This window comes from Chryseobacterium limigenitum (assembly GCF_900114875.1).
In the GTDB taxonomy this organism is placed as follows: domain Bacteria; phylum Bacteroidota; class Bacteroidia; order Flavobacteriales; family Weeksellaceae; genus Chryseobacterium; species Chryseobacterium limigenitum.
The window spans coordinates 519,043-576,713 of record NZ_FPKW01000001.1 but is presented as its reverse complement, the minus strand read 5'-3'; the positions used below and the strand labels follow the sequence as shown (position 1 = coordinate 576,713).

Below are 57,671 nucleotides of genomic sequence, written 5' to 3'. Positions count from 1 at the left end.
TACAAATTTACAATAAACACCGATTTAGCATTTCATTTTGGGAAACAGTATTAAACTTAAATTTAATCAAAATATTCATAACTCCTAATAAATCATTGATTTACAAATTATATGTAAAAAACAGGAAAAATCCTTATTTTTTCAAACTATTGAGCATGACACTACAAGATGCGCAATCGATTTCATAGTATTAATTTTCAAATTCAATCCATAAGACAAAATTATGAATGCATTATTAGGAATTTTTTTCCATTTCTTAGGAGGGTTTTCTTCGGGAAGTTTTTATTTGCCGTACAAAAAAGTAAAAGGATGGAATTGGGAAACATATTGGTTGATAGGTGGGATTGTCTCCTGGATTATTGTTCCTCCGTTGGCAGCATTTCTTACCATTCCTAATTTTTGGGAGATTATACAGAATGAGAGTTCTTCCATATTGGGATTGACGTTTTTATTCGGTGCCTTGTGGGGAATTGGTGGTTTTACTTATGGCCTGGGAGTTCGATATTTGGGAGTAGCGCTGGGAAGCAGCATTATTTTGGGGCTTTGTATGGTGTTTGGGTCATTGGTTCCTTCAATATATTATGAATTTTCTCCGCAAACAGGAAAAGACAGTATTGGCTTGTTGATTTCCAATAGATGGGGACAGATGGTTTTACTGGGACTTTTTGTCTGCGTTATCGGGATTGTCATCAGCGGAAAAGCAGGGACGATGAAGGAAAAAGAACTGAAAACAGATTCATTAGATCCTCATGGTACACAAGTAAAAACGGAATATAAATTCGGATTAGGATTAATTGTTTCCATCATATCAGGAGTTTTAAGCGCTTGTTTTAACTTTGGGTTAGAAGCCGGAAAACCAATGGCAACCGTAGCCAATGAATTATGGCAAAATGCAAATCCGGGAGAGGGTGAATTCCTATTTCAAAACAATGTCACCTATGTTGTTGTCCTTTGGGGCGGAATGGCAGTGAATCTGATTGGCTGTTTATATTTAGCCATTAAAAATAAATCGTATACAGATTACGTAAAAAAAGATGTACCGGTTTTACGAAATTTGATTTTTTGTGCTTTAGCCGGAACAATGTGGTTTTTACAGTTTTTCTTCTATGGAATGGGTGAAAGCAAAATGGGAAATGGCGCAAGTTCGTGGATCTTACACATGGCATTTATCATTTTAATAGCCAATTTATGGGGAGTTATCATCAAAGAATGGAAAGGTGTTTCCAGGAAAACGATTTCTACCATTGCAATCGGAATGACAGTGATGTTTATTTCTATTTTGATTGTAGGGTATGGAAATTCTTTAAGATAATGCTTAAGCAGCATTTGCATTTATCTAATTATCATAATCACGATAATATATAGTTTAGTTTTTATAAGGCACTGATTTTTTCAGCTGCCTTTTTTCTGATGAATACTAGTTTTTTTCTGAAAATATATTGATTATTAAGTGATTATTAAATCATTTTTAAGCTTGTTACAGATGTGAAAAATTAACTTCAATCTATTTGAACAAATTATTATAATTTTCAAATTTTACATTAAATATTTATACCTAATTAAGATAAATTATGAATTTAAAGATGCAGGATATGGCAGGATGCCGAAATTTTTGTAACAGTGTACATTGGCTAAATAATAATTTAATGTTACTAAAACTTAATATATGTCTTTAAAAATTACAAACAAGAATTTAAAGCCATTAATTGCACCTTTATTTCTGCTTGCGTCTGGTTTTGTCTTTGGGCAAACAACAATTAAGGATACTGCAAAAGTAGGAACGAAAGAGATTGAAGAGGTTGTTGTTATAGGCTACGGAAAAGTAAAAAAATCTGACTTAACGGGCGCTGTAGCTTCAGTTTCTGCAAAAGATCTGGCTGCCACACCGGCAATGAATGCTTTACAGGCATTACAGGGAAGAGCCGCAGGGTTAAATATTGTGACGGCAGGCGGTGCCCCGGGAGCAGGTGCCAACGTTACGATTCGTGGAGGTGCTTCAATTACTCAGGGTACAGAACCGCTTTATATTGTAGATGGTTTCCAGTTGGATAATGCACTAAATGTCATTAATCCTAATGATATTGAAAGTATTGATGTATTAAAAGGCGCTTCTGCAACAGCAATCTATGGTGCCCGTGGTTCTAATGGTATTATTGTTATTAAAACAAAAACCGGAAAAAAGGGTAGAACAACCATTAATTATAACTCTTTCATGGCATTTGATATGCTTTCAAAGAAATTAGATATGGTTTCCAATGCAGAGCAGTATGTGAAATATCAGTATGAATTAGCTCAGCTTGGCGGAAATGCAACAAAATGGAGTAACATATTTGATAATAGTTTAGGAACAGATTCTCCGGGATTTTATACAGGAGTATTTAACAGAATCAGCAATCGTTACGGATCAGCTTCTGCAGTAGACTGGCAGGATAGAATGTTGGGGGGAACGGGGACAACCCAAAATCAGAACATAAACGTCTCTGTAGGGAATGAGAAAACGCAGGCGTTCATCAGTTATAATTATAATAAGCAGGACGGTTTGCTGCAAAATTACAGCGAAACCAGAAATTCATTGCGTGCCAATATTAATTCTGAAGTATATAAAGGAATTAGAGTAGATTTCAGCTCGATGTTTAATTCTAACTCTACCAACGGAGGAGGAGCGTATTCGGGAATGAAAAAAATCCTTCTTCAGCCTATTACGGGAGGAACTAGATTTACAGATGATCAATTATTCAACACACAGACTTTTGGAGATTTTTCAGGATTGGATTCCAGTTTCGATACAGAAAATCCATATGTAGAAACTCAGGCATCTACATCTAACAAACGTTCCAGAGCATTTATGGCTAATGCTGGTATCGAGTTTGATTTTTTGAAAAACTTCACATTCAGAACAGCGGGTTCTTATAGCTGGAACAACAGTAAATCAACTTCATTTTCAGATCAAAACTCCCGCGCATATCTTACAGATCCTGTAAATACCGGAATCAACGGAAGTATCGCCAATGCAGAATCATTTCGTTATCAGATTACCAATACATTAACGTATAATAAAACATTCGCAGAAAAACATAAAGTTGCTGTTTTGATCGGACAAGAAGCTGTTTATCAGGAATCTGAAGGGAACAGTATGAGACTTACCAAATTTCCTATCTTTAATTATGGGTTAGATGATATTACCAATGCAACAGTAGCCGATAAAGATGTAAGTCATTCAAGTAATAGCATGAGTTCTTATTTTGGACGTATAAATTACAACTATGATGACCGTTATTTATTGACTGCTACGATCCGTACAGACGGATCTTCAAAATTTGGCCCCAATAACAGATGGGGAACTTTCCCTTCTGTAGCGGGTGCTTGGCGTGTTTCTCAGGAAAACTTCTGGAAAAACGGGAAGGTTAATAATATTGTAAATGACTTGAAATTAAGATTAGAATACGGAATTACAGGTAATAATGATATTGGAAACAGCCTGTACACAACCAACTTGGTACTTACAGATTATCCGATCAACAATACACCGGGTAATCCTGCATTTACAACAAGTAATACTGTTGGTAATCCTGATCTGAAATGGGAACAGATGAAAGCATTGAATATCGGGATGGATCTAGGTTTATTCAACAATAGGCTAAAATTAGCCTCAGAATTTTATAGAAATGATGTAAACGGAATGTTATTGCCGGTTGTGTTGCCGGTTTCTACAGGATACGGAATACAATATCAGAATATTGCAAATATGAGAAACCAAGGTCTGGAATTTACCGTTAATTCTATTAATGTAAAATCGGGAGCCTTCAGATGGTCAACAGATGCCAATATAGGCTTCAACAAGTCGAAAGTTCTTTATCTGGACGGGAAAGATTTCAGACCGTTCAGCGTAGGAAGTAACAGATCGGGAGTGGTAACTTATTATGCCAAAGTAGGCGAGCAGTTGGGAGATATGTACGGTTACGTGTATGAAGGAATTTATACCACCGACGATTTTACCCAAGCTTCAAACGGAACCCTTACACTAAAGCCAGGCGTTGTAAAACCTGCTACCGGAACTCCTAAGCCCGGAGATATGAAATTTGCTGCAGATAATGCTGCCGGAGATCAGTTTACAAGAAAATTAGTGAAAATTGGAAATGGTACACCCGACTTTATTGGAGGTATCAGTAATAATTTTTCTTATAAAGGCTTTGATTTAGCTGTATTTATGAAATTCAGCGTAGGTGGTGATATTTATAACGCGACCAAACAAAGTTTGAGCCCTTACGGAATGTTCCAGAATGTTCCTTCAGAATTCGGAAACAATTATTATCATCTTATTGATCCAAATACAGGTCAGGCAACAACCAATTTGGTGAGATTAAAAGAGCTTAACCCTAATGAAGATTCAAGTCTTTGGAGTTTAAGCAATACAAATACTGCTAATATAACCTATCCATCATCATATTATGTGGAAGATGGTTCCTATCTGAGAATTGCTCAGGTAACTCTTGGGTATAGTTTTAATAAAGAATTTTTACAGCATATTTCGGTAACTAATGCACGTATCTATGTTACAGTTAATAATTTAGCTACAATAACAGGGTACTCCGGTTATGATCCTGAAGTTTCAGCGGCAAGTGGTGTTGCAGTGACTCCGGGGTATGATACTTCATCCTTTCCGCGTTCAATAAGCTATGTTCTTGGTATCAATTTAACTTTTTAATATTTAAATATTTAGATCATGAAAAACATATCTAACACATATAGATCAATAAAAAAAATAATCATACTTCCATCTTTTGTAATTGCCGGACTGTTCATCAATTCATGTAGTGCTGATTTTTTGGATCAGCCAGCCTATAATGTAACGGATACAAATACGGTTTTTGAAAATTTAGATACCGCAGATTTGTTTGTTCAGGGCTGTTACAGAAATTTGGTTCCTACAGAAATGTATTATCAGCTTGGAGCAGGAGACACAGTGACTCACTCTTCTGAAGATGGTTCTACGAATAATTCTAAATACAATATTTGTAACTATCAATATGATGCATACACTCCTAACACAGTTACAGGTATTTATGCGGCAATGTATTCTAGCATAGAAAAAACCAATATTGCGATCACAAGATTAGGTTTGATGGCGCCAAGCGCGAAGCGTAATGCTCTGATAGCAGAAGTAAAAGTTATTCGTGCATTTTGTTACCATAATTTAATCAGGGTTTATGGAGATGTTCCTGCGGTCTGGATACCTTTGGAAGATGCAGATCCTAACGATCCAAGTACTTTATATCCAAAACGTACTTCCCGAGATATAATCTACGATCGTATTATTGCTGATATGCAGGAATCTGTAAATGATTTGCCGGCTACAGGAACTACAACTGAGCGTTTAACAAAAGCAGCAGGCAATGGTATGTTAGCAAGAATTGCTTTGTATGCAGCAGGTTATTCTTTAAGATGGGATCTTAATACCGGAGCTGCCGGTACAATGTCTCGTAGAAATGATAATTCAAGAGTTCAACAGTTATATCAAATTGCAGATAACGCAGCTGCGGCTGTAATCAATGGCGGTACTGCCAGTTTAGTACAGGCTCAGGGAGGGAAAAGTGGTTTTGAAGCTTTATGGTTCAATTTTGATCAAAGAAAATTTGCAGTAACAAATCCCGAAATGCTTTGGCACATCGCTGAATACGGACCCAATACCAACTCAGGCTTTGGTGTTTATGCCAATGAAGGCTCTCGTGGAGGGACTTATGGTTCCAGAAAAGCACTACAGTTTATATTACCTACTTATTATCTGTCTTTTAATCAAGGTGATACGCGTAGAGATGTTTCTTGTACTTCTTACAGTATCTATTTCTTAAATGCAGGAGCTGCTACAGATACTTGGGTAAATGCAGGAACTACATTCTCTTGTATCATGTCAGGTAAATTCAGATTGGGATGGTGTGTGGCACCTCAGGCGGCTGATGCACGTAATCTTAACATTCCTATTCTAAGATATGCTGATGTTTTATTAATGTATGCAGAAACTCAAAATTATTTAAACGGAGGCCCTACCGCTCAGGCTACAGCAGCTTTACAACAGGTAAGAAATCGTGCCGGAATAGGCTCATTAGCGATACCAAGCGGTCAGCAGGCATTTGAAACTGCCATTGTTCAGGAACGTAAATGGGAGTTTGCGGGAGAATTTAACCTTCGTACAGATTTAATTCGTATGAATCGTATTGCCAGTGAAATTAATGCAACAAGACAGGCAATGAAAAACTTGTCGGATCGTACCGGACAATATGCAAATACACCTGCGTTGCGTCTTTATAAGTTTGAAAAGAATGCACAGGTTTATGGAGATCCGTTTTTGGCACTTAAATATATTGATTTAACAAATTCTGCAGAAATTGCAACAGCTACTAATGTTCCTGTAAACGGCACTGCTGCTGCTCTACAGGCATATCAGACAGCTTTGGCTGCTATAGTTACAGCACATGGACAAACAGTAGCAACGGGCGACAAATGGTATCCTACTAATATGTTCCAGGCTTACACAAGTACCTTTAATGGTAATGCGAGAAAAGCTGTAGGATTTACTTTAGGATTTAATGCACTTCAGATCGGAGCCATTATTTATACCAAACCAACAGGTTCTGCTGAAAACGGTGGTACATATCCAAACTGGATCGAAGGTGGTGGTGACGGTCTTTTCTACGGATTCGTACCAAACAAAACAGAATTACTTCCGTTTGCAGCGCAGTCGGCAGGACATCCTTTAGTTGATAATCCAAATCTTACGCAACTTCCGGGGTATTAATTAATAACCAATTGAAACTTATTTTAAACATTGAGAAAATTTTGATTGAAAAATCAGCACAAATTTTCTTAATAGTTAAATTTTTAAACAAAAACCTATCACAAAATATTAATCATAAATAAACTCAATTAGATTGCTGTATAAATGAATTGATTTAATAAAGATTCAAACGTTAAATTATCTTTAAATAAAGCGTTTAGCAGTATAGTACGGGATACTGAAAAAAATATAACAATCTACTTTTGGGTTACAATTTAGAAATATAAGACAAACAATGGAAAAAGTAAAAACATTCAAATACGTAGACTATTTATGGGATGAAAATAAGGCGGCAGCTTTAGGAGATGATCAGGTTGCTTTATTTTTATACCGCTCAAACATATTAGGGGCAGATTTAAGAATCACAAACTATGGAGGAGGCAATACCAGTTGCAAAACGCTTGAAAAAGACCCATTAACCAACGAAGAGGTTGAGGTAATGTGGGTAAAAGGTTCAGGTGGAGACATCGGAACTTTGACCAGAAAAGGAATCGCCGGATTATACACAGAAAGATTAAGAAACTTAAAAAATGTTTACCAAGGGTTAGAAGATGAAGACAGAATGGTAGGCTTGTTCAATCACTGTATTTTTGATCTGGACAGCAAAGCGCCTTCTATTGATACGCCTTTACATGGTTTACTTCCATTCAAACATATCGATCACCTTCATCCGGATGCTTTAATTGCAGTAGCTGCAGCAAAAGACAGTGAAGTGATTACCAAAGAAATCTGGGGAGATACAATGGGCTGGGTTCCATGGCAGCGTCCTGGTTTTGATTTGGGATTACAATTAGAAAAATGTTTAAATGATAATCCTGGAATCAGAGGAATCGTTTTAGGAAGCCACGGATTATTTACTTGGGGTGATACTTCTTATGAATCTTACATCAATAGTTTAGAAGTAATTGAAATGGCTTCTGAATATATTGCTAAAAAAATAGAAGAAAACGGACAGGTTTTTGGCGGTCAAAAAGTGGAATCTTTACCTGCTGAAGAACGTAAAAATAAAGCAGCTCAATTGATGCCTTTATTGAGAGGTTTAGCATCATCTGAAAACAGAATGGTTGGTCATTTTACTGATAGCGATGTAGTTTTAGAATACATCAACAGTAATGATCTTGAGCGTTTGGCACCATTGGGAACATCTTGTCCGGATCACTTTTTAAGAACAAAGATTCAGCCTTTAGTGTTGACCTTAGATAAAAATGAAGATTTAACTGATTCTAAAGCTATTTTAGATAAATTAAATCCTCTTTTCGAACAATACAGACAAGAATATAAAGAATACTACGAAACTTGTAAACATCCAAACAGCCCCGCAATGCGTGATCCGAATCCGGTAATCATCATTTATCCGGGTGTTGGAATGTTCAGTTTCTCAAAAGATAAGCAAACGGCTCGTGTTGCCAGTGAATTTTATGTGAATGCAATCAACGTGATGCGCGGAGCAGAAGCTATTTCTGAATACACATCATTACCAAGACAGGAAGCTTTCGACATCGAATATTGGTTGCTTGAAGAAGCAAAATTGCAAAGAATGCCTAAAGAAAAACCGCTTTCAAGAAAAATCGCTGTCGTAACAGGAGCAGGTGGCGGAATCGGACAGGCGATTGCTGATAAAATGGTTCAGGAAGGTGCAGTCGTTGTTTTCACAGATCTTAATCAGGAAGCTGTAGAGTCTGTTACAGCAAAATACAGCAAAGATCAGGCGGTTGCCGTTACTTGTGATGTAACCAGCGAAGAAGCGATTGTTAATGCTTTTAAAGAAGCGGTTTTAGCATTTGGTGGAGTAGATATTATCATCCATTCCGCAGGTTTGGCTATTTCTAAATCTTTGGAAGATACAACAACAAAAGACTGGGATCTATTAGAAAATGTTTTGGTAAAAGGACAGTTTTTAATGGCGAAAAATGGGGTGGAAATCATTAAAAAGCAAGGTCTTGGTGGTGATATTGTAAACATTGCAAGTAAAAACGGCTTGGTTGCCGGTCCAAATAATGTGGCGTACGGAACTGCAAAAGCAGCTCAACAACACATGACAAGATTATTGGCAGCGGAATTGGCAGCAGATAAGATCCGTGTTAATGTTGTAAATCCTGATGGAGTCATCGTAGGAAGCAAAATTTGGGAAGGAGCTTGGGCAGAAGGTCGTGCGAAAGCAAACGGAATTTCTGTTGAAGAACTCCCTGCATTTTACGCGAAAAGAAACTTATTAAACGAAATTATTCTTCCTGAAGACATCGCTAACGGTGTTTTCGCTTGTGTTGCTATTTTAGATAAAACAACAGGAAACATCATCAATGTAGACGGAGGAATGGCAAATGCATTTCCAAGGTAAAATTTTAATACGGAAAAAGAATTATTATTAAATTGGAGGCTTAATATTTCTGTTAAGCTTTCAATTAATAAGATTAAATTTTCTACATAGAGAGCCACGAAGTGGCGACATATCAATAGCATAGGGTGAAACCCTGTGAACAACGGAACAATATTCGGTAAAATCTTATGAAATAATAAAACATAATTTTTTACGCCATATGAATTGGCATAATCAAATTAAAATCAAATCATGATTATAGGAAAAGATATCATTGAACAATACAATAAAAGCGAAATTGAAAATTTTACTACAGATTTAGATTTCCTACAAAATAAATTAACAAAATCAGGAGCAAACATTGCTGAAATCGTCAACAAAATTTCAGATTTCCAGATAGCGATTCCGAGTTGGGCTTTAGGAGCTGGAGGAACCCGTTTCGGAAGATTTTCTTACGGTGGCGAACCTTCTTCTTTAGAACAAAAATTAGATGATATTGGATTGCTTCATGCTTTAACGCATTCTGCAGGAGCAATTTCTTTGCATATTCCATGGGATATTCCGAGTGATGTAACAGCAATAAAAGAAAAAGCAGCTTCTCACGGACTGATTTTTGATGCGATGAATTCCAACACGTTTCAGGATCAGCCGGGAGCGAAACAGTCTTACAAATTCGGTTCTTTGAACGCTGTAAATGAAGATTCAAGAGCTTATGCGGTGGAACACAACAAAGAAGTAATCAGAATCGGAAAAGAATTAGGTTCAAAAAGCTTAACCGTTTGGTTGGCGGACGGAGCAAGCTTTCCGGGACAGTTGAATTTCCAGACGGCTTTATCAAACACTGAAAAAAGCTTAAAAGAAATCTACGCAGGAATGCCTGAAGACTGGAAACTTTTCATCGAATATAAACCTTACGAACCGAATTTCTATTCAACAACAATTCAGGATTGGGGAACTTCATTTATGTTAGCAAATGCTTGTGGTGAAAGAGCTTATACGTTGGTAGATTTAGGTCACCACTTGCCGAATACGAATATTGAGCAGATCGTTGCAACTTTAATGTATAAAGGAAAATTAGGAGGGTTCCACTTCAACGACAGCAAATATGGAGATGATGATTTGACGGTTGGTTCTATCAAGCCTTATGCCTTGTTCTTGATTTTCAATGAATTGGTGTATGGTATGGAAAACAATCCTAACAACCCTTATCCGGCTTGGATGATCGATGCAAGTCACAACATCAAAGACCCGTTGGAAGATTTATTACAGTCTTTGGAAGCTATTTTAATTGCTTATGCTCAGGCTCTTTTGGTAGATCAGGAAGCCTTAAAAACAGCACAATTAAGCAATGATGTCGTTGGTGCGCAGGATATTTTGCAGAATGCATACAGAACCGATGTTCGTCCGTTATTAAGAGCTGCAAGATTGCAGACAGGTGCAGCGCTTGACCCGATTTCGGCTTACAGAAATTTAAAAGTAAGAGAAAATTTAATTACCGAAAGAGGTCTAAATGTTAAGGCAACCGGATTATAGTCCTATTTAAAATTGATAGTTTTAACTTTTGAGTGCAATCGAAAGTTTTTATTATATGTATCCTTATTTTTTATCATTAAGGTTGAAAGTGTTTAGATGAGTAGGGTTTTAGGCATTGCTGCATAAGAAATTAGTGGATTTTTTTCTTAATGCATCTTACTATCTGAACACTCCTTAATGGTTCAAAAAATAATATTTAAACAAATAAAAAATATAATTTATTCTTTGTGTTCTTCATTAAGTGAAACGCCTTTGCGAACTTAAAAGCATAAAGTATTTTAAATAAAATCTTTGCGAACTTTGCGTTTAAAATTAAAATTTTAATTAAAACATATTAGTGTTATTAGTGAAAATATTTGAACTATTTATTTTTAAAAGCCCTCGTAATGATAAAAACAAAAATTAATTCATCACAAGAATGTCCAAAAAAAAAGTAACAATAGTATTTGATATTGGAAAAACCAATAAAAAGTTCTTTTTATTTGATAAAAATTATAAAGAGGTTGTTCGTGAATATACGGAATTACCCCTCACAACAGATGAAGATGGTTATCCTACCGAAGATCTTTCTGCATTGCAAAACTGGATTAAAGATAATTTCAATGCCATTCTTGAAGATGAGAAATATGAGGTAAAAGCGATCAATTTTTCCACTTACGGAGCGAGTTTTGTGCATTTGGATCACAAAGGAAATATCCTGACTCCTTTGTACAATTATACCAAACCGATGGATCAGGAAATTCTTGATTTATTTTACGAAAAACATGGAAGCAAGCTGAAAATTGCCCGCGAGACAGCATCACCTCAATCGGGAATGTTAAACTCAGGTCTGCAATTATTTTGGTTGAAATATAAGCATCCGGAAATATTCAAAAAGATCCGTTACAGTCTTCATTTACCTCAGTATTTGTCGTATCTGTTTACCGGAATCTGTGTTTCGGAATTCACGTCAATTGGCTGTCACACCAATTTGTGGGATTATGACAAAGCTGATTACCATGATTGGGTGTATGAGGAAGGAATCGATGCTTTATTAGGACCAATTGTGCCAACTTCAGCAAGTATCAATACCTCTTACAAAAACAAAAAAATAAAAATTGGCGTCGGAATTCACGATAGTTCTTCAGCGTTGTTACCTTATATTTTAAGTAAAAAAGAACCGTTTTTATTGCTTTCAACTGGGACTTGGAGTATTTCTCTCAATCCTTTTAATGATGAAAGTCTTACCGATGAAGATATAGAAAACAATTGCCTGAATTACATGCGTATCGATGGTAAACGCGTAAAAGCATCCCGTTTCTTTATGGGAAATGAATATAAAATTCAGGTTGAAAAATTGTGTGATTATTATGGAAAAGAGTATGGTTTCCATAGAGAAGTACAGTTTGATCAGGATTTGTATCTGCGTTTAATGAAAAATAAGAATATTTATTTTCGTTTTGAAGGAATTATTTTGAAACGAAAAATGATTACTGCAACAGATTTAAATTCATTTGCAACTTTTGAAGAAGCGTATCATCAATTAATGATAGAATTGATGGATTTACAGATTCATACGATTACAAACGCAATCGGAAACTCAGAAATTGAAAACATTTACATCGACGGCGGATTTACAGATAATGACGTTTTTATGAAATTGATGTCTCATCATTTCCAGCATTATAATGTGATGTCTACTCATTCTCCGTTGGGTTCAGCATTGGGAGCTTCGATGGTTATTTCCAACAAAAAAATAGATGAAACTTTTTTACAACAGCATTATCAGATGAAAGTGCTTCAACCTTTAATTCTTAATTTATAAATTATGGCATTTCCATTTGATACCCGTTATGCTTCGCTTGAATTGTTGATCGAAAGAGCTAAGAAAAAGATGCCCCGTTTCGCTTTTGAATATTTAGATGGTGGTTGTAATGAAAATATTAACAGAGACAGAAATACAAGCGAACTGAGAGAAGTTCTGCTTCGTCCGCAATATCTGAACAATAATTATGCGGAAGCCAATATGGAAACTGAATTATTCGGCGTAAAATATTCCGCACCATTTGGAATCTCTCCGGTTGGTTTACAGGGATTAATGTGGCCAAATGCTCCCGAAATTTTAGCAAAAGCAGCCTTTAAGCACAATATTCCTTTTATTTTAAGTACGGTAACAACCAGCAGTATTGAAAGAATTGCAGAATTAACGGAAGGGAAAGCCTGGTATCAATTATATCATCCGAAAGAAGAATGGCTACGTGACGATATTCTCGACCGTTGTGAAGCTTCCGGATATGATGTACTCGTAGTTTTGGCAGACGTTCCGACTTTTGGATACAGAGCTAAAGAAATTAGAAATGGTTTGGCAATGCCACCTCAGATTAACTTCCGAAACGTTTCGCAAGCTTTAGCAAGACCGGAATGGTGTTTGGAAATTCTGAAACATGGAGTTCCTAGTTTTAAAACCATGGAAAAATACATGGATAAAAACATGGGTGTGAAACAGTTAGGACAATTCATGAACTCTACATTTTCCGGCCGATTAAATTCTGATAGAATAAAAGCAATTCGTGATAAATGGAAAGGTAAATTGGTCATCAAAGGTGTTGCTTCTGATGAAGATGCCGCAGAAGCCCTACGTTTAGGATTTGACGGAATGATCATTTCCAATCACGGCGGAAGACAATTGGATGCTGGAGAATCTACGATTGCCGTAGTGAAAGAAATTAGCGAAAAGTATAAAGATCAAATCAAAATAATGATGGACAGCGGTGTAAGAACCGGTCCGGATGTTGCCCGTGCTTTAAGCTGTGGTGCCGAATTTACCTTTATGGGACGCACTTTTATGTATGCAGTCGGTGCTTTAGGTGAAAAAGGTGGTGATCACATCATTGAAATGCTTAAAATGCAGTTCAGACAGGTAATGGAGCAGGTTTGCTGTGAAAAACCGGAAGATTTGCAGAACTTTAGAGTAAAATAAAACTTCTTAAAAGTTAATTATTTGATCAGTCTGTCATTGGCTACGCCGAATCTTCGATTTCTGACGAAGGAAGAATCTCTTTTTAATTTAACAATAGATTCTTCACTACATTTCATTCTGAATGATACGGTTGAATCATTCAATAGAAACGGGCTTTAGCCAAAACTTAATAAACTTTAAAATATTTTTAAACGCAAAGATTTAGTATTAAAATGTATTATTCGAAGGAGCAAAGTAAGGCGACGAAGTCGCTCAAGAAGTATGCTTAATAAGAATCAATTTATTGGTTCCATTCCTTTGCTCACTTAAAATATTTTAAATCATAAATAAAACTTTGCGTTAAAAAACATGGAACAGTTTCAAACTAAAAAATTCGCAAAGAAACCCTGCGAATTTTCATTTATTATAATTGAAAATTTATTTCTTCTTTTCAGATTTCACAGCTTGTCTGGCCAATAATTTCCAGTCGTTTTTCACTTTTGCCCAAACCAATAATATATCCAAAGTTACATCGCTTGGGCCTTTTCCAAGATCATTTGTCTTTGCGTAAAAATGATGACGAACAATCGCTGTGTTCCCGACGATACTGATATTTTGATTGGTAATATCAATGGTTTCAAAAACTGATTTTTTACTTGATAATTTGTCAACAAACTCTGCTGAATCATCTATGTGGCCTCCCGAATGTCCATAAGTTAATTCAGGTAAAATTAAAGATTCTAACGATGATTTATCACCGCTTATCATTGCTAATCTTAGCTTTTCGGCAACATCATTGACAACATCTTTATCATTTTTTTTCTGTCCTGAAACAGCAAGTACCATGAAAAAGCTCACGGCGAAAATTATTTTTTTAATCATAATTAAATTAGATATTTTTTTTGAAGTATATTTTAAGATTAATGTAATCGATTGCGCGTTTGTATAAAAAATATAAACTTTAAGTTTTAAAGAGAATCTCTCTGAATAAATTTAAAAACATTATTCACCTGTTCCTTTTTATTTTTCAAGATCATATAAGCTGCAGATTCTCCCATTGCTTTAAAATCTGTCGTAATAACGGTAATTCCGAGCAATTCTTTAAGAGGAGTTTCATTGTAGGAAATGATTCCGATGTCTTCGCCCAATTTTAGATTTTTCTGTCTGATTTGTTTCACTAAATTCACCAAATCACGTTCCCGGATGGTGATAAAAATATCTTTGTCCTGCAATTCCATGTCGGGATAAATTTCGTCAAGAATTTCATAATCGAGTTTAAAATCTTTACAAAAATTCTCAAATCCACGTACAATGCGGAAAGGATAGGGGTGAATAGATTTATCGGGATAAACCAAAATGATCTTTTCGTATTTTTTAATTTTGTCTAAACCTTCCTTCAGGGCATTATAAATATCATGTTCAAAATCCTGAAAAATAGTACCATATTCCCCTGAAATATTAGGTTTTGTATTATCTAATAACAGTAATTTATTTTTCGGTATTTTTTCAATCATTTCAATCACTTCTCTTGTAGAACTTGTGTGTTTTGACTGCTCATCACGAAAATGGGGCATGATCACATAATAATCGAATCCACCCAAATTTTTCTTTAAGGAATTAATGAAAAGTGTTTCGTCACAATGGTAAATATACATCTCCACATTGCCTTTGGTACCGATTGCATTGACGAAATAATTATAAATCATCATCTTATAAGTACTCGGTTTGTTGATCAAAAAGAAGATATTAATGACATCATTTTTATTGATACGCGAGATATAATATCCTTTACCTTTTACCGATTCAATAATTTGTCTTTTCCGAAGTTCTTTGTAAGCTTTTTCAACAGTATCTCTTGAAAGAAAACAGGATTCGCTGAGTTCGTTGATGGAAGGAATCTTTTCTCCAATCTGAATTTCCCCACCATCAATTCCGTTCAGAATAGAATCTACAATTTGTTTGTATTTGGGAACTCTGGAGTGTTCATTTATCTGTACTTCAAATGTTTCTGCCATGGCTTTTCAGATAGGAGATATTAAAACGGTTTTAAAGAATCTAATTTATAGAAAAATAACCAGTTTTTGTATATAAGTTGTAAAATTTGTGTCAATATCCCTGTATTTTTTGTAATTATTCAAAATAAACCTAAATCAATAGATTTTTTTACTATCATTCTGAATAAACTGAGAGAGGATAAAGATAAGATTCAATCGTATCAAAACAGGTCATAAAAGAAGCCTGCCCCTTTCAGGACAGACTCCAACTACGTATGAATGTAAAATTTTTAAGGCATTTTCTTAAAACCTTCCGCTTTTATTTTCCAAGTTCCATCCTTCGGAAAGCCGGGGAATTCACCTTTTGAGCTGTCCCAACCTTCGAGCATCATGGCAACGGTTGTTAAAACTCCTCCGTTTCCGGGAAGGTAAATACGCAGACGTCCGTCCTGATAATTATGACCGTTTTTCAGATAAGTATTGGTCTGAATGTTCATGAAAAGCGCATCCAGAGCTTTATTTGGAAGCCCTAATCGTGCCGAAGTCATGGCAGTCATCGGGAAATCCCAACCCCAGGTATGTTCCCAGTTCCATCTTTCCCAAACGATATCGAGGGTATTTTTCATGATTTTTTTATCCAATTTCGGAGATTCCGGAACCATTCCCAACGCTCCCAAAACAGCTGGGTGATCGGTCATCCATTTTGGATAGGTAAATGAATCTTTTGCAGATTCGGTCGACAAATAAACTCCATCCTGAACCGGAAGCGGAGCTAATTTAGAAATAACATCATCCCATTTTCTATCTCTCGGCTGTCCTAGTCTTTCTTTCCATTCTTGGGCAACTTTCAATGCCCAATCCCAATATGCCACTTCATATGTCGGGTTGTAAGTATCTTTAGCAGGGAAAACTTCCTGTGCCGGAATTATCCCTTTACCTAAGTTATAACGATTTTTTTCTTTGTCATAAGTAGCAAAATCTGCCATAAAATCTGCTGTTGCAAAAATCAGATCTTTATATTTTTCCAACACTTTTTTGTCTTTTTTATCACGATACAAAAGTTCGGTCATATAAATAAGGTGCGGCTGCTCCCAGATTAAAAAAGCTGCGACAGAAGATGGGCTTTCATTCCCGTCATTATCGGACATTTTGATCCATCTTACGCCTTTGTATCCTTGTCTTTGGGCTAAAGCTTTTGCTTTTTCAAATGATCTGAAATAATAATCCAATTGTTTTTCCAAAATCTCAGGTCTTCCCCACAAAGCGTAGTGAACGCCGTGCCACCAATGCATTTCTGTATGCGGTTTTCCGTACCAGCTGTTGAAAGTTAAGCCCGTTTCCTGTGGCGGATTGCTCCCTCCGCATTGTACTTTGGTCAAGTATTCCGATAAAACAACTCTGCGTTCCAATTCGTTTGCTCTTGGGTCTGTACTTCCTTCAAAATCTACGGCTGCGCCACTTTCCCAGAAGGATTTCCATCCTGAAGTGCTTTCTTTTTCAGCGTCGGCAAATAATGTTTTACTGCTTTTTGGATTTTTAGACGAAAATTCAACACTTACTTCTATTGTTTTGTTTTTAGAAGAAGGTTCGTACACGAAATAATGTTTTCCAGCTTCAAGTAATTTTCCTTCCGTGAAATACAATTGAGTAAAATAATCAGCAGTTTGTAATTTATGCTCAATCAATCCCTGAGTTGAATTAGATGAAATAATTTTTGTCGAATGTTCCTTTTCATTGCCATAAAAAACTGCGTCATCCAAGAATTGTCCAGTCGGAGAGGGGTAACGCACAAAAATTTTCAATCTGTTTTGAATAACCAAATCCGATTCAATTTTAACTGCAATTTTATCGGAATTTTGGAAAGATGCCGTCCACACTTTTACAGGAGTTCCTTCCAATGAGAATTCACTTGTAATAATTCCTGTCCACAAATCAATTTTCTGATTGATGTTTTGTAAATCTGAAATTTTGGCTTTCTGACCATCTTTTTTATACAGTTCAATCCCGACATTTCCCAACTGCAAACGATGTTGATTCACACGGTAATATTCAACTGCTTTTTTGTTTCGTTCCGATTCTTTGAGTTGAACACTATACAATGCTTTTCGCCCATCGTCATTGAAATCGTAAGCTTTTAACGTTTCATCAAACGTATAATTTTCTGTATTTGGAAAGCTGTTCCAACCCCATTCAGATTGAGTTCCCAAAGAAACTCCGTTTTTATAAACCTCAGGAAATGACTGCATTCCGGTAACATCAACGGTGTACGCAAATTTTCCGTTTCCGACAGTTAAAGATGATAACGTATCAACTTTTGTATTGACGATATTATGACGCTGAACGACTTTTTGACGATCAATTTTCTGGGCATTGAGAGAAGAAAATCCAATGCAATAGAGACTAAGATATATGACTAATTTCTTCATTTTTAAATTTATTTTATGTTTTAACCGCAAAAGAGTCAAAAGATTTTAGCATGAATAGATATTTAAAAGCCTACAAAATAATAGAAATAACATTTTATATTTTGTAAACTCTTGCAAGACTTTATTTTCAAACATTTCTTTTGAAGCTTTTGTGGTAAAAAGCCTTCTAATTATTTTATTTTAATACAGTGGCGCTCATCATTCCGATGACAACATCGTTGCTCACTGCGGTTAATTGTATTGATTTTAATTCTTTGTTCGGGTCAATTGGCAAATCCAGAATGGTTGCAGAACCGCCTTCTACAGCTCGGTCTGTAAATCCTTTAATGCCTGAATATTTCGTTAAACTTCCGCCTTTATATAATTCTCCGGTTTTTAATTTTACTCTGTACGGAATTTTATCATCCGGAATTTCAAAGGCAAAATTATCATCAAGTAAATCTTGTTCGATTGGCCACCAATTGGTTGGGTTTTTCAGTTCTAATTCTGTAGTCGAACCATCAGCATATTGAACGGTAATTTTTCCATTAATAATCTGTGATTGCATCGGATTGGTAGAACCTGCCATCAGAAAATAGATTTTTTTTCCCTTTCCCGAAACTGGAATTTCAACCGATTTTGGAAAATTATCCCATTGACTCGTAAATACAATATTTTTCTCCGAATTATCAATTAAAAAAGGAACTCCAAGAAAATCAACTTTGCCATTTTTACGATTTGCCATCAATCCGCTGTCATCGATTTGAGCGGTGATTAATGGATAACACCAATTTCCGATTCCTTGCCATGGAAGCTGTAGAGTAGGGACATTCAATCGTGGTGAAAGATATTTCTGATTGAAAATTTGGGTTACTTTTTCATTATATTTTGATGTTAATGAAATGGTGTTAAATTCTTCTTTGTTTTCAATTTCCCAATCTGTGATTTCTACATTTTGCTTAATTCTATTATATTCAAGTTCGATAGAATTGGTTCCTTTGCTTAAAACATTTGTAGGAATTTCAATTGTTGTTGATTGATTTTTCGGAGTTGAAAAAGTTTTATTTAAGCCATTAATAATCAGTTTTCCATTAATCTGATTGAATGATTTTGATTGAATTTGCAGCTTTTTATCTATCCATTTAATTTGTAAAGGATATTGAATATCTACATTTACAGGTTGCCACCATTTCGTTCCATTTTGTTCCAATTGAACGAAAAAAGTTCCTTTTCTTTCTTCTTTAATTAATTCAAATTGATTCTCTTTTCTATTTTTAATTAATTCCTGTGGATCGTAAATTAGCTGAATCTTCTTTTTTGAATCCAGAATAAGTTGAAGATTTTCAGAGATATAACTGACGTAATCTGTTTTTTCATTTTTTAATTCTTCTCCTGAATACGTAATTTCAATTGAAAATTCTTTTCCAGTTGGAGTTTCAAACTGTAGGAAAGGTTGTGAAATAGAATTTGGATTTATCACAAATTTCACATTTTTATCATTTACTTTTACTGATTTTATTTCGGTATGATTTACAGGAATCTGTATTTCCAAAGCAATCGATTTTGAATAATTTGATTTGAAAAAATATTCAGTTTTTTTTGAGTTTTGGTTAAATTTTAATTCCCAATCAGGATGTTTCAGCTCAGCAAAATTCCAATCTTTAGGAAATCCTGGTTTGATACTGATTTTATTTTCTAATAATTTAGGATAAACCCCGAAAAGTCCTTCCGTTAAAGTTCGTGCTGCAACGCCAATCGGATCGGCAAAATCTCTGTACAATTCTCCACGAAAAGCATCGTAATACGACAGCTGTTCAAAATTTCCCGGACTAACTCCATAATACATACTTTCTGATAAATTGCCTTTCCAAAGTCGGTAGGCATCTTCAGTTCGGCCAGCTTGCCAATACGCCAAGGCAGTTTGTAAATTCTCTGCCAGAGCTACATTGTTGATCGACCAGTCGTATGGCTGCCAATTTGTAGTCGACAAAGTATAATAGTTTTTATCAGCTTCTCCTTTTACTTTTATCGGAATTTTCGGAATATAATTGTTGATGTATTGAGTGTTTTGATAATCTTCAAATTCATTTAAAATGTAAGCATCTGAAGCGTGGTAAATCGACCAGATTCCGGGTTTATCATGAAGAATTTGATTGCCCAAAGTATCTTTATATTCAGCAAAATACCCTTTATTTTTAGTCCAAAGCTGATTTTTCATTGCCTTTAAAATGGCTTCAGCTTCTTTTTCGTAAGGTTGAGGATTTTCGCCAATTATTTTCGCCAATTTTGCCATTTCGCGGTTGGCTCTGTAATTATAGGCAGAAGTATGAGTAACTTTTCCACCCGAATATTGGAGCGCATCACTCGCCCAAATAGCGGCATATGCATCGTAAAGTTCACCACGTTTGAAATTTCTTTTTTCCCAATTTATGTGACGAACCATTGTTGGCCACATTTTCTTTAAAAATTCAACGTCTCCGGTGTAATTGAAATGAGAAAACATCTGATCAAAGAACACCAGATTCATGTCATAATGATGTGGTTTTGAATTATCATTGGGATTCCTGGAAATATATCCGCTTGAAAACACAGAATTGCCCATTTTTTCGGAATGTCGGGCTAAATGAAGTAAAGTATCCATCTCAACAGGTGCGAAATCTGGTTTCAAAACCTGCGAATTTGCATAACTTTCAAAATGTTCTTTTGCACGGTCGTGCCAACTGAGAGCGTCTGCAACATAAGCGCCACGCCACGCATTTAGCCGCATTTTCCATGCTACAGCACCGTGAAGATAGGTTGGACTTTCCCAAATTCCGTCCGCTGCAATGGCTAAAGTTGCCCCAAAATTATTCAAATCCGAATCCGGAGTTTTTAACTGAATCCTATTTGTTAATGTTAATCGAGATTGTTCAGCTTCATTAAATAAAGTTTTTAAATCTTTATCAGAAAAGTTTTTATCTGATTTTCCTTTTGCAATTTGAATATAAACAGGACTTTTTTCTGCTGAATATGAAGCGTAAATTATCGGTGATTGTTCTGTTTTATTTTGAGTAAAATCAGATAGTTTTTCTAATGTTTTTGCATCAGTCAATTGTAATGAATTGGTGCTTGAAAAACTTCCGTTAATGCTTTGAGTTTCTTTTTTTTTGTTTAAATAAGAAAGGTTAAATTGATTTTTATTGATTTGAAATTGATTCTTGAAACAATACTCAGGAAGCAAATAAAATCCTGATTCCGGATCTGCGCCAATGTCGCCGTTTCTGCTGAAGGTTGTTCCGCTCGCTCCGCCATAAACTGCATAGATTTTTGTTGAAGAATCTATATTTTCAGTTTCCATTTTTAAAATCAAACCTTCTTCTTTTGATTGTGCTAAAACTGTCAGTTTTAAACTTCCAAATCCAAGAATAGGATCTTTAATATTGTAAATCATCGATCCTGGGCGATAACGAGTTTCAATCTTTTCAGCATTAATCAATTTTTTAATGGAATTTCCTTTCTGAATAACGAATTGAAGATTTCCTCCCATTCCCGGAAGATACAGCGCGAATTCCGGCAAATCTCCGGTTTCTACTCTTGAAGCTCGGTTGTCTCCATACAAAGCACGGTTGAAACGGTATTTTCCGTTAACCAATAAAAAATCGCCTTTATCTTCTTTATAATGCAGTTCTCTTTCGTTATTCTGCCAATGTTTTGATTGAGAAAATGAAAACGAATAGGCAGATAAGATGATACAACCTGTTAAAATGGATTTTCTTCGCATTTTATTTAAAATTGGTTAAAGGTTTTCCGTTAACAATTACATTTTTCAACGTTACATTTTTCAAGAAATCAACTTTATAGGGAATCTCAACTCCATTAATTTTAGCATTGATCATTGTGAAATCTGTTACCGGAGAAGTTTCGTAAGCATCAGAAAGAACGGCATATTTTCCACCTTTTTCAACGGTTAAATTTTCTACCCAAATGTTTCTGATGGTCGGAATAAAATTACCGGGTTTTTCATAATGCATATTGAAACGGACAGCCGCTTCTTTATAAGCGCCAACTCTTGTGTTGTAAAAAAATACGTTTTCAATGATTCCGCCACGGCTTGAGCTTGTTTTAATTCTTAAAGCTCGGTCAAGATTTTTGCTATCCATGACGTTTCCTATGGCATAAATATTTTTGGCTCCGCCTGCAATTTCGCTTCCGATTACAACGCCACCGTGTCCGTCTTTCATTTCGCAGTTTTCGATGATGTGGTTTTCTGCAGGTTTTCCTATACCTCTTCCGTCTTCGTCTCTTCCTGATTTTATGGCAATACAATCGTCTCCGGTATCGAAATAAGAGTCTTTAATCCAGACATTTTTACAGGCCTCCGGATCGAAACCATCATTATTAGGACCATGACTTATGATTTTTACTCTTTCAATGAAAACATTTTCGCAGAGTACGGGATTCAGGTTCCACATCGGAGAATTTTTAACCAAAACATCTGCCATATAGAAATTTTTACTTTTATAAGGCTGAACAAAATTGGGTCTCAGATAATATCCGTCACCAAAAATTCTTTCTCTGGCAGGTTTTCTCTGAGCCATATATTCGTGAAGTTTTGCACGAGCAGGATTTTGTCTTCCCGGACGAGATTCATTATAACCATACTTTGTTGCTCCACACCAAAACCACCAATGGTCGTTATCCGAATTTCCGTCTAATATTCCTTTTCCGGTGATGGCGATATTTTCTTCTTCGTAAGCATAAATTAAGGATGAGTAATTCATACATTCCATTCCTTCCCATCTTGTGAATACAATCGGGTAGTCGTTGCTGTCCTGGCTGAACAAAATGGTTGAACCTTCACTTACATATAGATTGACATTGCTTTTTAAATAAATAGCACCCGTCAGAAAAACTCCTTTTGGTACGACAACTCTTCCTCCGCCTTCTGAATTACATTTTTCAATAGCTTTCTTAAATGCTTCTGTATTTTTTGTCTTTCCATCTCCTATGGCACCAAAATCTGTAATGAGATAGTCTTGTTTTCTAAAATTGGGCTTTACAATTTGTTTTTTTAACGCATCAATTTCTTTTAGAGGCTGTTGCGCTGAAGTCCAGGGTTTATATTGAGCCGAAAAAGGGATGGATATTAATAGTAAAAGAAAGAATAAAGCATATTTTTTCATAATGGTAGAGTTGTATCGTTTTTAAGAAAGACTATTTTAAATAATTTTCTTTATTTGTTGCAATCTAAAATAATTGTGATAAAAAATTATCCTGCACTGTCTGTATTGTAAAATTTTTTCAATGTTTTATTTAAAAATAACACTCTAATTGTAATCGATTGCATATTTTCAAAGATAAAATAAATAAATTATGAGTTTCAACTAATTTTTTTTAAACTAAACCAAGTGAGAAAAGTGTATTTTTTATTTAAGATTTCATTAAAAGAACAAAAAAGCCCTTAAATATTACTATTCAAGGGCTTTCTATTATTTATCTTAAAATTTAAGACTGTATAAATTCTAAAAGATCTTTATTAATGACATCAGCATGAGTAGTTGGCATTCCGTGAGGGAAACCTGGATAAGTAATTAACGTTCCGTTTTTCAATAATTTAATTGATTTTAAGGCTGCATTTTGGTAAGGAACAATCTGATCATCTTCTCCGTGAAGAACCAAAACCGGAATATCAACTGCTTGTAGATCTTCTCTGAAATCTGTTTCAGAAAACGCTTTGATACCGTCGTAATGAGCAACAATTCCGCCCATCATACCTTGTCTCCACCAGTTTCTCTGTACACCTTCTTTCACGTCAGCACCTTCTCTGTTATATCCGTAGAAAGGGAAAGTCAGGTCAATGTAAAACTGTTGTCTGTTGTTAAGAGTTTGGTCTCTGATGCCGTCAAAAACAGACATCGGAACACCATCCGGATTGCTGTCGCTTTGAACCATAATTGGAGGAACTGCGCTGATTAAAACCGCTTTTTTAGCTCTTCCATTAGCATATTTGTTAACGTATCTTATAACTTCACCACCACCTGTAGAGTGCCCGATGTGAACAACATCTTTCAGGTCAAGAAATTCTACCAATTCTGCAGCATCAGCAGCATACTGTTCAATGGTATGATTGTAAATATCCTGGCTAGAACGTCCGTGACCTCTTCTGTCATGAGTGATCACTCTGTAGCCTTTCTGTAAGAAGAAGATCACCTGTGCATCCCAATCATCCGATGATAAAGGCCATCCGTGGTGAAACATCAAAGTTTGTCCTTTTCCTTGATCTTTGTAAAAAATTTCTGTTCCGTCTTTTAATTTTAGTGTGCTCATTGTTATTGTATTTAATTGTTTTATTAATTTATATTAAAATTATTTTCTTGTCTTAATTCTTTAGCAAATGTAGTACAGTGAAATTCAATCTCTGTTAATCTAGTTTAATATCGTTCGATTTTGATAAAAAATTTAAAAAATTGATTTTGTTGTATGCTTTTTATTTGGGCAGCTTAATCCGCCTTCCACTCCCGCTATTTTTCCCAAGCTAAATCCCTTGCAAAAAATGAGCTCCGTTCAAGTCGGGCTGCGCGAGATTCGATGTTTTAAGAAACCGTATTTTCATTCAAAAGTTGAAACAGATCTTCCGTGCCGCCATCGAATTTTTTTCCGTTGACAAAAAATGAAGGTGTTCCATTCACTCCGCTGATAATTCCGCTTTCGAAATCTGCATCAATCTTTTCGGCTAATTCCGGTTTTTCAAGATCTGTTTTGAACTGATCAATATTTAAATGTAATTTTTGTGCCAACTCAAACAGAAAATCTTCATTCAAGTATTCCTGATTTTCATAGATCGCATCGTGCATTTTCCAGAATTTTCCTTGTAAATTGGCTGCTTCGGCTGCGATTGCCGCCGATCTTGCATATCGATGCGCTTCGGATAGCGGGAAGTTTCTAAAAACAAACTTGATCTGATTTCCGAACTGGTTCATCAATTCTTTTAAAACAGGATAAGCTGCTCCACAGTAAGGACATTGATAATCTCCATATTCTACGATGACTAAATTGGCATCCTCATTGCCTTGTGCGTGGTCAGTATTGCTGACGGCTGGTTTTAATGACATAATTATTGTGTTTTAAGTGTGTGTGTTAAGTTTAATATTGAAAACTGAAATCCATGATCCACAAATCAGTAATAAAATCGCAGGAAAACCAAAAGACCAATTTCCCAAAAAAGAGAGTAGGAAAGGAGCTGTAAATGCACCGGATAAAAAGCCGATCCAAAGCAATAAAAGATGGATAGCGTTGGCTTTATATTGTTTTCTTTCTGTTTTGTTATTGGTCATACTCAACATTGCGGTGTTTCTTGCTAAGCTATTTAATGTTCCGGTTACAAAATCTGTATTTACTTTCTGGTTCCCGACAGAAGTTACGATCGTATTCATAATTCCCATTGAAAATCCTATAATTGCAATAGAGGAAATAGTATTGATATTATAAAAATAAGCAATTATTGTATAGAAAATCAAAATTCCGGAAACTATATGAAATGTTAATATTTGGTTCTTAATTCTTTTACATAGTGATAAACAGGTTCCCGCATAAATTCCCAATAGAAAACAGGCAATAACCGTAAACGATGTGATGATAATTCCATATTTATCGGTAGAAAGTGAGGTGCCTAACTGCGTGGTGTTTCCGCTCATAAAAGACACGTATGTTTTCCATTTGATAAGACCTGTGGCATCGATGTATCCTGCAATAAAAGCAAGAAATATGGCTAATCTTTCCTGTATCCTGATCTGGTTAGCTGAAAAAGAAATGCTTTCTGAAGCTAAAGGCTTATCCATTTAATGATAGATTTAAATAGAAAGTGCTTACTTTTTAGACTGAATAAAAACCTTCTCCGTTGGGAATTTTTCTATTTCGCCTTCTTTCAATCCAAAATTAGTGATTACTACATCTTTCGGGTTTCCTGCCAACCACTCGCTTAAATCAATGGACTGATACGTTCCGCTGTTAAATCCAATTAAAATTTTACAAACCGTATCTCCTGTATTTTTGATATAATGTCCGGCTCCCATCGGCACGTAACCAACATCACCTGCATTAAATTCTTCAGTTACTACCGTACTTTCTGCTAAGAAAACCGACATTTCTGTCTGTCCGGAAATATAATATTGCCATTCGTCCGCGTTGGGATGCCAGTGCATTTCTCTTAAAGCACCCGGCTGTAATTCTATAATTGAACCCGACATCGTACTGCTGATAGGAAATTCTTTGCTGGTAACCAATCTTTGTAAACCACCTCCGGGAACGATTCTCGGTTGTTGTGCATGCAAAGGATAACGATGAAAACTGGTTAGCTGTATATCTGATTCTTGCGTACGGGCGGTTGCGTTAAACGATAATTCATCGGGAACAATTCCTGCTGCGAAATAAGCTTCTTTTTGAGGTAATGCGGCAACTTCTTCAAGGGTTAATCCTAAATTTTGAGCAACGATTTCCGGTGGCATGCATGATACAAAATCTGTAACACTGAATGTATGGTCTTCAGAAAAATTACCATTGTCAAAAATTAAAATGAAATGACATTCTTCTGTTCCCGTTGCCTGTATTGAGTGCCCGTAACCTTTTGGAAAATACCAAACATCACCCGGTTCAAAATTATCAATATAGCTGTGCCCGTCCGGATGAATGATCGTTGTACGAACAGTTCCTGAAATCACGTAAGCCCATTCTGCAGCGTTGGCATGCCAGTGCAATTCTCTCATGCTTCCCGGCTGTAATCTCATAGAAACTCCCGCAATACCTATAGAAGCAGGAAAATCTGTCACAGAAGCTCCTCTTGTGGTTCCACCGTCATTGGTGCGAGGCTCTTTTTTCTCTAGTTCATATCTGAAACTTAATGATTCGTTTTTCATAACAGTAGTTTTTATTGATTAATTAGTGTTTGTCTTTATTTCTATTGTAAAGCTACTGAGGAATCATCAGGTTTTGAAGAGTCATTCGGTGAAAAGGCAAAATGAGTCGGTGAGAATTTAAAAGGAGTAGATGATGAATCTAGTTTATGGTTTAAAATTAAAAAATGAAATCCGGATTGATTTATAGGCAAATACTAAATACATCAAGTTGATCATTTTCCATGATTCTCAACTAAAAATCTAGATTAAGATTTTATATTCTCTATAACAACAAAAAATCACTGAGACTTCCCAGTGATTATGATTTTCAATTTATATGATTTTCAATTATTTATACAGCCATTTTTTTATCAATTTTGTATAATTAGGCATTACAACAAATACCATCATAAAAACAATGATTCCTGAATTGATCAATGCATCAAAATAATGATTTGCAGGAATTTTTAAAAACCTCAATAATGGTATTAAAATTAATGGGATGATAATAGACAAAGGATAAATTGCTGACCAAGTTGCGAGAAATTGTTTCCATCGAACGGGGATTTTATTTCCTTCATTTTCAGCATTAAATAGAAAATCTAATCCTGATTTTATTTGATAGTTATCATTTTTCCTGAATAGAGGATTTGCTTTTTCAATCAATTTTTTTCTGTCATCAGATTCCATCCATTTTTTAAGATTTGTGATGGTGTCAAATCGAATAATTACAGTATAAACAAAGGTTAAATCGGGAATAGGACGTACGATCTGATGATCAATAAAACCTTCGGAATGTTTGGTCAGCGGAACGATTTCCTTTAACCAATTTTCATATTCTTTCTGCTTACCATCCAAAATATGATGGGTAATCACAACTGATGCACCTTGGTTTTCCATAATGATTTTGTTTTTGATGATTGAAATAAATTAATCCAAAAAATTTGATTTTATAATGATTCTGCGAAAATTTTCGTTTCGTCAAGTGCTAAATCGATAATATTTTTTACCTCTTCCAAAGCCTGTTGCAATGTTGCATTTTGTTCTGTAGCCATTTCCAGAATATTCAGTTTTTCTTCTATTAAAGGGAGAATTCCCATAATAGCTGTGCTGGATTTAAGATCGTGCGCTCTGAGTTTTACCGTTGTAAATTCATTATTCTGATAAGCTGTCACGAGCTGTCGCAAATGTTGCGGAATAGTGTCGATAAACTGCTGCGTAACGGTTTTTTCAAAAGTTGTATCGCCGCCGCTTATGGACTGCATATACGTTAGATCTATGTATTTAAAATTTGGAATTATCTTCTCAGTTTTCATTTCTGTTTGGGGAATTTCTTCTAATCCAAAGTTTGAGATTAATTTAAAAAGTTCTTCCTCTTTTATAGGTTTGGAAATGTACTCATTCATCCCCCTGCTCAGGCATTTTTCTCTTTCGCCGGCAAGTGCATGTGCAGTCATTGCGATGATCGGAACATCTAATTTCAGAACTTCACGGATTTGTTGGGTTGCAGCATAACCGTCCATCTGAGGCATCTGAATATCCATCAAAACCAAATCATAAGTTTGATTAATAAGCTGTTGAATGGCTTCCAGACCATTAGATACAATATCAAAATCAATATTCCATTGTAATAAAAGATGTTTCATCAGACTTTGATTGATCGTATTGTCATCAACCACTAAAATACGCAGAGGCACATTTGATTTATCTTTAAAATAGTCAGTATTAACAGTAGCTATTGTGTTAAGCTGTTCCTCCGAAATACCGTAAGGAATGTAGAAACTGAAAGTTGTTCCTTTTCCCTGTTCGCTCTCTACATTGATGTCACCATTTTGTAACAATATCAATTTTTTAACAATAGACAGACCTAAACCTGTCCCGCCATAGTTTCTTGTGGTAGATTCTTCTCCTTGATTAAATCTTTCAAAAACTTCGCTCAATTTCTCTTTATCGATTCCTATTCCGGTATCTGAAATTTTAAATCCAAGGACAATTTCGGTTTCCGTCTGAGATTTTTTGTAAACATCAATGTGTACTTTTCCATGATGGGTAAATTTTATTGCATTACCAATGAGATTGACTAAAATTTGGGTAAGCCTTGTTGCATCTCCCGTCAGCGTATCCGGAATTGATGGATCTACTTTGCTGGAAATCGTCAGTTCTTTTTCTTTTGCGCGCTCAAGGAAAAATGTTTCTACAGAATTTACCAATCCGTTAATACTGAAGGTTCCGGGTGTGATGCGCATCATTCCTGCTTCAATTTTAGATAAATCAAGAATGTCATTAATGATGGCCATTAAATTTTCTCCCGACCGCTGAATTGATGATACAAATTCTGTAGAAGTCTCATCCAAAGGTCTTTTTTGCAATAAATTGGTAAAGCCTAAAATCCCGCTTAACGGAGTCCGTATTTCGTGGCTCATATTGGCCAAGAAATTTTCTTTAGTCTGCGCAGCGACGGAAGCTTTCTTTTCTGCAATATCTAAATCTTCTATCAATAATTGTTGTCTTTTAAACTGACGAAGTATGTGATAACCGGCAACAGCGCCACTCAATATCAATAAAATCAATAAAGAAATATCGTAAAGTCTGGCCTTTCTTCCCATTTCTTCGCTTCGTTTACTGAGTTCAACCATATGTAACTGACGACTTTCGTAGATTTTTGCTGTAATTGTTGTGATTTCGTTGGAAATTAATCTTGCACGCGGATTGGCAATAGACGTATTATCATTCATGTTTCCCAAAGAAAGATATCGGTGTAATAATTTCTCCTTGGTCGTTTTTTTCTCCATTGCAAGAACGCTGAGTCTGTGTATCAAACGCTCTTCTTCGGCATCTGTATTGTCTTTTGAAAGAGAATCGAGAAAATTTTCAATTTGATTGATTTTCTGATTGATACCTTCCAGATGCGTGGTGTCATTGGTTGCGATAGAAGCCCGTATTCTGCTTTCCACACCCAGAATATCACGGTCTATTTCTCTTAAATGATTGCTGGAACGCAGCTCGTTGAGAAGCGTGTTGTTATTCTGAATAAGCGCTTTCGTATTTTTAGCTGAATTGATCTGAACGGCTATCAATAACAGAGTCCCTGCAATAAATGTAAGAATTATAAAATAGCTAAATCGTTTGTTTCCCATTATAGAAAATGTATTGATCATAAGTAAATAGTAATAACGATTGATGGCTTATTCAATCTAAATTAGAATTCAGAATCAAAGAGTGTTAAAATACATTCATTCTTGTATTGAGAGCTTTTCGGTAAGCATCGGCCACGGGAATAAATTTACCGTTGATCATGATTCCGCCATCCTGAAGGGTGTCAATTTTACCTACTGCAATAATATAAGAGCGATGAACTCTTATAAAATGATCTTTGGGTAAGCGGTCTTCCGCAGATTTCATGGTTCCGTGTATGGCAAACATTTTTTCTTTGGTGTAAAATTTTACGTAATCACCCATTGCTTCTGCATAAAAAATATCATCCAGCTTTAAACGTCTTGTGATATTTGAATCTCTGACGAATAAAAACTCATCTTTATTCACCTGAACATTCTCTTTTTTACTGTCAAAAATAGCCTGCGCCTTGCTCATAGCCTGCAAAAATCTTGCGGGAGTGATAGGTTTTAAGATGTAATCGGCAATATTCAGTTCAAAAGCCTCCAAAGCATATTCTTTGTTTGAAGAAGTGAAAATGATGATGGTATCTCTGCCTGAAAGAGTTTTCGTTAATTCAATTCCCGTCATTTCAGGCATTTCGATATCCAAAAATATCAGATCTACCGGATTTGCCTGTAAATAATGGTAAGCTTCAACAGCATTAGAGTATTCTTTTACGATGGTAAGATCCGGAATCTGTTTTGCCAAATGAGCCAAAGTAGTTCTTGCTATATCATTGTCATCAACGATCAAAGCTTTCATGATAGTAAGTTTATAGTTTACACAAATATACTTATTCCTTTTTATTTTTTACTTTGGCTTTTAATTTTACCTGAAATATGAACGGATCATCCAGGCCATTTCTTCATGAGTTTCCATCAGGCCTGTAATAAAATCGCTGGTTCCGAAATCTTTGTATTCTTCTGCAAAAGGGGTGATATTTCCGCGGAGAAATTCAATGATACTTTCGTGATCACTCAATAGATCTTTCATGAAGCCTAAACCGTCATTTGTTCTGTCGCTGTATTCTGTAAGGTGGGTAAGTTCCAAATAGAGTTTCATTGTTGCAGGAGCGTAATGCCCGATTTTACGCATGCGTTCAGCAACACTGTCAATCAACTCGTCTAATTGTTTGTATTGATTTTCGAAGAAGATATGCATGGCGTGAAAATTATCGCCCGTTACATTCCAGTGTGCATTTCTTGTTTTTGTGTACAATACAAATTCATCAGCTAATAATTTTGCCAATTGTTCAGCAACTGCTTCTGTGTTTTTTTCTGTGATGCCAATTTTTGCTTTCATAATAATTAAGGTTTAAAGTTTTAAGCAATAGTGCTTGTTTTATGATGTAAAGATCTGTAAGAATCTTTCTGAAATTGTTTCCTTTTCGGTGAACGGGCAAAAACAGTCGGTGAATAAAATGGAAAATTCTTTGAATTAGGACTATGAAAAATATAGTTAAACTAATAATTTATGAATCGTAGATGTAAAATAGAGGTATATTCTTATAAAAAGAGTCTTAAAGGTAGTAATAAAATGAAAAAAAGTGCTTATGGTTTTGTTTTCAGAAATAATTATGTGAACAAATTCATATTGTGGAAAAGTATTTTATTATTCTTAAAATTTAGTTAATATTCATTAAATGAAATGATTAGGATTGGAATTGAATATGTATTAATAATCAATTATGTTAATCGAATATTAAATAATAAAAATATTTAATTATTTTTTTTTAAAATTATTTAAGATTATTGTAATTATTCATATATTCGTGAAGTATTAATCAAATAAATATTTAATTCATGAAAAACTTAAAAAAATTAAACAGAAACGAATTGAAAACAATTTCTGGTAACGGACTACTTGATAACATCGGTGGACTAGTAGGTGGCCTAGGTGGCGCGATTGGTGGTGCAGTAGGCGGTGTCGGTGGTGTTGTTGGCGGTCTAGGTGGTGCTATTGGTGGCGCAGTAGGTGGTTTAGGTGGCGTTGTTAGCGGTACATTATGTCAAGTACAGTGTGCGGTTAATGGTGTAATTCACATTCAACTTCTTGCTTGCGGATCTACTTGTTAAGATAGTCTGTATTATAAGGTATGCCGCTCTTTTTTAGAGCGGTTTTTTTATTGGGTTAAAATTTTTTTCAGTCATATCAGAAGAAATAATATGCATAGGTTTATACAAATGTCTTTTTAACTTTATAATTGGAAGATAGGTGAACAGAATAGAGAGTAAACCAGCCAAAATCCCAACAACAATTGCCATCGCAGCAGCATCGAGCTTATAATATTCAGATAATATCAGTTGTGCAAAAAGCAAACCTGACAATACCAATGATCCGGTAATTATACCATGCAAAATACTTAGTTTGGCTATCATTTTTTTTAAATTAAGTTGATCATCCACTGCGAATTCAATAGCATTTTGACTAGCGGCATCAGTTACTCTTTTAATGATGTCTATCGTAAGAACAACGGGTAAAAAAATAGCCATTGGTAAAGTGAGCCGAGCCAGACATTGCGTTCCTGCAAAAAAATGAGTGTATCCCAATTCATTAAAACTCGCATAAGCAATTATAAAATTAAAAAACATATTTGGAAGAACATAAATGATCATCCGCTTCCTGAGAAAGCGATTCAGCGTGGTTTTTTTGATAGGTTTCGGTTGGGTCTTTTTTATTTTAAATTTCATGAAGTCAACAGTTCAATAGCTTTATCTTTAATTTTTATCGCTTCTTCTTTTGGAAGAAAATTCTCATTAGACATGAAGGTGAAATCCATTTCCTGATTATAAGTTGTTGCGACCAAAGTGTTTGAGTTCAGCCAAGGGAAAGCAACCGTCGGACTGAAAATGGTTTCAACTTTAAAATTTTTATACGCATTCGGAATATCAATTCTTCCCATGTTGGATAAGGTAATATCATGCCCGCCTTTGCTTGATTTTAGCATAGAAATCATACGCTCAACAACGGGATGCATGTTTTCGCCCATCCACAACAGTTCTCTTGCATCCATCTTTTCAATTTTTTCAAGAAGTTCTGTTTTGATGTGTCTGGAGTTTTCCAATATATCCTGATTTCCTTTTTTTAATGACAGTTCAACAGTCGGAGCAAACGCAAAAATATGATCCTGCTTAATTTCCGGAATAAAATGGCGAACATCCACCGGACTGATTACTTTTCCTTTCGCATTTTTACCCTGAACCTCTTTAAAAGCCTGCATAAAAGCCGAACACAACAAAGCATGAACAGAAATTTTATTCGCTTTGCATTTTTCAACTATTTGTTTTGAAACAATGGCATCCAGTTTTCGGTGAAGTGCATAATTTTTTCCGTGATTCCTGTTTTTGCTTTTCGATTGAATTAAAAAGAACAGTTTTGCCATCATTAAATAAAATTTGGCTTTTCGTTTCTTCTTTTTTAAATTAAAATCGGTAGGCAGAAAATCATTAACAGAATCAAAGCTTTCGTAAGAATTTAATTCAATGGAAGGATTGTCTAATAAAGCTAAAAGTTCGCGAATCAATGTAACGCCCGTTGTTCCGTCACAAAGACAGTGAGGTATTACCCAAAGAATTTCGGATGTATTTTCACCTTTTACCCAAACGAGCTGAGCCATTGGTTTTTTGTTGTCTTCAAAAAGTCTGTACCATTCATTTTCTGATTCCGAAAGCCAGTCTTGATCCGTTTTTCTTTCTACAATTCGAAGTGGAATGGGCGCAATCTCTTTTTCTTCAATAAAAAAAGGATATTTTGCACTTTTATGATCAATTGAAACTCTTAACAAAGGATGTTTTCGCTGAATTTTATCTAAGGCAATTTTAAAACTATCTTCCGAGATTTCACCGTTGATTTTTGCAGTAAATACCAAATTTAGAGGAGTTTCAGAATCAACATACATGATTCTTTCTACCAACATTAGTTTTCGTTTCATCATGATACGGCTAAAGATTCTATTTGTTGTTTAACCATCTTAGTCACCTCATCACGAATTGCCAAAGCGTCCGAATAAGGCAAATAACCCTCACTTCCCATGAAAGAAAAATTCATTTCCCCTCGGAAAGTTGAGGTAACTATTGTCGTTGTGTTTCCCAAAGGCCCAATCACGGACGGACTGAAAATATTTTCCAATGAAAAATCTTTGTATTGATGAGCGATCTGAATACGTCCCAAATTAGAAAACATGCAATCGTTGGAAGATTTTCCGTTTTTTAATAATTTAGTGAAGTTTGTTAATGCATCGTGAGCAGATTCCATCACCATCATTGTGATGTACGGATTAAGCTTTGATGTTTTTTTCTCGACAGCTTCCTGCATCAGCTTTAAATTTTCTTCAAAACCGAATTTTTTGTTTAAAGAAACCACAATCATTAATCCAAAAGCGAAAATATGATCCGACTTGATCTGATTGGCAAAACGCCTGATATCAACCGGACACGAAACTTTATTGAAGGCTTTTTCTTTCCTGATTTTTTCAAATGCTTTTAAAACTGTTGCGCATAAAAACGTATTAACAGTAACTTTTTGAGATTTACAATAAGAAATTAATTCCTTACTTGTTTCTTGATCGAATTTCCAATTAATTAAATAATCGCTTTGTCGGTCAATGGATTTTTTACTGACAGGAATATATTTGATCACTGTAGCAGCCAATCTTCCGATCACTTTTGCCTTGAATTGCTGTCCGCGATTAGATAAAATTTTACTCGGAACAACATCCTGAATGCCTAAAATTGGATTTTCCAACCCAATATCATAAGTCGGATTATCCAGTAATTTCAAAAACTCATCCAATAGAGACAAGGCAGAACCACCATCACATAAGCAATGGTGGAATACAAACATCATATCTGAAGTTTCGTCTCCTTTGATCCATACAAATCTGATGAGTGGCTGTTCTTTGTAATTAAACATTTTGTACCACTCATTTTTAGATTCTTCGAACCAATCATTTTCGCCTTTTTGGGCTAGGATTCGGATCGGGATTTTTGCTTTTTCTGAAACCTCAAACCAGGGAATATTTTTTTCATCAAGTTTAATTACAGCCTTTAACCAAGGATGTTTTACCTGAAGCTGATTCAGAGCATGCTGAATGTCTTTCAGGCTAAATGTACCCTTTAATCTGAACGGAATAACGGTGTTGAAAGGTTCTGTTCCGTCCCCAAGCAACATTCGTTCTCCAAATAACAATCTTCTTTTCATAAGCTTACACAGGAACTAAGGTTGATTGTTCTATAAAATTCTCCAGTAATTCTACCGCACGGTCGTTTCCGCCTGCATTGATCAAGCTCGATTGAACTTCTTTTGCAGCATTTCTGTAAGTCGGATTTTCCAATAATTCAAAAACAGTCTGGCGAAGCGCATCTACACGTAATCTTTTATATCTGATACTGATTCCGCAACCTGCTTTTTCAATTAGTTTTGCAATATGAAAATGATCGTAAGCAATTGGCGTGATCAACATCGGTAATCCGTTGGTAAATGTATCATTCACGGTATTAAAACCACCATGACAAATCACGGCATCCATGTGTGGCATTAAGGCAGATTGCGGAACAAAACTGCTCACAATAAAGTTCGAAGGCCATTCTTCAAAAATTTCCGGTGGAGTAGCGGCAATTACGGTTACAGGCTGATCTGCAAAAGCCGCAATTACTTTTTCGAAAAATGCTTTTCGAATATCTACTAAAAGCGTTCCTAATGAAACAAATATTTTTGGTGTTGTCGAAGCGTTCAATTTATCCCAATCAAAAGGCGCAGGATTCGGACGACCTTTTACAGGTCCTACAAATTTCATATGCGTTGGAACCTCATCAAAATCAGCAAATTTCTGAGAGGTAAATATTAAATTCAAATGATGGGAATGAATGAAAATTCCGTCATCATCGATTCCAACTTCTTTTTGAAGTTCTTTAATTAAATTCTGTTGCCATTCAAATATTTTTTGGGCACTGTTTTCGGTATCGCCCATCACATCGGGTGGAACTGGTGTTGTCGTCACACACGGAATATTGTTTTTATGAGCAAAAAGCGCTCCTCCGAAAGTGATACAGTCGTTGACGATAACATCGGGTCGCCATTCTTTTGTAAGTGTTTCCAGTCCGGGCATCATCATTTTAGCGAAAGGGACATAGGTTTCTTCCAAAGCAAGTTTCATCACTTCAGGTCCTGAACAGGCGGGGCCATCATCCTGTCTTTTTAAAATCCTGGCAATTTCATCCTGATATGGAATTAAATCTTGCTCAGGGTAAAAATAACTTCCGCCTTCCGGAATATGTTTGTTGTCTAAAGGCGTGATTCCGAACCATTTTACTTCATGACCACGCGCAATTAAACTCGCTCCAACGCTCAATGTCGGACTGATATGTCCAAAAAACGGAGGAATAACAAATAAAAATTTTGACTTCGGTTTTTCCATAGTTGAGTTTGTGATGGCATTTTCCAGTAAATTGGCTGCTGTTGCGCTTCCTCCGGCTTCAGCAAAAGATTCGCGGACAATTTCTGCAGCTTTTTTATATTCAGGATTGGTTAAAATATTTTGTACGGCTTCGTTTAAATGATGCGCTTTAAATCTGTTAAAATTAAGACGTTCACCCGCTCCTGTACGCACAACACGCCCCGCAACATGCGATTGATCATAAGCAATCGGAATCACGACCAAAGGCAAACCATTTGATAATGCTTCGGAAACCGTATTGTGACCGCCGTGAGAAACAACACCGTCAAGATGAGGTAACAAATCCAACTGAGGAACTTGCTGATACACCATAAAATTTTCCGGCCATTGCTCGAAAAGTTGAGGGTCTGAAACGACAACTACGGTTAAATTTTCATCTTTAAAAGCATCAACCACTTTTTGGAAAAATGCTTTTTTATGCTCGTGATCGAAAGTCGTTCCGATGCTTACCAAAATCTTTTTTCTTGAATTAGCATTGAATTTTTCCCAGTCAAATTCACTGGAAATACGACGCTCTGTAAGAACCGGCCCTGTGAATTGGTAGTTGGAAGTTAGATCCATTTCTCCAAAGAAATATTGTGACGTTAAAACCAATGTCAATAAATCGGAACAATCTAATGCATGATTTTCTTCAACGCCTAATTCCTGCTGTAATGCAACAATCTGCTTTTCTTCCCACTCATGAACTTTTGGAAGTTCACTCATAATTTTGATGGCAGCGGGAGCAGTAACTGTTGTAGCATAAGGCAAACGTAATTTTTTTGCAGCAATAGAAGCCGCAAATAACTGATGATCGCCAATCACCAAATCGGGTTGATATTCTTTTAACAAAGGAATAATTCCATTATAGCAATATCTGTTTAGAGGAATCAAAACATCTTCGTAAAGAAATTTGATGCTGTCGATTCCGTAGACAACTTTTTTAGAAATGATATCGAGATAGTTTTCGCTGTCTCTTTTTTCTTCGTCGGTCTGGTCGTATTGAATCAATAATAATTCTCCGCCTTCCGGAAGTTTATAGGTTAAATTTTGGTCAAGACTTATCCATGCAACCTGATGTCCTCTTTCCAGAAGAGTGGCACCGATACTTAGTGTAGGGTTCACATGACCTGTCAATGGTGGAACTACAAATACAAATTTAGCCATGGTTTTGTGATAAGGTTTTTAATGATTTTGATAAAAAATGGGCAATAGTTTCTGCAATCAAAACAGGTTCCTGAATCGGGATGTTGTGATCTCCTGGAATTAATTCTAAATCAGCTTGTCCGATTTGTTCATTCAGCCATTCTCCTGTAGGTCTGCAGTTGGAATTTGCGCCATACATTAGCAATGTTGAAGGTTTTAATTCAGAAAAATCGACTTCGCTCAGGAAATGTTTTTCTTTAATCATATCCGCTTTAATCGTGGTCTGATTAAACAAAAACTCATACATACGATGATTTTTTTCCATCTGCCTTTTTCCCATCTGTACTTTTGTGGTATCGGTAAAATTGGCGACATAATGTTCCAGAAACTCTTTGCTGTATTCTTCGATAATACCTCTGGCTTTTTCGTCCTGAGGATCCGGGGCTTCAATAACCACCAATTGCTTAATGCGATTGGGATCTTTTAAAGCTGTTTTTAAAGCAATCAACCCTCCAAAACTATAGCCGACAAGATGTGCCTTTTTTATATTTAAAGCATCCATCAAAACCAAGACATCGGAAGACATATTTTCTAAATCGTAACCGTCTGTAAAACGTTCGCTCATGCCGTGACTTTTTAAATCAAACATCACAACATGGAAATGTTTTGCCAGAATCGGAGCAATATTAAAATAATAAATGGAAAGGTTGCTGAACATACCGTGGATCATTACCACAGTTTGTTCAGCCCCTTTGTTGAGTTCCTGAATATGAACCTTTTTATCGTTTACAGAGATTATTGGCATTCGTAGATGTAATTGATAATCATACTTAAATCAAGGTTGATCAATTCGTCCAGATCCATTGAAGACAGCCATCCCGTGAAATCGATTTGTTCCCCAAAATGCGCTTTAATTTTCTCGGAAAAAGAGACGATTTCGATGCTGTCCATTTCCAGATCTTTTGTGAAAGAACTTTCAGGAGTAATGTCCATTTCTTCTACAAATTCTTCGCCGATAACTTCCGTGATGAAACCTTTTAAAAGAGTGAATAATTCTTCGTGATTTAATTTTTCTGTAGTGTTTATAGTGTCCATCCTATGATATAATTTTTATGTTTAATTGTTTTGATTTCTGTTTGACTGATCCATAAAGAATCGTCTGTTATTTTCTCTACTTCGAAGTTTTTTGGATTTCCTTTCAATCCTGTTCCCAAAAACTTTCCGTACGCTTCTTTTGCTACCCAAAAACGAGTGGTCCATTCTGCCTGATTTTTGTCTTTTAATAATACTAATTCGTTATCTGTAAAGACCAAATCGTAGAATCCTGAGCTTCGTTCTTCAATGATTTCCATGTCGATCCCGACTGATTTTCCGGTTTGTGCAATTCCGACGGCATCTTTTCCTTTATGTGCTAAAGAAATATGAATGTCTTTTGTTGAATCTCCGATTAAATAAGGTTTTCCGACCTCATCTTTACCAACTTCAAAAGTGATGGGGAAGCAAGCGTGATTTCTTTCCTTTTTAAGAAGATTTCTCACCGCATCTTTCACCGCAACACGGCTTACCATATAGCTTTTTCTTTTGTTTGGAAGTAATGTTTGATGATGCTGTTTTTCGGTTTGATTGAAATAACGTTTCAGGATAAAATCCCACGACGCCACTCTTGAATACGCCTGATGGAAGAAAAATACTTCGGGAGCAATTTCCTCAGAAAGACGGTTGTGCAAAGGCGACATCGAAACATTCCACAGCGCCGCATCGATTTCCAGACGGCGGTTTTGCCACCCTGAAATTTTGCACCATACTTTTCCGTTTTTGGTTAAAAGAATATCTCCGATTGCAAATTCGTCATTCATTTCAGTCAGACTGCAGGTACATTCAAACATGCCGTCCTGATCGTGTAGATCTCCGAAAAATTCAATGTCTTTGATTTTTACCGGGAAGGCAATTCTGTCTTTTGTTAACGTTAATTGCAACCAAAGTCCAAATAATTGACCTGCGTTATCTAGCAATGAACCTTTCCCTCCGTTTCCTTTGATTTTTCCGATAATTCCTTTCGTTCCTACTTTTGAAATCTCCGTAATTCCCTGATATTTTTCACCGTGAAACATATGCATATCATACACTTCTTCCGGAGTTCTTTCGATGGGTAATATTTCTCCGATGGAAAGATTGAAGGTTGGATTCGGTCTTGTAGTTGAGGTCAATAAAACCTCTGCATTCGCAAAATTTTCAATATCTAAATAAGCGTGATTGGTGGATTTCCATTCTCCTTTTACTGTTTTTTCGAAAGGTTTTGCCACATTCATCCATTGAAAAACGCTTACATTCATGATTTTATGAATTTGGCTTCCCTCAATTTCCTGTTGTGCGATTTCCGCCAGTTGTTCAAAAATCATGGTCATCGGAATCACGGGTTCCATATCGGCAACTTCATGCCAGCCTTTCGGTTGTCTCAATAAGCTGTGGTCGATGAGGTAAGGGTGGGTTTCCAATGTCACGTATAATGTTTTCTCAAAATTCTTGCTTATCGGAGCCTGGACTTTTGGTATAACCACATTCGGAATCGAAACTTTCGGACGGTCTTGGAATAACGTTAAAACTTCCTCCTGCATTTTAATCATATCCGAAATGTTCTCCTGAAATGCCTGAACAAGCGGATGGCCTGATTTTGCAACTGCTGCAGTCATTTTTTGCTTTGAAGTATTGATAGATTTCGCTAAAGTTTTAATGGCTGCAAAATCACGCACAATTGGTGAACCTAATTCCAGTTTCATATTTTTTCCGGATGGTTTTCTTGATGAGGCTTGAATATCCAAAAAGTCCAACGCAACCACTTTTCCTTCCACGAATAGCGCAGCAACCACACGTTGAAATTGAGCCAGTGCAGAACGAGTAGGGACGCTTGACGCAATTGTACTGAATGCTTTTCCTTTCAATGTATCATCAATAAATCCAATCAATCCGCCTGTTCCGACTTGTATGAAAAATCTTGCGTCTTCTTCATACAATTTATCTGTCAGTTCACGGAAACGAACGGGTTCAACAAGATGTTCCGCACTCAGTTTTCTAATGGCATCCTGATCAGATGGATAAGGCTCCAATGTCGTTGCAGACCACAATGGGATTTTTGTTTTTTGAAATTGTGCTTTTTCCATTCCGGCTAAAATCACATCCAGTTTATCGGCGATAAAAGGGGAGTGAAAACCAGACTGGAACGGCAAAATTTGATGAAATATCTGTTTTGATTTTAATACAGGAACCAATTCATCCAAAGCCAAATTACTTCCGCAAAGAATCACCTGATTCGGGCAATTGTCATTCGAGATATAAACGTTTGAAATTTCTTCTATAATAGGTTTTATGGTTTCAATTCCGGCTCCGATGGCGATGAATTTTGAATCTTTTAATTCAAAAGTTTCAGGATTTAAAACATCAATTAAAGCTTTTACAGAATTTACTTCTGCTAATTCAGAAGAGTAGCCTGCCAACCATTCACCTAAGCTGTGACCTGCATTCATATCCGGTATAATTCCTAATTTTTTTAATGAATTATCAAGAATACTGCAATTGTTGAAAATATTTAAAGCATCATTTAATAATCCTTCACCTTCCGTTTCAATCGGTGCGATGATGTTGAAATAACGGCTTACACTTTCTACTTCACCTTTCGCCAAACCGTCTAATCCAGGAAAAACGAAGGCTACTTTTTCTCCATTCTGCAACAGAGGAGCGTTGGTGTACCAAATATCCTGTTTGTTGCGCCAAGGATTATTTTTAGCAACGATTTTAATGGCTTTTTCAATTCTTGCAGGAGTCGGATCGAATAGGGCAATACGATAATCTCCTTCTCCTAAAGTCGTGTCGTTATTTTGTAAAGCAGATAATAATTCTTCGTGTGTTGGTCTGGCTAAGATGAGAACTTTTTCTTTTTTAGGCATATCATACCCTTCCAAAACCACATGTGCATTAATTCCTCCGAATCCGAAAGCATTGACTGCTGCTACTTTTGGCAACCCTGTTTTTGACCAGTTTTTTGCCTCCTGTACAGGTTCGAATCTGGTATTCTGCATCTCCGAAGTCGGATTTTCGCAATATAAAGTCGGTGGTAATGTATCGTTATGAAGCGCGAGACAAGTTTTTATCAACCCTGCAATTCCTGCAGCGGGCATGGCGTGACCGATATTCGATTTTACAGAACCGATTCCTGCGATTTTAGCATTTTCTTCTTTTCCGAAAAACTGAGCTAAAGTCTGCAATTCTGTCTTGTCGCCAAGCGGAGTTCCTGTTCCGTGAGCCTCAATATAACCGATTTGGTTTTCGTCTAAATCTGCATTTGCCCAAGCTTGTTGTAAAGCTTTTAACTGACCTTTTACAGAAGGACTCATTACGCTTGTTCCGTTTCCATCACTGCTTACACCGATTCCTTTGATAACGGCATAGATTTTATCCTGATCACGAATGGCATCCTCCAATCTTTTTAAGACCACAAAACCGCAACCTTCACCAATTAATAAACCATCTGCATCATTGCTGAAAGGCTTAATTTTTTGTTGATGAGATAATGCTCCTAACTGTGCGAAAATACTCCAGAAAGCAGCGTTTTGTCCGGTATGAACTCCACCTGCAATCATGATATCAGATCTTCCTCTTTGAAGCTCCTGTACCGCGTGATCTACTGCAATTAAGGCACTTGCACAAGCGGCATCTACGGTAAATGCAACTCCACCCAAATTGAATCGGTTAGCAACTAAAGATGCAACAAGATTAGGAATTAATCCCATTGCGGTATCGGCTGCAAAACGTCCTTTTCTTTCCTGAAAAGCATGCTTTACTTTTTCAATATCGGCGGAAGAAACTTCGGGTAGCAATTCCTTTAATAAAGAGGAAATTTGCTCTCCGGTTCTAACAATTTCGATGGCACGAGTTGCGCCCGGTCCGGTGTAGTTTCCTTTTCCAATGATGATTCCAGTTTTTTCGAGCGAAATGTTTTTCTTAAATATTCCTGCATCGTCTAAGGCTTTTTGAACCAGATCAAGCGTTAATAAATGATCGGGTTCTGTTCCTTCAACCGCCAAAGGTAAAATACCGAAAGCGGTGGGATCGAATTCATAATCAGAAATAAATCCGCCACGCTGGCAATAAAAACGGTCAACCGGATTTGTGGTATTGCTAAAATGAACAGGATCAATTCGGTCGGCTGGAGCCAGTTGGGTAGAATCTACTTTATTGACAATATTCTGCCAAAAAGTGTCGGCGTCCTGCGCCCCCGGAAAGACGCAAGACAAACCAATTACAGCAACATCTGTTTTTTTCATACTTATTTTCTACAGCGTTTACCAGTTACTTCCGGACATGATTAATACCTGACTTTCAGTTCCGTATTTTATTTCATTCAGGAAAATTTCCTTGCCTTGTTCCAATGGAATTAAAGAAATGCCTCTTCTTTCATATTCTGTTTCCAGGGTTGATGAAACCATTCCGGCACCTTTCCAGGGACCCCAGTTGATGGAAATTACTTTTCCTTTTAGTTTTTTGTTTAAAGCATTTGCGTAATCATCCAACACAGAGTTTGCTGCAGCGTAATCGGTCTGACCTTTATTTCCGTAAACCGAAGCGATGCTTGAGAATAGTACTACAAACTGACAATCCGTGCGCAGTTTTTCTGCCAATACACGAAGCGGTTTTACTTTAGTATCGAAAACTCTTCCGAATGAGCTTGTTGTTTTTTGTTTGAATAATTTATCTTCCAAAAGACCTGCCCCATGAATTACCCCGTCTAAGCGGTTGTATTTTTCATAAATACTGTTGATTAATTCAGATAAACCATTTTCATCGCAAAGATCTAATGATTGATAAATAATCGTATTTCCCATTTGCTCCATATCACGGATTGTGCGCAGGATTTGATTGTTTTTGAAAACTTTTATTGTTTCTTTTTCGATTTCAGAAGGTGAAGTAAATGTTCCGGATTTGATAAGATAAGCTCTTATTTCTTCTTTGGTTTTCATGACTTCTAATTCTTTATGTATTGCCTGATTTCTCGGATCTGCAGATCTTCCCACCAAAATATAAGTACAAGGATAAGCCTGTGACATGTGTTTTGCTAGTTCGGAAGTAATTCCCTGCGCGCCTCCAAGAACCAAAACCACAGAATCTTTATCTAATTGAATTTGTGCCTCACTCAGTCCTGTTGATAATGGTGATGGAATGATATCCACTTTATGTCTTTGATCATTTTTGTAAATAACTTCAGACGGTTTATCGGTTGTCAGTATTTCTTTTAAAATAATATCAGCAATTTGATCTACTTGCTGAGGAGAATTTAAACTGATCAATCTGCAATTCGTATTTTCAAATTCTCTTGCTAAACTTTTGAAAAGTCCCGGATGTCCTTTGTAATGACGCAAGAGAGTCGTATCCGTCAGTTCCTGAACGTGTGCGGGAATATCTGAAATTAAATAAATCCATTGAGCCTTATCAAGGTCTAATCTTTTAATTAAATCAACATGATCAATAATATTTTGCTTTACGGGAGATGAAAATAAGTCAAGAATAATTAATCCGTCAAAATTGGTAAGGTCTTTGTCAGCATCCACCAACTCAGCGATTGCTCCATGCTTTTCAAGGGCATTTTTGATGGCTAAGGTTTGGTTGCTGTTGTCTTGAGTGATCGCAAAACGTTTTCCTTGCAGGATTTCGCTATTTTCGATTAAAGAAACATCAGTTGGCGTTAAATCAAATCGAAGACGGGATAATAAATTCTGAATAGGTTCAGGAGTGTTATTTCCACTCATCTCATTGATCCATGAAGCTAATCCGTTCAATGTTTTGATAGCGGCTAATTTTTCCATTAGATCATCCGCCTGTTCTAGATCTTCCCCAAAACCGATTTTGGTTTTAAGTTCACCGATGATTTCCATACGTTTGATGGAATCGATGCTTAAATCAGCTTCCAAATCTAGATCTAAGCCTAACATTTCTTTCGGATATCCTGTTTTATCGCTTACAATATCCAGAATTGCTGTTTGGAGTTCTTGAAGAGAAAATCCGGTCTGATTTTGAGGAGTTGAAGTTGGAGTTTCTGTAACGACAGCTTTTTCTGAAGTGTTTGAAGCTCCGGAATATTCTGTTAACCAAGAAACCAAACCATTTAAAGTTTTTATTGAAGCCAATTGCTCCATAATGGTGTCTTCATTGGCATTGTTTGAAGAAAAAGAACCTAGTTCAGATTTCAGTGTTCCAATAATTTCAACTCTTTTAATGGAATCGATACTTAAATCCGCTTCCAAATCCATTTCCATGCCCAGCATTTCGTGAGGATAGCCTGTTTTATCACTTACAACTTGAAGCAATAATGTTTTAATATTCTTTGTAGGAGCTTCTTTTACAGGTATGATAACCATTTTTTCGGCACCGTCATTATTTGGAGCAGAGATGATTGGTGCATGACCGTTTGAGTGAGTCGGAACTGATGAAACATAAACAGGAGCAGGGCTTACCTGAGGATTCTGTCCAAGGAAAGTAAGCATCACATCTCGTTGTGCCTGGATCATCATTTTCATGCTGTCTAAATATTCCTGAAGCATACGTTCAGTATTAGACTGAGTTTCAATCACGGGAGGTTGGTTATTCGTAAAATTGTTCATTTGAAGTGGATTTATGATTGGTAATGCACCATTGGCAGGCATTGTACCAGTCGTTGGGTGAGCTGCCTGTCCGTTTACACGCCAGATAGCAGGATTTTTCTTGTATAATTCTGGTTGATCAATTTGTATTAATTGAACATTACGGCCATCGAAAAGTTTAGCAATATTAAAATTACGACCTGTTCCTAGATATTGAGCAAGCATAGAAAGGAGGTAAGTCAATTTATTACCATTAGTATCTTCTACGGATAGCGTTAGATGCTCTTTATCTAGACACGATTTGGCTAATCCTGCCAATACTTTTCCGGGACCGACTTCGATGAAAATTCTTGCGCCATCTTCGTACATCGCCTGAAGTTCTTCTACAAATCTTACGGGTTGTATTAAGTGATCCGTTAGCCTTTCTTTTATCTCTGAAACTGCCGTTGGATAAGTTGTTGCTGTTGTATTCGACCAAACCGGAATCTGCATTTCTTCGAAAGGAATATCTTGAAGAACGGTTTCGTAGAAATCTTTAGATTTAGCCAATAAAGGACTGTGGAATGCACAGGCAACTTCTAATTTTTTAGCAGAAATACGTTCCTGTTTAAGGATTTCCATCAATTTGTTGATGGCGTCTGTGGTTCCTGCGACCACGCATTGCGTCGGAGCGTTATAATTTACGGGATAGCAACCTTCAACTGTATCTAAAATAGGCTGTAAGTTTTCTCTTGTCGAACTTACCGCAATCATCGTTCCCGGATCCCCGCCTTCTACAGAATCTAAAATGGATTGAGCTCTTTTGATACTTAAATCAACCAATTTTTCTTCTTCAAAAACGCCTGCAAAACATAATGCCGGTAGTTCACCATAACTGTGACCTGCCAACATATCCGGAACAATTCCGATAGATTGTAGGAGTTTAGCTAAGGCAAGATCTACAATTCCTAATAATGGTTGTGCTAAACGGGTATCTTTTATCGTTTCTTTTTGCTGTGTTAAAGTCGCTTCATCAAATGTTTTTGAAGGGAAAATAACTTTTTCTAATTCAGGATAAGAATCGATCAGCTTTCTCATTTCCGGGAAAGCAACAAATAAATCGCGAGCCATATTGATACGCTGGCTGCCTTGTCCTGGGAATAGGAATGCTACTTTTCCTTCTTTTTTATTAACAGTGAATGTGTCCTTGCTTTCAATTCCGGATAAAGCCAATTCGATGTTCATCATTAAATGTTCAGTAGTATCGGCAACAATGCTCAACTGAACCTGCTTTTCTGAACTAGTTGCTAAACTGTAAGCAATATCTTTTAAGGCAATACTGTCATTGACTTCAAGTAAAGATTTAATCTGATTTAATTGAATTTTAGCTTCCTCATAAGTGTCTCCACGGAATACAAATAATTCCGAAGGCCAAGATTGCAATACCGCAGAATCGTCTTGCTTAGGATGATTGGCAATAACCGTATGGAAATTGGTTCCTCCAAATCCAAACGCGCTGATTCCTGCATAACGGTTTTTATCACTCCACAATCCGCTTTCTGCATAAAAAGCAAAAGGACTTGTTTGAGCATTATAATAAGCGTTAGGTTTCTGAAGATGAAGGGTAGGAGGTTTTACGCCGTGATATACGGCTAATGAAGCTTTAATTAATCCTGCTAATCCAGCCGCACATTTTGTGTGTCCGATCTGAGTTTTAACTGAACCTAAATGCGTCTGTCCCGGCAAAGCTCCAGAACGGCTGAATAAATTCGTTAATGCACTTAATTCTGTTTTATCTCCAACAACAGTTCCTGTACCGTGAGCTTCAACCAATCCAACCGATGCAGGACTGATTCCGGCTTGAGTGTATGCTCTTTCCAGCGCACGAACCTGCCCGATTTTTCTTGGAGCAGTTAGACCTAAAGCTTTACCGTCACTCGAACCGCCAACACCTTTAATAACAGAGTAAATACGGTCGCCATCACGTACGGCATCGTCATATCTTTTTAATACTAAAATAGCAACCCCTTCGCCCAAAGCGATTCCGTCTGCTTCGCTGTCAAAAGTTGCACATCTTCCTTTTCTGGAAAGGGCATGAGTGCTTGAAAACATTAAATAATCATTGATGCCGTTGTGTAAATCTGCTCCGCCGGCAAGAACCATGTCTGATTTATTTAAGATCAATTCCTGACAAGCCAGTTCAAGCGCTGCTAAAGAAGAAGCACATGCGGCATCTACCGTATAATTTCTTCCACCAAGATCTAAACGGTTCGTAATTCTTCCAGCAATAACATTCGCTAAAATTCCGGGGAAAGAATCTTCTGTGGTGTGAGGAAAAGCTTCTTTGACTTCTTCATGAAGTTCACCGAAAACCTGTTTATAAAATCCTCTGAAACTGTAGCTGTTTGCTAAATCATTACCACCTTCGGCACCTATAATGACCGAAATATTTTCTCTGTTCGTATGTTTTTCATCATAACCTGCATTTTCCATGGCGCGTTTTGCAACCAATAAAGTCAGCAGTTGTGTTGGTTCAATAGCAGCTAAAGATTGTGGTGGAATTCCAAATTCTAAAGGATCAAAATCAATTTTTGGAATAAATCCGCCCCATTTTGAGTGAGATACATCTGATTCGTTGGAATCCGGATGATAGTACAGTTCTTTATTCCATCTTTCGTCCGGAACTTCTGTTACACTGTCTTTTCCTAAAATAATATTACGCCAGTATTCTTCTAAATTCTTTGCATCAGGGAAAATACATTCCATACCGATAATGGCGATGTCTAATGGCTTTTCTACGGATATTGGAGCTTCTGATAATTCAGCTTCCTGAATATATTTTTGATTATTAATACTTACATTTTCGTGCAGTTCATCCAAAGAAATTACTTTATCATGCATCGTAGCAACCTGTCCGATCATGTACATTCCAAGATCCAGTTGTTCTTCTTTTGGGATAGTAACCAGTTGATCGCCTTGTCGTTCTACGCCTTTTGCTGCAATTCTTAAACGGCCTACGTTTAATTTTTCCAGTTGTTCCCAAACTTCTTTTTTATCTGTTCCTGCTGCGATCAGTTTTGCTTTTTCATTATTAAAATGTTGAGCAAATGCAGTGTCTAAACATCTCGTTTCGTGTCCTGGAGCGGTTTCCAATAAAACTGTTTCTTCTGCCTGTAAAGCCTGTACCTGGAATTCTTCCTGAATCGCACAACAAGAGACTGCTTCCTTTGTGTAAAGGTAGGCTGTCCCGATTAATACACCCACTTTCACACCTCTTGCAGCTAATGGAGCAGCCATGATCGAAATAAAAGCGGTTGAAAAATCATTATGAATTCCACCAGCAAAAAATACACTGATGTTTTCAGGATGATCTTCTTTTAAAATACGTTCGATTTGTTTTTCCCAAAGAACAGTACTTGAAAGTGGGCCAACGTGACCACCACATTCGCGTCCTTCAAATATGAAATTCGTAGCTCCTTCTTTTAAGAAAATATCTAAAAGGGCAGGAGAAGGAACGTGTAAAAAGGTTTTAATTCCAGCTTTTTCAAAAACTTTTGCCTGGGCTGGTCTTCCTCCGGCAATCAATACAACGGGAGGTTTAGCTTCTAATATATAGGATGTTTGTTCTTCTCTTAATTCTTGAGGGGCAAATCCTAAAATTCCCACACCCCAGGTTTTTTCTCCAGCTAAATTTTTAGTATCAAATACCAAAGATTTTGCTGCATTACCTTTTAATAGAGATAAAGCGACGAATGGTAAAGCTCCTGCTTCTGCAACTGCATTGGCGAATGCCGGAACATCACTCACACGAGTCATTGGACCTTGAGCAATTGGATATTTTAAACCTAATTCTTTAGCTAAAATATTGTCCTGATCAATGACCTGAAGAGCTTTTGCCTGTCTTAAATGACCATACATCGCTTCTTTAAATCCGAAAACCATTTTCTTTAGATTTTTGAAGTCTTCGTAAAGGTCTGTTGCCAAGGAAATATCCTGTCCCATTGGGATGTAGCTCTTAGTAATATCAAGATCTGTGAAATATTTTTTAAGATCTTCAGCGGCTATATTTTCCGGTAATGCAGGCGAGTTGGGTCTCACCAATACGCGATGATTGGCTATGATTTTAGTTTCTGTTCCATTGAGTTTTGAACAGAGATCTTTCGTGTCTTTTGGAACAGAACTTTCCGGGAACAGAGCGAGTTGGCTATCCAGTACAACGCCTGTTGCCCCCAATGCTTTTGCCGCCGCCGCAGTATGAAGTCCGATTCCTCCTTGTACCCAAACAGGAATGGATTTAATTTCTTTGATGATACGTTGAAATAAGATAAAAGTTGATTCGTAGCCGACAAGTCCGCCTGCTTCGTTTCCTTTTATGATGATTCCTTTCGCTCCTGATTTTTCGGCTTCTCTGGCTTCCTTCAAACTGGTTACCTGGTAAATAATAGATAAATCCGAAATCGAATTCACCGTAGTTCCAAACGGAAGGATCACAAATTTTACCTTCTCTGAAAGTTGAAGCGATGTAAGTTTATTATTAGAGAAGCAAATACCAAAAGATGGTATATCTGCCTGTTCAAGCTGATTCAGCGCTTGCTGTGCGGTCGTTAATTCGTGCCCTAAGCTTAGTATGGGAAATGCGCCTGCCTGATGTATTGCAAGCACAAGGGTAGCATCCGGCTTTTCAAAAGGCGTTAGTCCAAAAATGGTTAAGTTTTTCATTGTGTTGATATATTGAAATGGTAACAGAGTTTACATAACAAAACGTTAAAAATTGCAGTCTTTTAAAAACAAATTTTACTGTACTAAAGTAAAGTGTCTGATTATTATATTTTTAAATATTATGTTAATTTAACAATGATTTTTTAATACAGAAAATGTTAAAATTGCTATTAACCAAGAGGTTATTACATATGAGATTGTTTTCAGGCTTTATAAAAGAAATTAATCCAAAATTTTTCATTTCGTTGATGTTTATTGAATGTTAACAATATGTTTCATGACAAGACGCATATACTTTGAATATTAAAAGCGTTTGTCTTTTACGACTGAATAAAAAATTCAACTCCTGATTTATTTTTAATAAAATAGATAATTTGATATTAATTCTTAAATAAGAATTTTAAATTGTCTAAATACTGTTAAAATCAGTTATTTATGTTTTTATTCTCAAGAAAAAGCGGGTACAATCAGTATAATTATATAATTATAATCGTTTATAATTATGTAATGTTGAACAAATATATAAATAAAATAATAAAATATTTCATTAAATGGAGATTTGTTCTTTTATATTACATAAATATAATCTACCAATAAGTAAGAGTTAATATATTGCAAAAATTTATACAAAATTGTTATCTTTTATGAGTCAAAAAGTTATAATTCCAAATTTTAAAGTAAAAGGATGATACAGAATTATTATCATTTAATTAAAATTCAATTAATAAAATGATTTTGGCGGGCGCAATTCCCGCAGTATTATTGGCTGTTTTGTTGGATCAGGCGATTGCTGTTTTACAAAAATCGGGGTATCGATTATTTCAAAAGTTAAAATATATTGTTCCAGCGATTTTGATTATTATCGGAGCCATTTATTTTCTGACTTCTGTTTCGGAAAATAAGCTTAAAGCCGGTTTTACCCTGGAATTTATGGGAAGGCAAGACGGTGATCTCGGTTTACGTTCCGTATATGGATTGAATGTAAATCCTGTCGTAGTAAGTGATGCGGTCATGTACAAAGCTGTCTATGAGAAGGATTTAGATCTGATCAGCGGATATTCTACTGATGGTAGAATCAAAGCTTTTGATTTGTATGTTCCGAATGATGATAAAAAAATATTTCCGCCTTATTTCGCTGCCCCGATCATTAAAACCAAAACATTAGAAAAGTTTCCTGAATTGGAGAAAATATTGAATTTATTGTCAGGTAAATTTAATGATTCAATTATGACAGATTTAAATTACAAATCCGATTATCTTCATCAGACACCTGAAAAAATTGCCAAAGATTTTTTAATTAAAAACAATTTATATAAAATTTCGAGAAAGGGAAATTCAGGAACGGTCCGGATTGGGTCAAAGATTTTCGGTGAACAATATATTCTCACGGAAATGTATAAAATACTGATTGAAGGCAATACCCATTATAAAGTAGAAACAAAAACAGGATTGGGAGGGACTGAGATCTGTTTCGCTGCCTTGATGAACGATGCCATCGATTTTTATACTGAATATACAGGAACCGGACTTTTAGTATTATTAAAACCTACCGAGCAGACCATTAAAAAAGTGAGTCAGAGTGCTGATGAAACATATCGTTATGTGAACTCAGAATTTCAAAAACAATACGGAATCCAGTGGCTGAAACCGCTTGGTTTTAATAATTCTTATGCATTAATGATGCGCAGGAAACAGTCTAAAGGGTTGAATGTTAAAAGTATATCGGATCTAAAGAATTATTTAAATCAAAAATAATGAAGTGTTTCTTTTTTTTATGCACTGAATATCTATAAAAAGATAATTATGATATACATCATCAGATGTAGTCAATAATTTTTTGTTCTTTTGCAAAACGTAATTTTAATAATGATATGACGAAGTTTGATGATATAAGGCCTTTTTATGACCATGAAGTGAATGATGCTCTGCTAAGTATTGCAAGGCACCCAATGATGAAGGCGTTAATGAGTTTTACTTTCCCTGATAATGATGAAAAATTTTGGTTTGAACCGTTTAAAAATATTCATTCCATCAGTGATTTTCAGCATCAGTATATATCGCAGACGGTGCGTCAGATTCTTAAACAGAGTTCTGAGGGCTTAACGACCTCTGGATTTGATCATTTGGATAAAAATGTATCCTATTTATTCATATCCAACCACAGAGATATTGTTTTGGATACGTGTCTCCTTAATTTAGTGCTGTTAGATCGTGGATTGATCATGACTTCTTCTGCTATTGGAGATAATCTTGTTCAGAAAACATTTCTCCATGTACTCGCAAAACTGAACCGTAACTTTTTGGTTCAGAGAGGTCTTCCTCTTCGTGAGCAATTGAGCAGTTCTAAGATAATGTCCGAATATATTTACGATTTATTAGCCAAAGAAAACCGCTCTGTCTGGATCGCACAGCGTGAAGGCCGTACCAAAGATGGAAACGATGCTACTCAGCAAGGTGTATTGAAAATGCTTGCTATGGCAGGAAGTGAATCATTAACCGATTTCTTCAAAACACTTAAAATTATTCCGTTATCTATCTCATACGAATATGATCCTACGGATGTTCTTAAAATGCCACATTTGATGGCAAAATCAAGAAATGAGGAATATATTAAAAACCCTGATGAAGACTTTAAAACAATGCTGAGTGGAGTATTGGGACAAAAAAAACGCATTCATATACACGCTGGTGACGTTCTTGAGACTGAATTTGATGATATTGTATCGAAAATAGACAACAAAAATAAACAGCTGCAGGCGATTTCGCAGATTATTGACGATTCTATTATTCAGAATTATAAGCTTTGGCCAACTAATTTTATTGCTTATGATTTGCTTCATGAAACCAATCAATATTCGGAAAATTATTCAGAGAATGAAAAAATGCTGTTTGAGCGAAGAATGGAAATGCGTATCGATATTTCTGATGCGGCTATGAAAAAGAGTTTTCTGGCCATGTATGCCAATCCTGTGATCAATAAAATTAAACATCAGAAAAACCTTTCGATGTAAAAAAATGTTGTATTCGTAAGGTCTTGACGTAAATTATTCACTTTTAATGGCAGGCTATTTGTTTATTCAAAGCAAATAGTTGATGTGAATAATAAAGTAAAAATAGCATTAGGATTAATGGTAACAGAAACGTTGGTTTTTATTAATCTTAAAAGAAAAAGAAGGGAAAGCTTAAAAATATTCACTGCGTCAGATGGAAATAGCTATAAAGAAAGTCAAACTTACAGAACATTTGATAATCAATTTTATAGAAACGTGAAACGTCTGCGTGTTAACAAGTTAGGATCTGAGCCGGAAAATCATTCCTCAACTCATCACTATGTGGAAAATGTAGAAAATATTTCTAAAATCAGTCAGAATAAAAACATTACCTACTATCAAAAAGGAAATCGACATCAATAAACACATTATATAACTATTTTTGATATAAATTAATATGAAATTCTCTGCATTTGTCTGATATTTACTATTATAAAAACACAAAAATTACTTTAACTTTGCGAATTGAATGATATACATCAATTACTATGTTTTTGAGGAAAATTATTATTCGCTTTACATCAACATCACATACTTAAGTAGTCGGGAAAATTAATTTAGCTGATAAATAGATATGAAATATAAATTCTTAAATTTCAAGTTGAGGAAGATTGTTCATTACTCATTGATCCTGTGTATTTTATTAATACAGGTCATTATCGCTGTATTTTTTTACAATGAATTTATCAATGAGAAAAAACTGAAATTTATCGAGAATCAATTGAAGGAGAGCCGTGAATTGGAAGGGATAACCGATAATTCAAGAAAAGACTTCATGAACGCTCAGAACCATCTTCAACGATATATGATCAGCGAGGATGATAAAGACTTAAAATTATACTTTGAATCTCTTACAAAGCTTAAAAATAATTTCAATAAGATTAATGAAAATGAAAGCATAGCTCCAAAACTGAAAAGTAAATTTAATTTACAGAAGAAGGATACGCTGAAAATTACGAAGCTAAAAACATTAATTGATTCTGTATACGAATATGCCCAAAATCCGCCCCCAAAGATTGAAGATAAGCAGTATAATATTGAAAAATTTAAAGTCAAAAATAATTTTGATGATATTGATATTGAGACACATACTTATTCTGATACAATAAAGAAAAAAGGTTTTGTAGGACGCTTGCGAGATGCAATCGCGGGTAAAGTTGATGTCCAAAAAGAAAGCACAGTTATTACTTTAAAGAATAAAAAAGCGGCGGATCTGTCTAGCTTAAAATCAGAAATGAATAATACCATAAAATCTATGGAAAAACATTATACAACTGAAATTAAGAAGATCCAACTGTCAACAGTTAAGGATCAGCATGATAGCAGAAATTTTTATGGTGGTTTTAATAAATTATTGATTTACAGTAACGGGCTGATAGATATTTATGGAAATGCAATCAAAGAATTCAAATCAGATCTGGAAAAAGAATACAACAAACAGAAGTTGATTAATAATGAGATCCGAACTTATTTGGTGCTTGGACTAATGATTCTGATGTTCATTGTTTCAATTTTGATCATGTACTTCACAAGAGTCGCATTTATCTACGAGTGGAAATTAAATGCTGCAAATAAGGAAATTAAAAATAACCTTAATTTCAAAAACAGAATCTTAGGAATGTTGAGCCATGAATTAAGATCTCCGTTAAAAATCATCAATATTTTCATTGATAAAATCAACAGAACGACAAAAGATGAGACGATAAAAGAGTATCTTAAGTCCATAAAATTTACCAACAGTACATTGTTGATACAGTCTAATCAGATTTTAGAATACACAAAAAATCAGAATGCAGATCAGAGATTGGTAAAGAATGTTTTTAATCTTAAAGAGGAAATTAATTCTATTGTAACAGCTATCACGCCTTACCTGGAAACCAGAAATAATAAGTTTGTGGTAAATGATGGGATACCTGCGGGAACGGTCGTATATTCAGATAATATAAAGATCAACCAGATTTTCATGAATATTCTGGGAAATGCCAACAAGTTTACAGAAAACGGACAGATTGATCTTAACATGTCAACCGAAGTCATAGAAAAAAATAGGATTTCACTGTTGACAACAGTAGGAGACACCGGCGCAGGAATATCAGAATCTGATCTTAAAAATATTTTTGAACCTTATTATCAAGGTATGGTTTCTAGCGAAATCGATAATCTTGGTGCAGGACTTGGGTTGAATTTATGCAAGGAAATTATAGAACTTTTTAATGGTGAAATATCTGTCTCAAGCAAATTAGGTGAAGGCACAAAAGTAACATTCAGGATCAATTTAAATATCGGCAACAATGGAAATACCAATTGAAAATAAAGAAATTACGTTCCTTTTAGCAGACGATCACAGCATCGTGCGACATGGAATGGCACTTACTATCAACGAAATTTTTCCAAATGCTACCATTCATCAGACTTCCTCTCTACAGAAAGTGGTGGAAGAAGTGATCTCAAAAGAAGTAGAAATAGCCATTATTGACGCTCATTTCCCCAGCGGAAACAGTATTCATATTTTACCGGATATCAAAAATGCAAAACCGGATATTAAAATTCTGATCTTTTCCGGTCTTGAAGAAGAACTTCATGCCCTTAAATTCATCAATGCAGGAGCCAACGGTTTTCTGAGCAAATTAAGCGAAGAAGAGGAGGTAAGACAGGCTCTTCTAAGTATTGTTAATAAAGGTGAATATATTTCTGCAGTTTCACAAAACTTGTTGGTGAAATTTGCCAATGATCCGAATTCTATGAATCCTCTTCATCATTTAACGAAAAGAGAATTACAGATTGCTGAAATGTATGCAGATGGATTTGGCAACCTGGAAATAGCCAATAATCTTGATATAAAGCAGAATACAGTAAGCACGATCAAAAAAAATATATTTGATAAACTGAAAATAGAAAATCTTGTTGAGCTTATTGATATCATCAAGACTCATCACAAAATATAAGATTTCAAGACTCCATTCTTCACTTTCTTTACTGCTAAAGCTATTTTTATCGATAAATATCTAGAAGTTTATCGATATATATCGATGTGTTTTATAGATAAATTTATTCTCCATTGTTGTTACTTTGTACCAGAGAAATTTACTAAACGAAAACAAGGATTATTAATTGAAAAGGGTTATTGGCTTTTTAATTTTAATTCAAACTTTCAAAAAAGTAAATTTTTTAAACACAAATAATTTTGACACAAATAATAAACTTGAATTATATTCGAGCACAAGTGATGAGATTAAATTATCGAACAAGTGATGAAATTAAATAGGGTATATGATAACCTTTAACCACCTTCTTGAAAACTGATTTATTAAAAAAACACAAAGATTATATAAAGAAGTGAGATGGTCATCTAAGGTTAGTATACAAGAAAAAAAAGGAGGCGAGAGTCTCCTTTTTTCGTGGAGTTAATTTTAAAAAAATCCCTGTTAGTCATATGATTAGAAGGGATTTTTTGTTTTAAGGCTGAAGAACTAATGAATATGTAATTCTAAAATTTTTAAAATGACATCATTGAATTTAGTTTATAAATATATTACAATTGATTAATTTTAGTATATTTGTATTCTAAATTTATTATTATGAATTTTTCACTTGTCAAAGATGTCGTAGGATTACTGGAGCAGTTTGAGTCTGAAAATAAAAATTCTCAGTATTCTTCTGATGTTGATGGATTTAAATCTTGGATCTATAACAAAGAATCTATGACAAATAATGATGAAGCTGATGCTCCTTATTGGGAAGGCAAAGAAAGCGGAAGAAGTCCTGAAAGTGCGATCAGTACTTTACTGGTACATCTTAACAGATATGCAAAGACCTATTCTAAATCAGCTATTTCGGGCTCTGATTTTGCAACGCAGGAAGATTTTATTTATCTGATCAACCTTAAAGCGTTTGGTGAAATGACCAAAATGGAACTCATCAAAAAAAATATTCATGATAAGCCTGTGGGAATGTTGATCATTAATAGATTAATTAAACAAAATTGGGTGAATCAGACGGATTCAAGTGATGACAAAAGAACGAAACTTATAAAAATTACAGATAAGGGAATTGAAGCGCTGGAAATTCAAATGAAAAAGATCCGTAGCGCAACACATATTGTCTCAGGAAATCTTAATTATTCTGAAAAGATGGAATTGATTCGTATTCTGAACAAATTAGATAAATTTCATTATCCAATTTTTAACCGAAATATAGAAAGTAAAGATTTGATAAGCACCGTTTATCAGGAGTATTCATTTGAGAAAAATTAAGAATGAGAAAGAAAATAGCCATCATTGGTTCTGGATTTTCGGGATTGTCGGCAGCAGCATATTCTGCAAAAGAAGGTCATGAAATTCATGTCTTTGAGAAGAATAGTGCAGCGGGTGGCAGAGCCAGAAAATTTGTTACAGATAATGGCTATACATTTGATATGGGGCCAAGCTGGTATTGGATGCCTGATATTATAGAATCATTTTTTGAAGATTTCGGTAAAAAAACGTCTGATTTCTTTAAGCTTGTCCCGCTCGACCCTCAATTTGAAATAGTATTCTCCGACAGTAAAATGAATATCCCTCACAGCTACATCGAAATGCGGGATTTGTTTGAAAAAACAGAAAAAGGCTCCGGTAAAGAGCTGGATGAATTCATGGAAGATGCCCGATACAAATACGAAGTAGGAATGAAGGA

Annotated in this window: 36 protein-coding genes (1 of these 36 running past the window's edge); 15 read left to right on the top strand and 21 right to left on the bottom strand. The window is 35.7% G+C overall.

All coding sequences use genetic code 11. The annotated features are described in order from the left end of the window. Positions 1–223 precede the first annotated feature (223 nt). The 7 genes from rhaT (at position 224) to BT156_RS02625 (ending at position 13,641) form a co-directional block, all read left to right on the top strand. A complete protein-coding gene (gene rhaT, locus BT156_RS02655) occupies positions 224–1,312 on the top strand; it encodes an L-rhamnose/proton symporter RhaT (RefSeq protein WP_072406918.1) in 1,089 nt (362 codons plus the stop codon). A gap of 354 nt (positions 1,313–1,666) precedes the next feature. Then, a complete protein-coding gene (locus tag BT156_RS02650; RefSeq protein WP_072406916.1) occupies positions 1,667–4,705 on the top strand; it encodes a SusC/RagA family TonB-linked outer membrane protein in 3,039 nt (1,012 codons plus the stop codon). Positions 4,706–4,723: 18 nt separating this feature from the next. After that, on the top strand, positions 4,724–6,793 hold the full coding sequence (locus tag BT156_RS02645; RefSeq protein ID WP_139255395.1) for a RagB/SusD family nutrient uptake outer membrane protein: 2,070 nt from the start codon (positions 4,724–4,726) through the stop codon (positions 6,791–6,793). A gap of 274 nt (positions 6,794–7,067) precedes the next feature. Next, complete coding sequence (locus BT156_RS02640; RefSeq protein ID WP_072406912.1) at positions 7,068–9,170, top strand: bifunctional aldolase/short-chain dehydrogenase; 2,103 nt, start codon at positions 7,068–7,070, stop codon at positions 9,168–9,170. 231 nt (positions 9,171–9,401) lie between these two features. After that, positions 9,402–10,682 carry a sugar isomerase gene (locus BT156_RS02635; protein WP_072406910.1) on the top strand — a complete coding sequence of 427 codons (1,281 nt, stop codon included), beginning with the start codon at positions 9,402–9,404 and terminating at the stop codon, positions 10,680–10,682. Between the two features lie 418 nt (positions 10,683–11,100). Next, complete coding sequence (locus BT156_RS02630) at positions 11,101–12,486, top strand: FGGY-family carbohydrate kinase (RefSeq protein ID WP_072406908.1); 1,386 nt, start codon at positions 11,101–11,103, stop codon at positions 12,484–12,486. A gap of 3 nt (positions 12,487–12,489) precedes the next feature. Next, positions 12,490–13,641, top strand: a complete 1,152-nt coding sequence (locus BT156_RS02625) for an alpha-hydroxy acid oxidase (protein ID WP_072406906.1) — start codon at positions 12,490–12,492, stop codon at positions 13,639–13,641. A 417-nt stretch (positions 13,642–14,058) separates the two neighbouring features. On the opposite strand, the gene BT156_RS02620 is transcribed toward BT156_RS02625, so the two are convergent. From BT156_RS02620 to BT156_RS02560, 13 genes are all read right to left on the bottom strand, one after another. Then, positions 14,059–14,502, bottom strand: coding sequence for a nuclear transport factor 2 family protein (locus BT156_RS02620; protein ID WP_072406904.1), 444 nt, complete (start codon positions 14,500–14,502; stop codon positions 14,059–14,061). A gap of 86 nt (positions 14,503–14,588) precedes the next feature. Beyond that, positions 14,589–15,635, bottom strand: coding sequence for a GntR family transcriptional regulator (locus BT156_RS02615; RefSeq protein WP_072406902.1), 1,047 nt, complete (start codon positions 15,633–15,635; stop codon positions 14,589–14,591). A 269-nt stretch (positions 15,636–15,904) separates the two neighbouring features. After that, positions 15,905–18,040, bottom strand: a complete 2,136-nt coding sequence (locus BT156_RS02610; protein ID WP_072406900.1) for a hypothetical protein — start codon at positions 18,038–18,040, stop codon at positions 15,905–15,907. Positions 18,041–18,215: 175 nt separating this feature from the next. Then, the gene (locus BT156_RS02605) at positions 18,216–21,779 is read right to left on the bottom strand and encodes a DUF4450 domain-containing protein (protein WP_072406898.1); all 3,564 of its coding nucleotides are present in this window, start codon (positions 21,777–21,779) and stop codon (positions 18,216–18,218) included. 1 nt (position 21,780) lies between these two features. Further along, entirely contained in the window at positions 21,781–23,181 is a 1,401-nt protein-coding gene (locus BT156_RS02600) for a glycoside hydrolase family 28 protein (protein WP_072406896.1), read from the bottom strand. 322 nt (positions 23,182–23,503) lie between these two features. Further along, positions 23,504–24,325 carry an alpha/beta fold hydrolase gene (locus BT156_RS02595; protein WP_072406894.1) on the bottom strand — a complete coding sequence of 274 codons (822 nt, stop codon included), beginning with the start codon at positions 24,323–24,325 and terminating at the stop codon, positions 23,504–23,506. 266 nt (positions 24,326–24,591) lie between these two features. Next, a complete protein-coding gene (locus BT156_RS02590) occupies positions 24,592–25,110 on the bottom strand; it encodes a DsbA family protein (RefSeq protein ID WP_072406893.1) in 519 nt (172 codons plus the stop codon). A gap of 12 nt (positions 25,111–25,122) precedes the next feature. Further along, entirely contained in the window at positions 25,123–25,836 is a 714-nt protein-coding gene (locus BT156_RS02585) for a YoaK family protein (protein WP_072406891.1), read from the bottom strand. Between the two features lie 27 nt (positions 25,837–25,863). After that, entirely contained in the window at positions 25,864–26,910 is a 1,047-nt protein-coding gene (locus BT156_RS02580) for a cupin domain-containing protein (protein ID WP_072406889.1), read from the bottom strand. A gap of 327 nt (positions 26,911–27,237) precedes the next feature. Next, the gene (locus BT156_RS02575) at positions 27,238–27,789 is read right to left on the bottom strand and encodes an antibiotic biosynthesis monooxygenase (protein WP_072406887.1); all 552 of its coding nucleotides are present in this window, start codon (positions 27,787–27,789) and stop codon (positions 27,238–27,240) included. Between the two features lie 50 nt (positions 27,790–27,839). After that, on the bottom strand, positions 27,840–30,026 hold the full coding sequence (locus BT156_RS02570; protein WP_228429938.1) for a hybrid sensor histidine kinase/response regulator: 2,187 nt from the start codon (positions 30,024–30,026) through the stop codon (positions 27,840–27,842). A gap of 85 nt (positions 30,027–30,111) precedes the next feature. Continuing rightward, on the bottom strand, positions 30,112–30,807 hold the full coding sequence (locus BT156_RS02565; protein WP_072406883.1) for a LytR/AlgR family response regulator transcription factor: 696 nt from the start codon (positions 30,805–30,807) through the stop codon (positions 30,112–30,114). A 66-nt stretch (positions 30,808–30,873) separates the two neighbouring features. Further along, entirely contained in the window at positions 30,874–31,347 is a 474-nt protein-coding gene (locus BT156_RS02560) for a Dps family protein (protein ID WP_072406881.1), read from the bottom strand. Positions 31,348–31,847: 500 nt separating this feature from the next. Between BT156_RS02560 and BT156_RS02555 the strand changes: the two genes are divergently transcribed. Continuing rightward, positions 31,848–32,120, top strand: coding sequence for a bacteriocin-like protein (locus tag BT156_RS02555; protein ID WP_072406879.1), 273 nt, complete (start codon positions 31,848–31,850; stop codon positions 32,118–32,120). A gap of 33 nt (positions 32,121–32,153) precedes the next feature. On the opposite strand, the gene BT156_RS02550 is transcribed toward BT156_RS02555, so the two are convergent. Genes BT156_RS02550 through BT156_RS02515 form a run of 8 tightly spaced genes read right to left on the bottom strand, consistent with a single transcriptional unit; the run spans position 32,154 to position 49,950 of the window. Then, positions 32,154–32,735: a hypothetical protein gene (locus BT156_RS02550; RefSeq protein ID WP_072406877.1), complete on the bottom strand. Its 582-nt coding sequence runs from the start codon at positions 32,733–32,735 to the stop codon at positions 32,154–32,156. Beyond that, positions 32,732–33,979, bottom strand: coding sequence for a condensation domain-containing protein (locus tag BT156_RS02545; RefSeq protein WP_139255393.1), 1,248 nt, complete (start codon positions 33,977–33,979; stop codon positions 32,732–32,734). Before BT156_RS02545 ends, BT156_RS02550 begins: the two co-directional genes overlap by 4 nt. After that, positions 33,976–35,244 (bottom strand): condensation domain-containing protein, encoded by a 1,269-nt coding sequence (locus tag BT156_RS02540; RefSeq protein WP_072406873.1) that lies wholly within the window; start codon positions 35,242–35,244, stop codon positions 33,976–33,978. The genes BT156_RS02545 and BT156_RS02540 overlap by 4 nt, the downstream gene beginning before the upstream one ends. A gap of 4 nt (positions 35,245–35,248) precedes the next feature. After that, positions 35,249–37,645 carry a glycosyltransferase gene (locus BT156_RS02535; protein WP_072406871.1) on the bottom strand — a complete coding sequence of 799 codons (2,397 nt, stop codon included), beginning with the start codon at positions 37,643–37,645 and terminating at the stop codon, positions 35,249–35,251. Continuing rightward, on the bottom strand, positions 37,638–38,429 hold the full coding sequence (locus BT156_RS02530) for an alpha/beta fold hydrolase (RefSeq protein WP_072406869.1): 792 nt from the start codon (positions 38,427–38,429) through the stop codon (positions 37,638–37,640). Before BT156_RS02530 ends, BT156_RS02535 begins: the two co-directional genes overlap by 8 nt. Then, positions 38,420–38,719, bottom strand: a complete 300-nt coding sequence (locus BT156_RS02525) for an acyl carrier protein (protein WP_072406867.1) — start codon at positions 38,717–38,719, stop codon at positions 38,420–38,422. Before BT156_RS02525 ends, BT156_RS02530 begins: the two co-directional genes overlap by 10 nt. Beyond that, positions 38,707–42,942, bottom strand: a complete 4,236-nt coding sequence (locus tag BT156_RS02520) for a type I polyketide synthase (protein ID WP_072406865.1) — start codon at positions 42,940–42,942, stop codon at positions 38,707–38,709. The genes BT156_RS02525 and BT156_RS02520 overlap by 13 nt, the downstream gene beginning before the upstream one ends. A gap of 18 nt (positions 42,943–42,960) precedes the next feature. Then, positions 42,961–49,950 (bottom strand): type I polyketide synthase, encoded by a 6,990-nt coding sequence (locus BT156_RS02515; RefSeq protein ID WP_072406862.1) that lies wholly within the window; start codon positions 49,948–49,950, stop codon positions 42,961–42,963. 729 nt (positions 49,951–50,679) lie between these two features. On the opposite strand from BT156_RS02515, the gene BT156_RS02510 reads away from it, so the two are divergent. The 7 genes from BT156_RS02510 to BT156_RS02480 form a co-directional block, all read left to right on the top strand. Then, a complete protein-coding gene (locus BT156_RS02510) occupies positions 50,680–51,705 on the top strand; it encodes a glycine betaine ABC transporter substrate-binding protein (RefSeq protein ID WP_083582268.1) in 1,026 nt (341 codons plus the stop codon). Positions 51,706–51,821: 116 nt separating this feature from the next. Continuing rightward, positions 51,822–52,961: a lysophospholipid acyltransferase family protein gene (locus tag BT156_RS02505; RefSeq protein WP_072406860.1), complete on the top strand. Its 1,140-nt coding sequence runs from the start codon at positions 51,822–51,824 to the stop codon at positions 52,959–52,961. Between the two features lie 84 nt (positions 52,962–53,045). Then, positions 53,046–53,363, top strand: coding sequence for a hypothetical protein (locus tag BT156_RS02500; RefSeq protein ID WP_072406858.1), 318 nt, complete (start codon positions 53,046–53,048; stop codon positions 53,361–53,363). Between the two features lie 211 nt (positions 53,364–53,574). Further along, positions 53,575–55,308, top strand: coding sequence for a sensor histidine kinase (locus tag BT156_RS02495; protein ID WP_072406856.1), 1,734 nt, complete (start codon positions 53,575–53,577; stop codon positions 55,306–55,308). Continuing rightward, positions 55,292–55,945 (top strand): response regulator transcription factor, encoded by a 654-nt coding sequence (locus tag BT156_RS02490; RefSeq protein ID WP_072406854.1) that lies wholly within the window; start codon positions 55,292–55,294, stop codon positions 55,943–55,945. Before BT156_RS02495 ends, BT156_RS02490 begins: the two co-directional genes overlap by 17 nt. 633 nt (positions 55,946–56,578) lie before the next feature. Then, the gene (locus tag BT156_RS02485) at positions 56,579–57,253 is read left to right on the top strand and encodes a MarR family winged helix-turn-helix transcriptional regulator (RefSeq protein ID WP_072406852.1); all 675 of its coding nucleotides are present in this window, start codon (positions 56,579–56,581) and stop codon (positions 57,251–57,253) included. Between the two features lie 2 nt (positions 57,254–57,255). Next, positions 57,256–57,671 carry the start of a phytoene desaturase family protein gene (locus BT156_RS02480; RefSeq protein WP_072406850.1) on the top strand. It continues 1,057 nt past the right edge of the window, so 416 of the gene's 1,473 nt are visible here — the first part of the coding sequence; it begins with the start codon at positions 57,256–57,258; its stop codon lies off the right edge, out of view.

Excerpts from the sequence above, each read along its gene's own strand:
- rhaT (WP_072406918.1), top strand. The coding sequence starts at position 224 with ATGAATGCATTATTAGGAATTTTTTTCCATTTCTTAGGAGGGTTTTCT.
- BT156_RS02650 (WP_072406916.1), top strand. The coding sequence starts at position 1,667 with ATGTCTTTAAAAATTACAAACAAGAATTTAAAGCCATTAATTGCACCT.
- BT156_RS02645 (WP_139255395.1), top strand. The coding sequence starts at position 4,724 with ATGAAAAACATATCTAACACATATAGATCAATAAAAAAAATAATCATA.
- BT156_RS02640 (WP_072406912.1), top strand. The coding sequence starts at position 7,068 with ATGGAAAAAGTAAAAACATTCAAATACGTAGACTATTTATGGGATGAA.
- BT156_RS02635 (WP_072406910.1), top strand. The coding sequence starts at position 9,402 with ATGATTATAGGAAAAGATATCATTGAACAATACAATAAAAGCGAAATT.
- BT156_RS02630 (WP_072406908.1), top strand. The coding sequence starts at position 11,101 with ATGTCCAAAAAAAAAGTAACAATAGTATTTGATATTGGAAAAACCAAT.
- BT156_RS02625 (WP_072406906.1), top strand. The coding sequence starts at position 12,490 with ATGGCATTTCCATTTGATACCCGTTATGCTTCGCTTGAATTGTTGATC.
- BT156_RS02620 (WP_072406904.1), bottom strand. The coding sequence starts at position 14,502 with ATGATTAAAAAAATAATTTTCGCCGTGAGCTTTTTCATGGTACTTGCT.
- BT156_RS02615 (WP_072406902.1), bottom strand. The coding sequence starts at position 15,635 with ATGGCAGAAACATTTGAAGTACAGATAAATGAACACTCCAGAGTTCCC.
- BT156_RS02610 (WP_072406900.1), bottom strand. The coding sequence starts at position 18,040 with ATGAAGAAATTAGTCATATATCTTAGTCTCTATTGCATTGGATTTTCT.
- BT156_RS02605 (WP_072406898.1), bottom strand. The coding sequence starts at position 21,779 with ATGCGAAGAAAATCCATTTTAACAGGTTGTATCATCTTATCTGCCTAT.
- BT156_RS02600 (WP_072406896.1), bottom strand. The coding sequence starts at position 23,181 with ATGAAAAAATATGCTTTATTCTTTCTTTTACTATTAATATCCATCCCT.
- BT156_RS02595 (WP_072406894.1), bottom strand. The coding sequence starts at position 24,325 with ATGAGCACACTAAAATTAAAAGACGGAACAGAAATTTTTTACAAAGAT.
- BT156_RS02590 (WP_072406893.1), bottom strand. The coding sequence starts at position 25,110 with ATGTCATTAAAACCAGCCGTCAGCAATACTGACCACGCACAAGGCAAT.
- BT156_RS02585 (WP_072406891.1), bottom strand. The coding sequence starts at position 25,836 with ATGGATAAGCCTTTAGCTTCAGAAAGCATTTCTTTTTCAGCTAACCAG.
- BT156_RS02580 (WP_072406889.1), bottom strand. The coding sequence starts at position 26,910 with ATGAAAAACGAATCATTAAGTTTCAGATATGAACTAGAGAAAAAAGAG.
- BT156_RS02575 (WP_072406887.1), bottom strand. The coding sequence starts at position 27,789 with ATGGAAAACCAAGGTGCATCAGTTGTGATTACCCATCATATTTTGGAT.
- BT156_RS02570 (WP_228429938.1), bottom strand. The coding sequence starts at position 30,026 with ATGGGAAACAAACGATTTAGCTATTTTATAATTCTTACATTTATTGCA.
- BT156_RS02565 (WP_072406883.1), bottom strand. The coding sequence starts at position 30,807 with ATGAAAGCTTTGATCGTTGATGACAATGATATAGCAAGAACTACTTTG.
- BT156_RS02560 (WP_072406881.1), bottom strand. The coding sequence starts at position 31,347 with ATGAAAGCAAAAATTGGCATCACAGAAAAAAACACAGAAGCAGTTGCT.
- BT156_RS02555 (WP_072406879.1), top strand. The coding sequence starts at position 31,848 with ATGAAAAACTTAAAAAAATTAAACAGAAACGAATTGAAAACAATTTCT.
- BT156_RS02550 (WP_072406877.1), bottom strand. The coding sequence starts at position 32,735 with ATGAAATTTAAAATAAAAAAGACCCAACCGAAACCTATCAAAAAAACC.
- BT156_RS02545 (WP_139255393.1), bottom strand. The coding sequence starts at position 33,979 with ATGATGAAACGAAAACTAATGTTGGTAGAAAGAATCATGTATGTTGAT.
- BT156_RS02540 (WP_072406873.1), bottom strand. The coding sequence starts at position 35,244 with ATGAAAAGAAGATTGTTATTTGGAGAACGAATGTTGCTTGGGGACGGA.
- BT156_RS02535 (WP_072406871.1), bottom strand. The coding sequence starts at position 37,645 with ATGGCTAAATTTGTATTTGTAGTTCCACCATTGACAGGTCATGTGAAC.
- BT156_RS02530 (WP_072406869.1), bottom strand. The coding sequence starts at position 38,429 with ATGCCAATAATCTCTGTAAACGATAAAAAGGTTCATATTCAGGAACTC.
- BT156_RS02525 (WP_072406867.1), bottom strand. The coding sequence starts at position 38,719 with ATGGACACTATAAACACTACAGAAAAATTAAATCACGAAGAATTATTC.
- BT156_RS02520 (WP_072406865.1), bottom strand. The coding sequence starts at position 42,942 with ATGAAAAAAACAGATGTTGCTGTAATTGGTTTGTCTTGCGTCTTTCCG.
- BT156_RS02515 (WP_072406862.1), bottom strand. The coding sequence starts at position 49,950 with ATGAAAAACTTAACCATTTTTGGACTAACGCCTTTTGAAAAGCCGGAT.
- BT156_RS02510 (WP_083582268.1), top strand. The coding sequence starts at position 50,680 with ATGATTTTGGCGGGCGCAATTCCCGCAGTATTATTGGCTGTTTTGTTG.
- BT156_RS02505 (WP_072406860.1), top strand. The coding sequence starts at position 51,822 with ATGACGAAGTTTGATGATATAAGGCCTTTTTATGACCATGAAGTGAAT.
- BT156_RS02495 (WP_072406856.1), top strand. The coding sequence starts at position 53,575 with ATGAAATATAAATTCTTAAATTTCAAGTTGAGGAAGATTGTTCATTAC.
- BT156_RS02490 (WP_072406854.1), top strand. The coding sequence starts at position 55,292 with ATGGAAATACCAATTGAAAATAAAGAAATTACGTTCCTTTTAGCAGAC.
- BT156_RS02485 (WP_072406852.1), top strand. The coding sequence starts at position 56,579 with ATGAATTTTTCACTTGTCAAAGATGTCGTAGGATTACTGGAGCAGTTT.